38 protein-coding genes, 1 other RNA gene and 1 pseudogene (1 of these 40 cut by a window edge) are annotated in these 46,721 nt (G+C 61.2%); 16 read left to right on the top strand and 24 right to left on the bottom strand.

Annotated elements, in window-relative coordinates; all coding sequences use genetic code 11:
• Positions 1-257 precede the first annotated feature (257 nt).
• Complete coding sequence (locus EDC35_RS18615) at positions 258-425, top strand: hypothetical protein (protein ID WP_165903465.1); 168 nt, start codon at positions 258-260, stop codon at positions 423-425.
• Here the strand turns inward: EDC35_RS18615 and EDC35_RS17235 are convergent.
• The 3 genes from EDC35_RS17235 to EDC35_RS17225 form a co-directional block, all read right to left on the bottom strand.
• On the bottom strand, positions 422-670 hold the full coding sequence (locus EDC35_RS17235) for a DUF2442 domain-containing protein (RefSeq protein ID WP_132978502.1): 249 nt from the start codon (positions 668-670) through the stop codon (positions 422-424). The two genes, EDC35_RS18615 and EDC35_RS17235, sit on opposite strands and share 4 nt — an antisense overlap.
• 2 nt (positions 671-672) lie before the next feature.
• Positions 673-921, bottom strand: coding sequence for a DUF4160 domain-containing protein (locus tag EDC35_RS17230; RefSeq protein WP_132978501.1), 249 nt, complete (start codon positions 919-921; stop codon positions 673-675).
• Between the two features lie 496 nt (positions 922-1,417).
• Positions 1,418-2,431 (bottom strand): PIN domain-containing protein, encoded by a 1,014-nt coding sequence (locus EDC35_RS17225; protein WP_132978500.1) that lies wholly within the window; start codon positions 2,429-2,431, stop codon positions 1,418-1,420.
• A gap of 449 nt (positions 2,432-2,880) precedes the next feature.
• Between EDC35_RS17225 and EDC35_RS17220 the strand changes: the two genes are divergently transcribed.
• Positions 2,881-3,219, top strand: coding sequence for a phage integrase N-terminal SAM-like domain-containing protein (locus EDC35_RS17220; RefSeq protein ID WP_207896296.1), 339 nt, complete (start codon positions 2,881-2,883; stop codon positions 3,217-3,219).
• Between the two features lie 92 nt (positions 3,220-3,311).
• On the opposite strand, the gene EDC35_RS17215 is transcribed toward EDC35_RS17220, so the two are convergent.
• The 13 genes from EDC35_RS17215 to dsrA all read right to left on the bottom strand — a co-directional run bounded on the left by EDC35_RS17215 (position 3,312) and on the right by dsrA (position 15,969).
• Complete coding sequence (locus tag EDC35_RS17215) at positions 3,312-4,691, bottom strand: cobyrinic acid a,c-diamide synthase CobB (RefSeq protein WP_132978499.1); 1,380 nt, start codon at positions 4,689-4,691, stop codon at positions 3,312-3,314.
• Positions 4,692-4,701: 10 nt separating this feature from the next.
• Positions 4,702-5,949, bottom strand: a complete 1,248-nt coding sequence (gene nrfD / locus EDC35_RS17210; protein ID WP_132978498.1) for an NrfD/PsrC family molybdoenzyme membrane anchor subunit — start codon at positions 5,947-5,949, stop codon at positions 4,702-4,704.
• A gap of 100 nt (positions 5,950-6,049) precedes the next feature.
• Positions 6,050-6,823, bottom strand: a complete 774-nt coding sequence (gene dsrO, locus EDC35_RS17205; protein WP_132978497.1) for a sulfate reduction electron transfer complex DsrMKJOP subunit DsrO — start codon at positions 6,821-6,823, stop codon at positions 6,050-6,052.
• Positions 6,820-7,254, bottom strand: a complete 435-nt coding sequence (locus EDC35_RS17200; protein WP_132978496.1) for a sulfur reduction protein DsrJ — start codon at positions 7,252-7,254, stop codon at positions 6,820-6,822. Before EDC35_RS17200 ends, dsrO begins: the two co-directional genes overlap by 4 nt.
• Positions 7,255-7,358: 104 nt before the next feature.
• Positions 7,359-9,317 (bottom strand): NAD(P)-binding protein, encoded by a 1,959-nt coding sequence (locus tag EDC35_RS17195; protein WP_132978495.1) that lies wholly within the window; start codon positions 9,315-9,317, stop codon positions 7,359-7,361.
• Positions 9,318-9,405: 88 nt separating this feature from the next.
• Complete coding sequence (dsrK, locus tag EDC35_RS17190; protein ID WP_132978494.1) at positions 9,406-10,962, bottom strand: sulfate reduction electron transfer complex DsrMKJOP subunit DsrK; 1,557 nt, start codon at positions 10,960-10,962, stop codon at positions 9,406-9,408.
• Between the two features lie 3 nt (positions 10,963-10,965).
• A complete protein-coding gene (locus EDC35_RS17185) occupies positions 10,966-11,703 on the bottom strand; it encodes a respiratory nitrate reductase subunit gamma (RefSeq protein ID WP_132978493.1) in 738 nt (245 codons plus the stop codon).
• 196 nt (positions 11,704-11,899) lie between these two features.
• Positions 11,900-12,238, bottom strand: a complete 339-nt coding sequence (locus tag EDC35_RS17180) for a TusE/DsrC/DsvC family sulfur relay protein (protein WP_132978492.1) — start codon at positions 12,236-12,238, stop codon at positions 11,900-11,902.
• A 39-nt stretch (positions 12,239-12,277) separates the two neighbouring features.
• Positions 12,278-12,586 carry a sulfurtransferase complex subunit TusB gene (tusB, locus tag EDC35_RS17175; protein ID WP_132978491.1) on the bottom strand — a complete coding sequence of 103 codons (309 nt, stop codon included), beginning with the start codon at positions 12,584-12,586 and terminating at the stop codon, positions 12,278-12,280.
• Between the two features lie 204 nt (positions 12,587-12,790).
• Positions 12,791-13,201 (bottom strand): sulfurtransferase complex subunit TusC, encoded by a 411-nt coding sequence (gene tusC, locus EDC35_RS17170; RefSeq protein ID WP_132978490.1) that lies wholly within the window; start codon positions 13,199-13,201, stop codon positions 12,791-12,793.
• A gap of 11 nt (positions 13,202-13,212) precedes the next feature.
• A complete protein-coding gene (gene tusD / locus EDC35_RS17165; protein WP_132978489.1) occupies positions 13,213-13,605 on the bottom strand; it encodes a sulfurtransferase complex subunit TusD in 393 nt (130 codons plus the stop codon).
• A 7-nt stretch (positions 13,606-13,612) separates the two neighbouring features.
• Entirely contained in the window at positions 13,613-14,683 is a 1,071-nt protein-coding gene (dsrB, locus tag EDC35_RS17160; RefSeq protein WP_132978488.1) for a dissimilatory-type sulfite reductase subunit beta, read from the bottom strand.
• Positions 14,684-14,715: 32 nt separating this feature from the next.
• On the bottom strand, positions 14,716-15,969 hold the full coding sequence (gene dsrA / locus EDC35_RS17155; RefSeq protein ID WP_132978487.1) for a dissimilatory-type sulfite reductase subunit alpha: 1,254 nt from the start codon (positions 15,967-15,969) through the stop codon (positions 14,716-14,718).
• Between the two features lie 409 nt (positions 15,970-16,378).
• Here dsrA and EDC35_RS17150 point away from each other — a divergent pair, with 409 nt between their 5' ends.
• From EDC35_RS17150 to EDC35_RS17135, 4 genes are all read left to right on the top strand, one after another.
• On the top strand, positions 16,379-16,570 hold the full coding sequence (locus EDC35_RS17150; protein ID WP_132978486.1) for a sulfur relay protein DsrC: 192 nt from the start codon (positions 16,379-16,381) through the stop codon (positions 16,568-16,570).
• Between the two features lie 21 nt (positions 16,571-16,591).
• Positions 16,592-17,311: a hypothetical protein gene (locus EDC35_RS17145; protein ID WP_132978485.1), complete on the top strand. Its 720-nt coding sequence runs from the start codon at positions 16,592-16,594 to the stop codon at positions 17,309-17,311.
• 21 nt (positions 17,312-17,332) lie between these two features.
• Positions 17,333-18,037 (top strand): type I-MYXAN CRISPR-associated protein Cas6/Cmx6, encoded by a 705-nt coding sequence (cas6, locus tag EDC35_RS17140; protein ID WP_243651764.1) that lies wholly within the window; start codon positions 17,333-17,335, stop codon positions 18,035-18,037.
• Positions 18,038-18,190: 153 nt separating this feature from the next.
• The gene (locus tag EDC35_RS17135; RefSeq protein ID WP_132978484.1) at positions 18,191-18,529 is read left to right on the top strand and encodes a TusE/DsrC/DsvC family sulfur relay protein; all 339 of its coding nucleotides are present in this window, start codon (positions 18,191-18,193) and stop codon (positions 18,527-18,529) included.
• A gap of 65 nt (positions 18,530-18,594) precedes the next feature.
• Here the strand turns inward: EDC35_RS17135 and EDC35_RS17130 are convergent, their stop codons facing one another.
• Positions 18,595-20,340, bottom strand: a complete 1,746-nt coding sequence (locus EDC35_RS17130) for a SufS family cysteine desulfurase (RefSeq protein ID WP_132978483.1) — start codon at positions 20,338-20,340, stop codon at positions 18,595-18,597.
• Positions 20,341-20,507: 167 nt separating this feature from the next.
• Between EDC35_RS17130 and EDC35_RS18920 the strand changes: the two genes are divergently transcribed.
• The gene (locus tag EDC35_RS18920) at positions 20,508-20,816 is read left to right on the top strand and encodes a hypothetical protein (protein ID WP_243651763.1); all 309 of its coding nucleotides are present in this window, start codon (positions 20,508-20,510) and stop codon (positions 20,814-20,816) included.
• Positions 20,817-20,881: 65 nt separating this feature from the next.
• Here the strand turns inward: EDC35_RS18920 and EDC35_RS17120 are convergent, their stop codons facing one another.
• A complete protein-coding gene (locus tag EDC35_RS17120) occupies positions 20,882-29,245 on the bottom strand; it encodes a choice-of-anchor U domain-containing protein (protein WP_243651762.1) in 8,364 nt (2,787 codons plus the stop codon).
• Between the two features lie 90 nt (positions 29,246-29,335).
• Positions 29,336-30,478 (bottom strand): annotated as a pseudogene (locus tag EDC35_RS19160) (WD40 repeat domain-containing protein); the annotation flags it as partial.
• A gap of 332 nt (positions 30,479-30,810) precedes the next feature.
• Here EDC35_RS19160 and EDC35_RS17115 point away from each other — a divergent pair.
• Positions 30,811-31,860 (top strand): helix-turn-helix domain-containing protein, encoded by a 1,050-nt coding sequence (locus EDC35_RS17115; RefSeq protein ID WP_132978481.1) that lies wholly within the window; start codon positions 30,811-30,813, stop codon positions 31,858-31,860.
• A gap of 220 nt (positions 31,861-32,080) precedes the next feature.
• Here the strand turns inward: EDC35_RS17115 and EDC35_RS19020 are convergent, their stop codons facing one another.
• The gene (locus EDC35_RS19020) at positions 32,081-32,215 is read right to left on the bottom strand and encodes a hypothetical protein (RefSeq protein ID WP_279388008.1); all 135 of its coding nucleotides are present in this window, start codon (positions 32,213-32,215) and stop codon (positions 32,081-32,083) included.
• A gap of 123 nt (positions 32,216-32,338) precedes the next feature.
• On the bottom strand, positions 32,339-32,647 hold the full coding sequence (locus EDC35_RS18700) for a hypothetical protein (RefSeq protein ID WP_207896295.1): 309 nt from the start codon (positions 32,645-32,647) through the stop codon (positions 32,339-32,341).
• A 206-nt stretch (positions 32,648-32,853) separates the two neighbouring features.
• Between EDC35_RS18700 and EDC35_RS17100 the strand changes: the two genes are divergently transcribed.
• Both EDC35_RS17100 and rnpB read left to right on the top strand, forming a co-directional pair.
• Positions 32,854-34,830 (top strand): LOG family protein, encoded by a 1,977-nt coding sequence (locus EDC35_RS17100; RefSeq protein ID WP_132978479.1) that lies wholly within the window; start codon positions 32,854-32,856, stop codon positions 34,828-34,830.
• A gap of 52 nt (positions 34,831-34,882) precedes the next feature.
• An RNA gene (rnpB, locus tag EDC35_RS17095) (RNase P RNA component class A) lies at positions 34,883-35,251 on the top strand.
• Positions 35,252-35,527: 276 nt separating this feature from the next.
• Here rnpB and galU read toward each other — a convergent pair.
• The 3 genes from galU to lapB all read right to left on the bottom strand — a co-directional run bounded on the left by galU (position 35,528) and on the right by lapB (position 38,427).
• Entirely contained in the window at positions 35,528-36,400 is an 873-nt protein-coding gene (galU, locus tag EDC35_RS17090) for a UTP--glucose-1-phosphate uridylyltransferase GalU (RefSeq protein WP_132978478.1), read from the bottom strand.
• 65 nt (positions 36,401-36,465) lie between these two features.
• On the bottom strand, positions 36,466-37,179 hold the full coding sequence (pyrF, locus tag EDC35_RS17085; protein ID WP_132978477.1) for an orotidine-5'-phosphate decarboxylase: 714 nt from the start codon (positions 37,177-37,179) through the stop codon (positions 36,466-36,468).
• Positions 37,180-37,248: 69 nt separating this feature from the next.
• Positions 37,249-38,427, bottom strand: a complete 1,179-nt coding sequence (gene lapB, locus EDC35_RS17080) for a lipopolysaccharide assembly protein LapB (RefSeq protein WP_132978476.1) — start codon at positions 38,425-38,427, stop codon at positions 37,249-37,251.
• Between the two features lie 241 nt (positions 38,428-38,668).
• Between lapB and EDC35_RS17075 the strand changes: the two genes are divergently transcribed.
• From EDC35_RS17075 to EDC35_RS17050, 6 genes are all read left to right on the top strand, one after another.
• Positions 38,669-39,382, top strand: coding sequence for an SDR family oxidoreductase (locus EDC35_RS17075; RefSeq protein ID WP_132978475.1), 714 nt, complete (start codon positions 38,669-38,671; stop codon positions 39,380-39,382).
• Between the two features lie 8 nt (positions 39,383-39,390).
• Positions 39,391-39,888 carry a hypothetical protein gene (locus EDC35_RS17070; protein ID WP_243651761.1) on the top strand — a complete coding sequence of 166 codons (498 nt, stop codon included), beginning with the start codon at positions 39,391-39,393 and terminating at the stop codon, positions 39,886-39,888.
• A gap of 123 nt (positions 39,889-40,011) precedes the next feature.
• Positions 40,012-41,553, top strand: a complete 1,542-nt coding sequence (locus EDC35_RS17065; RefSeq protein ID WP_207896294.1) for an alkaline phosphatase — start codon at positions 40,012-40,014, stop codon at positions 41,551-41,553.
• A gap of 97 nt (positions 41,554-41,650) precedes the next feature.
• Complete coding sequence (locus EDC35_RS17060) at positions 41,651-42,784, top strand: YibE/F family protein (RefSeq protein WP_132978473.1); 1,134 nt, start codon at positions 41,651-41,653, stop codon at positions 42,782-42,784.
• A gap of 115 nt (positions 42,785-42,899) precedes the next feature.
• On the top strand, positions 42,900-44,768 hold the full coding sequence (locus EDC35_RS17055; RefSeq protein ID WP_132978472.1) for a methyl-accepting chemotaxis protein: 1,869 nt from the start codon (positions 42,900-42,902) through the stop codon (positions 44,766-44,768).
• A gap of 8 nt (positions 44,769-44,776) precedes the next feature.
• On the top strand, positions 44,777-46,721 hold the 5' portion of the coding sequence (locus EDC35_RS17050; RefSeq protein ID WP_243651760.1) for a bifunctional diguanylate cyclase/phosphodiesterase. 2 nt of this gene lie beyond the right edge of the window; 1,945 of the gene's 1,947 nt are visible here — the first part of the coding sequence; the start codon lies at positions 44,777-44,779; the stop codon is cut by the window's right edge — 1 of its three bases falls inside, at position 46,721.

The following is a 46,721-nucleotide window of genomic DNA, read 5'->3' as shown; positions in this document are numbered from 1 at the left end:
GAACCAATATCGTGGTGATCTACGATCGTTGCTGACGGAAAACTTCGCCATTGTCGGTGAGTGAGTCAACGAAAAATTGGTATTAGCTCGGTATAATTTAAACGCGTTGACTATCCCGTCGCGGTCAGCTTGTAATAACGTTCGATATCCTTGCGCCTTTGCTCATGCCTGACCCGCATCGTCTCGTTCCCACGCTGGAGAGATTGGGCAAGTATTCCCTGAATGGCAGATGCGAATATTTGCACAGTCTCTGGAGCGTGGGAGCTAGAGCATGGTGCACCCCGCTCTCGAATGTCGGACTCAAAGTCATCAAGCAACCGCTCGAAGGTCGTGAAGACGTAGGCCAGATCGCTGCCATTGACGTGCCGGTGATCGCCTTTTCCTCACTCGTTGTCGTAGCGAACGACCTCGCGGGCGGGAGCTAGGGTATGTTCTCTCCGTGCTCCCAAAGCTCATATTCGCTAATATCGATTTCTGAGTTCCATGAAACAGCATAGCCGCCTGATTCAACGGATACGTTCTTGAAGAATGCTGGATTTTTTAAAGGAAAAAACATCTCGCTATTTGTGAGGCGATTGATGTCGTATCGCTTTCTTTCTCCATTTGAGAACAGAACAACAAGGAAATGCTCTTCTTCCGCTATGGCGCTTTGAATTCTTGGAATATTCATGGTTACTGAAGTGGCGGCAATTTCTTAAACTCTTGCGTCTTCCACATTTGGTCGAGATCGAATTGGTAGAAGGCCGCCCACTCTACGACGAGTTTTCTTGCTCTTTCGGGCAAATCACCCTCAATCATGTCGAGCGTTTCGATGTTGAAGATCGCATTGTGTTCCCCATAGACCGCATGGAAGTGCGGCGGCGGATGATCGCCAAAGAAGAGCTTGATGATTATTCCGTAGAAACGTGCGATTTCTGGCATGTGCTTCTGCTCTTAATGTACACCTAATCGAGTGAGGCAAGCCGACCAGCGCACGGCACCACGCTTGAGATCAACTACGACGCCGGCCACGCCGGGTCGGCTTGAGCGATTTATTAGATGTTCTATCATGAATATTGAGGTTCACTCTCGTTCACCCCAATCTACGGCCCTTGTACACGGAAACACCGTCGTACCGCCGCTCTAGCGGCGCGTACAGTGACACGACGCCAGAGCGTCGCAACGTGCTCCCACGCTGGAGCGTAATGGGAGCCAGAGGATGATTTCCTCAAGCAGCTAACGAATCGGTTAAGTGGCCCCGCCGACATAGCATGGCAGAATAAGCCCTGCCGTGTCTGCGGGGTCCGCTCTTGAACCGCTTTTTAGGCGATGATTAACATTCGGCGCAATACGCTTCGCTATTGCGCCCTACGGCCCTCCAACATTAACGTCGCCGACTACCAACCAACGTATGCTTTACTAGTTGTCCCTTACCCGATTAGCTTTCACTTATCTCAATCCGAGTGGTGTACGGAACATCAGGACCTCGGCCTAAATAAACCGTACCCGCATGCAGGTATACGCCTTTGGCAGACTTTTCTGTGCCATCAGTGCTAATCCATTGCGCGCTCACCGAGTTAAACTGATTATGCTCTACAATCTGGTTCTCAATATTGTATGTACAACTACCTTCGACGGTTACGGATGCAGACGTACCCGCGTTGATCTGATTTATATCAGCATTAACAGCTTCGACAACGATGACATACTCCACCGCCAACCGGTCATGATTCTCAGTGATAAAGGCGTTAATATTTTGCGAAGAAAGCTCAGTTAGTCTTAAATTATTTTTAGATACCGTACGAGAGATTTCCTCTTGCGTCGCTTCAAAAATACGCATGGCAAGTTGCTTTGCATCAACGGTAGGCCGATTTCCCTCAAGGCATTCTAAGCACCCTTCTATACTCGTAAAAACGGCTAGAGAGACCCCGGATTCTTTGGCTTCTTCTTCAAGAATTTGATTGAGCTCTTTCCTCTTACTGTCTTTATAAAAATCGCCATCATTACTTACGAGGAAAATATCGTATTCCCGCCCTAAATCCAAAGCCGCTTCCCAGATCGCGCAGTCTTTAAATTGTTGGCGCTTTGTTGAAGAAGGTGGTCGGTTTTGATTTACTCTATGTAACGCCGATTTTGCATGCTCAAGTGTGAAGGGAATTCGTATTAGTAATTTTTCGAGTTCTTGAAAACGGGCAGTTATAGATTCCCTTATTTTATCTTCATTCGGTAATTCATAGGGGCTATGAAACCCTGCGATAGCTTGGATATCTCTAAAATAACGGTCGATTTTTTCTTTTGCTTCGGATGCGGCGATTTCAGTATGCTTGTAAATCTCTTCTTCTATAACTTCGGGAAGACCCAGTTTGTGTTGCGCGGAATTCAGTGTATACAGGAAAGCAGAGCCCATCGCAGTTCTAAGCAACAGGTTTGCCCTCCAGGTGTTGGTGTCCAACAAAACGCAAACTGGTTTCATCGCCAATGATTTATCTAGTAAAGCTAACGACCAAAGCTAAGCGGCGTGCGGCTTCTAAGCTCAATCAAGACGCCAAACTTCGACGCACGTCCGCTTAAGCGACGTGTTGTACGACAGCGCCACGGACAGAAGGTGAGGGAAAAGACGAGGGGAAATGCGCAGGAAATCAAGGAGTGCTAAATCCATCAAGAAGCGATGGATCAACAAGAGTTATCCATCGCTTCTTGATGGATTTAGTAGCATATTTTCCCTGTCATTTCAACCGTCTGCTCCCACACGTTGCTCATCTGATGGCGATGTTCGGACAACTACAATTCGACCTCAAAAATGACGCCGAATCCTGCTTGATTACACATCAAATGTGAGGTATAAAATTTTTATCACTCTGAGCGAACACTGTCAATTTTTATTTCAGCTTTACTTTATCAATGACCTACGCCCAACCCTCTGGCTTGACTCCCGTTTTAGATGGCGTTTCAGTTACCGAGCAAAAACCTCGTTTACTCGATCAGGTGCGTGACCGGCTGCGGGTGAAGCAATATGCCTTGCGGACTGAACAGGCGTATATCGATTGGATCAAACGTTTCATTCTGTTTCACGGCAAGCGGCATCCGAAGACAATGGGCGCGCCTGAGGTCGAAGCCTTTCTGACGCATCTGGCGGTTGATCGCAAGGTGTCTGCTGCGACGCAAAATCAGGATCTCGCGGCACTGTTGTTCTCTATAAAGAGGTCTTGGGAATCGAATTGCCGTGGCTTGGCGAGGTGACTCGGGCCAAATCGTCGCGGCTTTTGCCGATGGTGCTGATCCGACGGGAGGTCGATCAGCTACTGACGCGATGCCTCAATCGATTTCCAGACTCAGGCACCAAAACAGCGCCTGACATGCGCCAGAAAACGATCCGTCCAGGGATTGCCGCCGACCGCGCGCAGATGGCTGTAACAGGCCAGCAGGTTGCCCTGCACGATGCCATCGTGTGCGCCGTCGATCCCCATGCCACGCAACACCTGATAACCATAGGTCCAGGATGGGTCAGGCTGGACGACCGCCGAGTGATGGAATTCATGGGCTGAAATCTCAGGTCCGGCGTGCGGCGCGCGCGGCCAGGGGAAGGCGTCCGTTTCGCGCAGCCTGACATAGCCCCGCCACTGCGGCTGCGGACGCATCTCGACCTCGGCCCTGAGCGCGCCGACCATGGCGCGACGCTCGCCCTTCCAGCGGATGCCGGTACAGAGATACATGAGCCCGCCGCACTCGGCATAAACGGGACCGCCCTCGGCGATGAAGGCCGCGATCCCCTGTCGCATCGAGCGATTGGACTCCAGTGCGCGCATGTGGGATTCGGGAAAGCCGCCGCCGAGAAAGAGCGCATCCACGGGCGGCGGTTCGGCATCCGCGAGCGGACTGAAAGGCACCAGCTCGGCCCCACCGGCGGCAAGCGCACGCAGATCGTCGGGATAATAGAAACCGAAGGCCGCATCGCGGGCGATGCCGATGCGCAGCGGCGTGCCTGTCGTCAGAGCTGACGGCGAAGGCGCGACGGGCGCGTCAGGTCGCGGTGCCGTCCCGGCGATGGCGATCAATCGCTCCAGATCGATCTGCTCGACGACGCGGCGTCGAATCGCCTCGATCCAGTCCTCCGCACCCTCGGCCTCATTGCTCGGCACCAGCCCCAGATGACGCTCGACGATGCCGATGCCCTCATCGCGATGCAGCACGCCCAGCACCGGCAGGTCGGTATAGTGTTCGACGACCGCGATCAGATTGGCGGCATGGCGCGCGCCGCCGACCTTGTTGAGGATGACTCCGGCGAGGTTCAGCGTCGGGTCGAAGGCGCGATAACCCAGCAGCAGCGGCGCGATCCCGCGCGCCATGCCCTGACAGTTGACGACCAGGACGACCGGCGCGTGCAGCAGTCTGGCCAGCTCGGCGTTGCTGTTGGCGCCAGCCAGATCGGTGCTGTCGAAGAGTCCGACATTGCCCTCGATCAGCCCCAGATCCGCCGCGCCCAGTTCGCGCGCGAAGGCGGCGGTGATCGCGGCGCGGTCCATGGTGTGAAAATCCAGGTTGTAGCAGGCGCGTCCCGCCGCCTGACTCAGCCACAGCGGGTCGATATAGTCAGGCCCCTTCTTGAAGGGCTGGACGCTCAGACCACGGTCGCGCAGCGCCCGGCAGATCCCGATCGACAGGGTCGTCTTGCCGGACGATTTCTGCGGGGCGGCGAGATAGAGATGGGCCATCGACCAGGGCTCAGACGGACTTGAGCGCCGTCTGGTCCATGTCTTCTCCGTCCAGCGCAATGGCCTCGTCGGCCAGCGATTCGGGCAGGAATTGCAGGACGCGCACCCCCACGACCGTGACGATGAGGGCCACCGCAACGCCGCCCAGTCCGAGCAGAATCTCGGGAATGGTGGGCAGGTAGGACGCGGCCTGTCCATTGACGCCATCGAAGAAGCCCGACTCCAGAATGGTCTGGCCGGGGAACATCTGGAGCGGATAGACCTGACTGCCGATGATGACGACGTAGAGTGTCGCCAGCCCGCCGAGGATCACCAGGGCACAGGCGGCGGCGATCCAGTTGCGGTCCCGGCCCAGGTCCGGGTGATGGATGATGCCAAGCGGCACCAGACCGCCGACCAGCACCCAGCCGACCCAGAAAAGAAAGGTCTGGAGACCGCCATTGAACAGGAGCCAGTTTTCGAGGCCGTCGTGCTTGGCGCCATAGAGTTTGGTGAGGTGATAGATCAGGGTGAAATAAAGCACGCCGGCGACGAAGAGCCCGAGCAGATTGCTCAGACGCCGCAGGATCCGGGGGCCAAGCGGGCGTCCCTCGTCATGGAAGGCGAACAGCAGTGCCAGCATGAAGACGGCCAGACCGTAGGCAAAGGACATGACCACGAACATGGGCGCCAGAATCGCCGCGTCATACGCCTGACGGGCGACCAGAAAACCGAAGATGGCGCCGGTGGCGCTCGTCAGCGCCAGCCGCCACACCAGCGCCAGGATACCGATGGGCTGGATAAAGGGTGCGCCCTGACGATCCGCCATACTCCAGAGGTAGGCGATGACGATGACGATAAAGCCCGTATAGAGCAGGATATTCCAGGCGAAGATGGAACTGAAATTGTGGTGCGTGATGGCGACGATGAGCCGCTCGGGTCGGCCCAGATCCATGACCAGCACCAGCAGACCGCCCACCAGCAGCGCGACCGCCAGCAGACCGGAGAGCCGGCCAAGCGGCTTGTAAACGGACTTGTGAAACACGGTGCCGATGGAGGCGAGGTTGAGCGCGCCGGACGCGGCGAGGATGAGAAACACGGCGAAGACATGCGGGACGCCCCAGACCACCGAGTTGGTCATGCCGGTGATCCAGTGGCCATGATGCTCCATGTAGCCGAAGGCGAGCACGCCCAGACCGGCGACAGCGGCCAGTATCCCGAGGATGCCCCAATAGCGCGTCGATGGGATGCGCCACTCACGATAGACGATGCGTTTCATACCTTGAGTACCTTTGCCCGCCCCCGAAAATCCTGTTCATCCTGTGAAATCCTGTTAATCCTGTCTATCTTCCGACCGATACCGAACCCGTACATGCGCGTCAGACACCGGCATAGCGCACCCCCGTGTTCAGCGCCAGATCCTCGCGGATCTGACGGTTCGGCAGTTCTTTGAGCATCTGGCGAATGGGGCTGGCCGGATCCTGGAGATCGCCGAAGACGATCGCCTCATGACCGGCGGTGACACAGGCATCGACACAGGCGGTTGAATCCTCGCCCTGATCACGACGCTGGACACAGAGGTCGCAGCTCTCGACACACCCCTTGCCGCGCGGCGCGCGGGTGAGCTGGCCGGACTGCTCGCCGTGGATGAAACTCCGCGCCTTGTAGGGACAGGCCATCATGCAATAGCGGCAGCCGATGCAGAGATGACGATCCACCATGACGATGCCGTCGGCGCGCTTGAAGGAAGCGCCGGTGGGGCAGACATCGACGCAGGGCGGATGCTCGCAGTGCTGGCACATCATGGGCAGATTGACGATGCGTCCGGTCTGGTTGTCCTGGAGCTTGACCTTGCGGACCCAGGCGGCTTTCTGTCGTTCCCATTTGTCAGACGAACCGGTTTCCCCCCGACCCTGGAGATCGAGCCCGTTTTCCCGCCCGCACGCCTCGACGCAGGCCGAACAGCCATCGACGCATTTGGTCGTATCGATCAGCAGACCCCAGCGGACAGCGCCCGAGACCGGCTCGGCGCGCGGCGCGGCGGCGACCTGATGCAGGATGACACCGGGAGCAACCAGCGCCGCTCCAATACCGACGGCGAGGCCGACGAAGGCCCGGCGCTCCGGGTCGATGACTGGATTCTCGTCCTTCATGGATGCGCTTCCCCCTCGCGGCGAGACGGGCTGACGGATTCCTGTCCGCCATTGGGCACGGCCGCGTGACAGTCGAAGCAGTTCAGATCGACGGCAGCAAAGGCATGACAGGCTCCGCAGAATTGATCCGGATGATTGATCGGCGTGGGAATCTGCCGTTCATCGTAACGAACATGACACTCGACACAGCCGGCGAGGCTGTAAGGGGTGTCCCGGACACCCTCATGCACCGTCACGATGCGCTGATGCTTGATGAATTCCATGTGCTGGCGGCGCATCTGTGCGGCGGGTTTCACGCACTCCGCAAGACCGGCGGCACGCGAGCCCTCGACCACATGGCCTTTCGTCTCAGCCGCCTGGAGGCCCGGAACGGCGAGCATCCAGAGCAGCGCCAGCGCAACCGGGCGGGCTCTGCGCAGGGCTTCAGCCATCAATGCCTCCATGTGGATCAGGTGATGTGCTGGCTGCCGGATGTCGGCAGCGAATCGTTGTGACAGGATGAACAGGATTCACGGCATATTCCCCGGAAAGTACCTTATTCGCCCAAACCCATTTTGATGTATCCGGTCGGACAGACATCCGCACAGATGTGACAGCCGATGCAGCGGGCATAGTCGGTTTCGACATAACGGCCAGTGGTGTAGGTCTTTTTATCGACCCGGAAAACGGCGTCCTGCGGACAATAGATGACACAGTTGTCGCACTCGAAGCAGATGCCGCAGCTCATGCAGCGTTTGGCTTCGCTGATCGCCTCCTCTTCGGTCAGACCGATCACCCGCTCCTGAAAATGGCCCAGGACATCGTCAGCGGAGGGTGTCTCTTCGCGGCGGAGATGACGCGGCACAAAGTTGAAGTGACCGAGAAAGAGCTCGTCGTGCGGGATGATTTCGGCGCCGGAGCGATCCTCGTAGTTATGGACGGCATAGCTGGCTGACGCCGTCCCGCGCAGGTCGCCGCTGGCACTGAAGGTCACGGGCGCCAGACCGGACTCGTTCAGCTTCGTCAGCAGGTTGAAATGATGCACATCGATCCGGGGGCGACGCGGCTCTCCGGCCTGCATCACATAGGCGTCGATGGACTCGGCGGCGATCCAGGACTGACCGATGGCGGTGGTGAGCAGATGCGGACGCACGATGTCGCCAGCGACGAAATGGCCGGGCCTGCCGGGCATCTGCTGGAAGGGATCCGCGCTCATCAGGCCGCGTCCATTGTCGAAGGACTCCAGACCCGAGAGATCGCCGCCCTGACCGATGGCGGAGACGATGAGATCGGCGGGAAGCACCCGCTCGGTGCCCTCCACCGGGGTTGGGCGACCATCCGTCAGGGTGCAGTCGGCCACCTTCAGTCCGGTCGCGCGGCCCGTGTCGTCCTTGATGACTTCGAGCGGCATGACGCCATCCAGAATGGTGACGCCCTCGCGGGTCGCATCATGGACCTCGTGTTCGGAGGCCGTCATCCGGTCGCGGGTGAAGAGCGAGGTCAGCGTGACCTGAGCGCCCTTGGCGACGGCTGCCGTGACGGCGTCATGGGCGACGTAGCCGTCATGGATCACGGTCTCGGGCAGATCGCGTTTACCCGGTTTGGTGATATGACCGAGCCGGCGTGCGACCGAGACCACGTCGATGGAGGTATCGCCGCCGCCGACGCAGACGACCTTGCTGGCCGTGACCTTCATCCGCCCCTCGTTATACGCCTTGAGGAAGGCGACGCCGGAGACGCAGTTGGGGGTGTCGTTCCAGCCCGGCACCGGCAGACCGCGTCCGCTCTGACAGCCAATGGACCAGAGGATGGCGTCATAGTCCGCTTCGAGCTGCTCGACCGTCACATCCCGACCGACGCGGGTCTTGAGCCGGACCTCGATCTGGCCCAGATCCAGGATGCGCTGGATCTCGGCGTCCAGTTTGTCGCGCGGGACGCGATAGCCGGGGATGCCGAAACGGAACATGCCGCCCAGACCTTCGTTGGACTCGAAGATGGTGCAGGCATGACCCCTGCGACGCAGATGATAGGCGGCGGACAGCCCGGCCGGGCCGCCGCCGACGATGGCGATCCGTTTGCCGGTATCCGCCGGGGCCGGGTCGAAACCATAGCCCTTGGCGATGGCGTGATCCCCGATGAACTGCTCGACGGCATTGATGCCGACGAAGTCTTCCAGTTGATTGCGGTTGCAGCCGTCCTGACAGGGCGCAGGACAGACCCGGCCCATCATGGATGGAAAGGGGTTGGCGTCGGTCGCGCGGCGAAAGGCGTATTCGTGCCAGTCCATCCCGGCTGGCGGCTGTTCCATGCCGCGCACGATCTGCAACCAGCCGCGAATATCCTCGCCCGAGGGACAACTGCCCTGACAGGGCGGCGTCTTGTGGACATAGGTCGGGCATTTGTGCGAGCGATCCTGATTGAAGATCTGGTCAGTCAGCTTCTCCCACACCTGGTTGCCGTCCTCGAAACGGCGCCAGGATGGCCGGGTTTTCATCTCGTCGCTGGAAGTCGCCATCTTGATCGCTCTCCTCTACCCATTGAACGCTGATCCGGAAACCGGCGCTGCCCGCCGGCCCCGGTCAGGCCGCCTCGTCTGTTTATCGTTATTCCTGATCCGGATCGTCGTCCGGTTGGTCGTCATCGTCGTCTTCGTCCGCCTCATCGTCCGGCCCCGGGGTCAGCACGATGGCGTTGGAGACCAGTTGATGCAGGCTGAGAATCTGCTCCATCTCCATGCCGTAATACGGCAGCACTTTGGTGAACTGGCTCTTGCAGATGGCGCAGATGGCGACCATGTGGGTCACGCCTTTTTCCTGCATCACGTTGTTCAGCGCATCCATCCGGGGCTTGGCGCCCTTGACCCGCAGCTCGATCAGATCGTCAGTCAGCAGACCGCCGCCGCCGCCGCAACAGAAGGTGCGGTCGCGTATGGTGTCCTCGTCCATCTCGTGGAAGTGGTTGCAGGTGGCGCGGATGATGGCGCGCGGGATCTCGAACTGGCCGCCCGGCATGTCGCCCATGCGCGAGGCGCGGGCGACGTTGCAGGAATCGTGATAGGTAAGCACCTTGTCGTCGTTCAGGCTCTTGTCGAAGGTGAGCCTGCCCTGCTGGATCAGATCGTAGGTGAACTCGCAGATATGCTGCGGCACCGGATAGCGCGGATCGAGAAAATCCCAGGGTCCGGCCAGGGTGTTCAGAAAACTGTAGGCGACGCGCCAGGCATGACCGCACTCGCCGAAAACGATGCGCTTGACCTTGAGCTGGATCGCCGCCTCGCGGATGCGCAGGGCGATCTGGCGCATGTTGTCGTAGGAGCCGATGAACATGCCAAAGTTGGCGGCCTCCGAGGCGTGCGAACTGAGCGTCCAGGAGATGCCGGATTCGTGCAGAACCTTGCCGTAACCGATGAGCCCATCGACATGGGGCTCGGCGAAGAAGTCCGCCGAGGGCGTCACCAGCAGGATCTCGGCGCCCTCCTGGTCGATGGGATAGCGCACCCGCACGCCGGTATCGTCGTAGACATCCTCTTCCAGACCTTCCAGGGTATGCCGCAGGGCCGGGCCGGGCAGACCCAGATTGTTGCCGACCTTGTAGACCTTGCCGATGATCTCGTTGCAGTACTTCTGACCGAGCCCGATGCTGTCCAGGATCTCGCGCGCGGCCATGGAGATTTCGGCGGTATCGATGCCCAGGGGACAGAAGACCGAGCAGCGTCGGCACTGCGAGCACTGATGGAAATAGCTGTACCAGTCGTCCAGCATTTCCCTGGTCAGATCCTCGGCCCCGACCAGTCGGGGAAAGAGCCTGCCTGACCAGGTGAAATAGCGCCGATAGACCTTGCGCAGCAGATCCTGACGCCCGACCGGCATGTTCCGGGGGTCGCTGGTGCCGAGGAAATAGTGACACTTGTCGGTACAGGCGCCGCACTTGACGCAGGCATCCAGATAAACCCGCAGTGAACGGTATTTGCCCAGCAGCTCGCCCATTTTCGCAATGGCCCGGGCCTGCCAGTCATCGACCAGTTCGCCCGGAAAACCGAGCGGCTCCTGGAATTCGGCCTTGGACACGAAGGGCGCGCTCTGCGCCATGGCGCCGGGCATGATCGCCGGCACCTCGGTGTACTGGCTCAATGGAGGGACTCTGAATGCGGACTTGGCCATGATTCAGCCCCGCCCCTGTTCGAGCCGCTTCGCCCAGGGCGCGAGATGACGCTGTTCGCGCGGGTTATCGGCCTGATTGCGGCTCGGACTGAAAAAGAGTCCGGGGGCGTGCAGGAGCTTGCTGTAGGGAAAAAGGATCATCAGCATGGCGACCAGGAGCAGATGCAACAGAAGCAGCGGATCCGCTGGCAGCGGCCTGATCTCAAAGGCATAGAGCCCGAGAAAGAAGGTCTTGATCGCCACCACGTCGGTATGGAAGACGAACTTGACCAAGAGACCGCTGACGCCGATCAGGATCAGGAGGGCCAGGATCAGATGATCGGAGGGCGCGGAAATATAGCGGACCCGATCCACCAGAAAGCGCCGCGCCCAGAGTCCGGCCAGACCGATGATCATCGCCAGACCGCCATAAATGCCAAAGGGCTGGACGAGCTGGATGGGAAACCAGACCGGCTCGATGAAATAGCGCAGATGCCGCAGGGTGACGATAAAAAGACCGAAATGAAAGATCCAGCCGAAGATCCAGGTCCATTTGTTACCGCGAAAAAGACTCTCAAAGAGCACCACCTCGCGCGTCATCCGCAGGACGACGCCACCGCGCGTGGTCGGGGCGGGCGTGGTCGGAATCTTCAAAGGGGCCGGAGTAAGGGCGTATCGAGCGATCCTGAACACCAGACCGGCGACGAGCACGAAGGCGGCAAAATAGAACAGGAAGGCATAGACCGTCGTCAGAAAAGCCATGTCTCCGCTACCTCGGCAGATCGATCATCGAGTCGTAGGATTAAATAGACAGGATTAACAGGATTTTCCAGGATCGACAGGACTCTCAAGCTACTGTTTTAAATCCTGTTAATCCTGTCCATTGACGGCATTTCAGGCGGGCAGAGACCTGCCCGGAAAACACCTGAAAATCCTGTCTGATTATCCTTGTTGGCGTTCAGACGCAGCCGGTGGGCTTGGGCAGGCCGGCGAAGCGGCACGCCTGCTTGGCGGGGCCGTAAGGAAAGAGGCTATAGAGATATTTGCTGTTGCCCTTGTCCTTGCCGAGCTGCTTGCCGACCGCTTTGGTCAGGACCCGCACGGCGGGAGCGATCTGATATTCCGCGTAATATTCGCGCAGGAAATTGATGATGTCCCAGTGCTCACTGGTGAGTTCCAGATTGTCCTGGCCGGCCATGACGGTGGCGACGCCCGGCACCCAATCGTTGAGGTCGGCCAGATAGCCTTCTTCATCCACAGTGAATTGCTTGCCGTCAACCTCAATCGTGTTTGCCATCTCGATGCTCCTCTTGATTCAGTTTCTGTCGAACGAACATTACAACCAGGACTGGACGGCTTGATGCTCCACAGCCAGATCCACGAAATCCGCATAATCCACCACGCTGATGCCAGGAATCACGCGCCCCTCGGTCAATCCCCGCGCCCGCAGGTCGGGGCCGAGCACATAGATCCTGAGCCTGCCGAGCGCCTGCATCATCTGGTTCTCGACGCCGGTTCCCGACAGGGCCGCATAGACGCCATTCTCGAACAGCATGACAGCGGCGCCATCCGTGGCGAAGGTCAGGCAGGATTCTAACGAATTCCGCTCGAAGGGCGATTGATTGACCGTATGCAGAATGGCCATGCGCAGCATCCTCTTAAACCGCTAAATCGCGCCCCAGTGCGGCAGGCGATATTTTTGAATTGAACCACTTCGGCTGCATCGACGACGACTGGAGTTGGCGCGATTTATATAAAACTCAAAATATTAAACCGCGCCCCACTTGGTTCCGTGAATGCGCCGAAGATCGAATTTAACCCGAACTCAGCCGCCCGCTCTGAACGCGGATTAAAAGCTGAAGATCGCGTCAGATTCGTTCATCAGCGCGCTGACGCGCGCCCTGTCGATGACCTCAACGAGATTCTCGATTTCTTCTTCGGTCTCCGGGTCTTCGCCAGCGATCTCGATCAGATCGTCCGGGGTCAGCCCGCGCCTTTCCAGCGACACGCGATCCACATAGATCTTCCGGATGTCGTAGTCGCCCAGGGTGCGATAAGTGGGCGAGAAGTTTTTCATCCCGATCCCCTTAGTGTCCTGGCCTTTGATGAGCTGACAGACCCCGTCGTCCAGAAAGAGCACGCTCACGTCCTGATCGAAGGCCGCGCCGATCAGCACCACTTCCAGCGCCTCCCAGGCATGGATGCTGCCGTAGGGCGCCCGGCGATTGAGGTAGAGAAACTTCTTCACGATTTCAGACATGACCGGCTCCCTCAATCCCCGAAAACCACAAGACGGTCGGCCTGGATCGCCGCCTCGACCAGTTGCCCGAGTCCCGAGATACGGAACCGGGGATGGATGTTGGTCGCATCCTTGCCGTTGCGGGTCATCTCACCCCCATCGACGATGCCGCGACGCTGGGCGGCGGCGACGCAGACGACCAGATCCAGATCATATTGCCCGGCCAGCTCGGCCCAGCGGTTGACGATGTGCCGGTCATCCTGGGGGGGAGTGGTCAGACGGGTCGCGTTGTTGACCCCGTCGTGATAGAAAAAAACCCGAAAGATCTCGTGTCCCTTCTCCAGCAGCGCCTTCGCAAAAAAATAGGCCGAGTCGGACGCCTGATGCTGATAGGGGCCTTCGTTGATCTGAAGCGCGAACTTCATGGCAACCTCAAAACCGGATATAGGATGAACTGTTGAGACTTGCCCGCGCGCCGCGCCAGGTATCGATGTGATACTTGGTGAACGGCAGTTCGACCTCCTCGAAGAAGCGCGGCCAGCCGATGCGCTCGATCCACTCGTTGATCCGCTCCCAGTCTCTGGCGCCTTCCTTGTAAGCCTTGAGGATGCGCTTGACGATGGCGGTCGCCTCCGGCCAGCGTGGCGGATTGTTGGGGATGCCAGCGGCGACCAGTTTCTGGAACGTGGGCTTGCCGCGCGCGTTGGAATGATTGCCGCCCACCCAGATCGCCAGCTTGGAGTGCTCGGGATCGTTGATCTGCATCGGCGGACAGGGCGGATAGCAGGCGCCGCAGCAGATGCACTTGCGCTCATCGACCTCCAGCGAGGGCTTGCCGTTGACCATTGCCGGACGGATGGCCGCCACCGGGCAGCGCGCCACGACCGATGGCCGTTCGCAGACATTGGCGACCAGATCATGGTTGATCTTCGGCGGCTTGGTGTGCTGCACATTGATGGCGATATCGCCCTGACCGCCGCAGTTGATCTGGCAGCAGGAGGTGGTGATATGCACCCGGTTGGGCATGTTGGTGTTGCGGAACTCATCGACGAGTTCATCCATCATCGACTTCACCACACCAGAAGCGTCGGTGCCGGGGATGTCACAGTGCAGCCAGCCTTGGGTGTGCGAAATCATGGCGACCGAATTCTGGGTGCCGCCGACCACGAAACCGGCCCCTTCCAGCGCCTCGATCAGCGGCGCGACCCTGGACTCGTCGCTGACCAGATACTCGATGTTGGAGCGGATGGTGAAGTGGACGTAGCCCTCGGCATACTCATCGCCGATGTCGCACAGCTTGCGCAGGGTGAAGACATCAAGGATGCGCTGGGTGCCGGCCTTGACCGTCCAGAGTTTGTCGCCGCTGTAGGCGACATGCAGCAGCACACCCGGACGGGGATGTTCGTGATATTTCCACTGCCCGAAATTCCTGCGCATCACGGGATGCATGTATTGCCAGGGATCGGGGCACCCGGATTCGATCGGCTCGCGTCTCTCGGCCATCGCCTGTTCTCCAGTGATTCTTGGAAACCGTGTTATCTGGCCGTCTCGGCCTGACGCGCGAACCACTCTGCCGCCGCCTCGTCCCAGCCATCGGTGCGGACATAGGAGCTCTGACGCGGGTGATTCAGCATGTTCGGATCCGGCTCGATACCGATACCTTCCAGGAAGGTCGCCAGCCCGATCCGCTCGATCATCTCGCCGCAGCGTTCGTGCTCCAGGCCGTTCTCGGCCCAGAAATCGATGATGGTCGTCGCCAGCTCGACCAGCGACTCATAGTCCTCCTCGGTTTCGAGCTTTTTGAAGGGCACGACGACGGTGCCCATCAGATCGCCGATCTTGAGCGTGCGCTTGCCGCCGATGAGGATGGTGACACCCTTGTCATCGCCGGGATGCAGCGCCTTGGGCATGACGTTCAGACAGTGCATGCAGCGCACGCAGTCGCGGTTGTTGATGTCGAGCGTATCGTCGTCGTTGAGCGCCAGCGCCTGGGTCGGGCAGCGGGTGATGACGTTGTCGATGTAATACTGACGACCCTGCTCGGCGACGTAACGCTGCACCTCGGCCTGATCCACCTTCATGTCGTCACGCCAGGTGCCGAGGATGGCGAAGTCGGAGCGTTCGATGGCGTTCTGACAGTCGTTGGGACAGCCGGACACCTTGAACTTGAATTTGTAGGGCAGCGCCGGACGATGCACGTCATCGACGAAATTGTTGACCAGCAGTCGATGCGCTTTCAGTTCATTGGTGCAGGACATCTCGCAGCGCGCCGAGCCGATACAGGACATGGCGGTGCGCACGCAGGGACCGGCACCGCCGAGATCCCAGCCGTATTCGTTGATCTCGTCGAAAAAGGGCTGAGTGTTCTCAGTACTGGCGCCGATGAACATGATATTGCCGGTCTGGCCGTGGAAGGTGACGAGCCCTGACCCGTACTTCTCCCAGCTATCGGCCAACTGGCGCAGCATGGCCGTGGTGTAATGATTGCCCGCTGGCGGCTGGACGCGCAGGGTGTGAAATTCCTTCGAATGCGGAAAGGACTGAGCGGCTTCGGAAAAGCGCGGAATGATGCCGCCGCCATAGCGGTAAACCGACACCGTGCCACCCTTCCAGTAACCCTTGCGGGTTTCATAGGAATGTTCGAGCTGACCGAGCAGGTCGTTGGTCATCTCATTGATGCGCGGATCGGGATGCTGATCGCGCAGACGCTTGATGCCGGAGACAAAGCTCGGCCAGGGGCCGGTCTCAAGCTGATCGAGCATCGGAGTGATGTGCTTATCGATGGCCATGCGTGGTCGCTCCTCATCGATTGACCCGAGTGGGATCCTTCACGCGCACCTGTCCCATTGAGAGGCAGGTCTTTGAATTCGGGATCTCGCCATTCGGCTTATTATGGTTCCGGCGTTGCTGCGGGTGTCCTCCCATCGAATCGCAACGCCGACACTGACTGGCTCAGGATGCTACAGGGGCAAGAGAAGTAAGTCAACGATCTCTAATATAATTGTTTTCTTATACTTTAAACCGCGCCCGATCACGCAGTCATTAGATAATGCCAAGATCGATCCAAACCAAAAACATCGCCTGCCACACTGGGCGCGGTTTTAGGTCTGGAACGGCGCCGCGCGCAATCCTCGGATTCGGTTGTTTTCGGATCGGGCTGTCTTCACATTGACCGACAGACTGCCATCCGGAGAAACCATGCTCAAGCTCAGCGAAATCCTGGTCGCCAATCAAGACATCGAATCCTTCGATGCGCTCATCCCGTTGATTCAGTCCATCGCCCGCTCGGGCGAGCGTTTTTTCCGCATGGATGTCAAGCCTCCCTATCCGGATACGCCCGAGAACTGGGAAGACCGTCTCGAAGCCGCCTTCAGCGGACTTCTCCGTTAAAGCCAGCCCTGGGTAGCCGTCATGATGCAATTCGACCTGCTCGCCGCCCGCCTCGCCGAAACGGCGCACGATTCCATCCCCAGCCCGGTCATCGAATCGGCGGCCCTGGAATCCCACCTTGAGGTGCTGATCGAACATCTGCAACGCCTGGAACGAACCGCCGCCTCGCCGCACTGTCTCGCCGATCTGCGCCTGCAGGTGGCGCGCACGCTGGTTGGCCTGGAACGGTGCGAGGATGCCTGGCCGCTGGGTCGCGCCGCCTTCGATTATTTCATCGCCGCCGATGAATTCGAGCTGGCGGCGGATGCCTGCGACATACTGTTTCAGGCGAATCTTCCAGACTCCATCGCCGCCCTCGGGCAGGGTATCTGGCTGGCCGTGACCTGCCCCATCGATCCCGAGCTGACCGTCGAACTCCTCAGTCATGTCATCGACGAGACCCCCGACAATGCCGATGGCGCCGCTGTCGCCGCAACCACGGCGCTCTTTCTGGCTGATGTCCGCTCACAGGGCCAGCAGCGCGAGGATCTGATGTTCTTCGCGACCCAGTTGCTGGGGAGCGTCGCCCGGCGCCATAGCGGCATCGACTCGCCCGAGCAGCTCGATCACTGGATGGAGCGGCTGGAACTCAAGGAGCCGGAAAAGTTTCTGGTGCGCCTGCGCAATGTGGTCGATGTCCTGGTCCAGGATAACTGGTGGTTCGACCGTGAGGCATTGCAGGATCGTCTGCCCTTTGCCTGATCGCCATAAAGTGAGCGCCCGATGAGCCCGACCCTGTTCTGGAGTGAGGACGAACGACCGGATCTGATCCAGGTTCCCGAGGATGTCGTCGATCTGATCTTTGCCCTCGACTGTCAGTCGATCCCCGTCGATCACGCACATCTCCTGGCGCGCGCACTGCAAGCCGCGCTGCCCTGGCTCACCGAGGAATCGGGCGTGACGCCGCACAGCATCCATGTCGCCGGTTCCCAGAACGGCTGGGAACGGCCTGCGCACGGCACGGATTCCATCCTCATGGTCTCGCGCCGTACCCGGCTGACCATCCGCGCGCACCAGACGCAGGTTGCGGATCTTCTGACCCAACTGCCCGGCGCCCGACTCGATCTCGCCGGTCATGTCCTGACCCTGGGCGCAGGCCGGATCAGGCCATTGAGTCGCGAAACCACCCTCTTTGCCCGTTATGTCGCGCTGGACACGGCGTCCGTCGCTCCAGACGAACAGGGCTTTCTCGACACCGCCGCGCGCCTGCTGGCAAAAATGGACATCCGCGTGCGCAAGGCACTGTGCGGAAAATCAACCCCGCTCGCGACCCCCGGCGGCGCTGTCCAAACCCGCAGCCTGATGCTGGCCAGTCTCACCGTCGAGGAATCGATCCGGCTCCAGCAGCACGGGCTCGGCGTCCATCGGCTGATGGGATGTGGTCTCTTCATCCCGCACAAGGGAATCGAAGCCGTCAGGACGGACTGACTCCCTGGTCTGTTCTGATCCAGTCGCACGCGCTTACTGATGACGCGTGAATTAGAAAATTATAACATTCGATAACCATGATGAAGTGGGGCATGATCGTGCCGGTACCGCCGCGCCGACACCAAATGATCAAAAACTGAGGAGCACAAACACATGACGATCGATGTGAATGGCAAAAGCATCGCCACGACTGACAGCGGGTATCTTGAGAACCACGCCGACTGGGATGAGGATGTCGCGCGCAAGCTGGCTGAAATCGAAGGGATCGAACTGACCGACAAACACTGGGACGTGATCCGTTATCTGCGGGACGAATACCTCAACAATGCCCAGAACCAGCCAATGGAGCGGGTTCTGCTCAAAGACATGGGGAAACTCTGGGGCACCAGGCCAAGCAGCAAGGATCTCTACACCCTCTTCCCGCTGGCGCCCACCAAGCAGGGCACCAAGATCGCCGGTCTGCCGGCGGTGAAGCGCAAGGGCGGTTATTGACGCATGACAGTCATCAACAAGGCCGGCGATTTGCCGGCCTTGTTTCGTCAAGGGCACAGCGTCGTTCAGCCGCTGTGCCGACTGGCCAACTGGCGCAAACGCTGCACCATGGACGCCAGACCATTGCGGCGCGTCAGGCTCAGATGCTGATCGAGCCCGATACGGGCGAAGAAGGCCTCGGCATCGAAGGCGAGGATCGCGCGCGCAGGCTGTCCCGAATACAACTGCTGTAGAAGCGCGATCAGACCGCGCACGATATTGGCGTCGCTGTCGGCCAGAAACTCGATGATGTCCGCCGTCCCCGGTCGCACCCGCGCGGCGATATGCACCACGCTTTGGCAGCCCGGAACGAAATTAGCCTCGGTCTTGAGCGCAGCGGGCATGGGCGGCAGTTTGTCGCCCAGATCAATGATGTGCTGATGGCGCATCGGCCAGTCGGGCAGGAACTCGAAGACCTCGGCGATCTCGTCGGCCGCCGCCAGGGGCGACTCGGCAGCGGCGGCTGGATAGGCGGCAACCGCGCCAGCGCCCGGCAGAACCGCAGATGAACGCCGGGCATCCGCCACGCACTCGGCCAGCGCCTCGGCCAGCCGGTCGATATCGTCGCGATTGTTATAGACGCCCATTGAGGCGCGCGCGGTCGATGTCACCCCGAAGCGATCCATGAGCGGCTGACAGCAATGATGCCCGGTGCGGATACAGATACCGCGCAGATCCAGTTGCGTGCCGAGATCAAGCGTGGCGATGGGCGGATCCACCATGACCCAGGACAGCACACCGCTTTTACGCTGCGCGGTGCCCTTGATCGTCAGACCGGGAATGGCCGACATACGCTCGGTGGCGTAGCGCAGCAGATCCTGTTCGTGCGCGCCGATCCGCTCCAGCCCGATTGATTCGACCCAGTCGATCGCCGCCGCCAGACCCACCGCGCCCGAAATATTCGGCGTGCCCGCCTCGAATTTGCCGGGGAGCGGGGCATAAGTGGTCAGCTCGAAAGTCACCTGCTCGATCATGTCGCCGCCGCCCTGATACGGCGGCATGGCATCGAGCAGCGGGCGCTTGCCATAGAGCACGCCGATGCCGGTCGGACCATAGAGCTTGTGCCCCGAGAAGGCATAGAAATCGGCGTCGAGCGCCTGGACATCGGTTCGACCGTGCGCGACCCACTGCGCCCCATCGATCAGAACCAGCGCACCGACCGCATGGGCATCAATGATGATCTCGCGCACCGGATTGATGGTTCCCAGCGCGTTGGAGACCTGGTTGACTGCAACCAGTCGGGTCCGTGGCGAGAGCAGGCGCCGATACTCATCCATCAGGATCTCGCCGGCATCGTTGATCGGCATGACACGGATCCGCGCGCCAGTGGCCTGCGCCACCATCTGCCAGGGCACGATGTTGGAGTGATGCTCCAGGGTCGAGAGCAGGATCTCGTCGCCGGGCTTGAGATTGGCCCGTCCCCAGGTGGAGGCCACCAGATTGATCGACTCGGTTGCACCACGGGTAAAGAGACACTCAGCCGGCTCGGCGGCATTGAGAAAACGCGCCACCGTCGCGCGGGCCTCTTCATAGAGACGGGTCGCGGTCTGCGACAGTTCATAGACCCCGCGATGGATATTGGCGTGCTGCGCGCGATGATAGGTGCTGACCGCCTCGATCACCGTCAGCGGCTGCTGAGTGCTGGCGGCGCTGTCCAGATAGACCAGCGGACGTCCGTGGACCTGGGTGTGCAGGATGGGAAACTGGGCGCGGACTGCCGCGACATCCAGTGAGGTGCGGGGCGTTTCGACAGAGCTGGGCAAGGGTTTCATCAGACAGATTCCGTGAGCCGGTGAGCGGACATTCAACACATACCGTACCGAAGGCAGGTTAGCAACGGCATGGCTGTAGCGTGGAACCCAGTATGACACTTGGTTATCGCCGGCAAAAGATGCCGCACGACCGCTGACCGACATCACATCCGCCTGCCCGCCTCAGCATGACTGGCGACGGCTATTTGTGCGGGATGCGCGATCTGAGCGACTACCGCATCCATGCGTCGTCCGAATCAGCACCCATCACCGGCGGCAGCGCCTTCAACATCAAGGCCATCTGGCGCGACGGCGCGTCGGATCCACTGACCGAAGGTCTGACCCAGCTCGACGCCTATCTGGCGGGATTGGGGCTGGACAGCGGCTGGCTGGTGATCTTCGACCGGCGTTCAAACCAGCCGCCCAGCGCCGAGCGCACGACAAGCAGCGAGCAGATCAGCCCGCAGGGCCGGCTGATCCAGGTCATTCGCGCCTAAGCGAAAGCGCCCGCTTAGGCGGGCGACGAAGGGCGAAGGTAGGCGGGTCGCCCGCCAGGAGAGGCCTACGGTACAGTGATCCTGAACCCGTTTTCATCCGGATATTCGGCCATTCCGGCGGTATTGCTATCGCGCAGATAGAAGCTTTCTGTCGCCGGTTTGAACAAGCCGATAGAGTCGGCGCCATCGCCGTTCCAGCCGCCGGCCAGCGGCCACCAGTCGTTATCAACCGGTCCATAGCGGAAGATCACATTGGCGACACCCGGGGTATTGGTCTGGCGCAGATAAACCAGCCCGGCCAACCCGTCGTAGAGACCGATGGTGGTGGTGCCGTCGCCATTCCAGTCACCGACCAGCGGGATCCAGCCAGGATCCAGCGGGCCGTACCGGAAGTGCTGATCGGCGACGCCGGGGGTGTGGGTGTTGCGCAGGAAGAAGACACCGGTGTGGGGGTCATAGAGCCCGACGGTATCGATCCCGTCATGGTTCCAGTCGCCGGCCAGCGGGTACCAGCCGGCATTCCGCGGGCCATAACGGAAGGCGACATCGGCGACGCCGGGGGTATGGGCGTTGCGCAGATAGAAGGTGCCGGACAGCGGGTCGTACAAGCCGACCGTGGTGACGCCGTCGCCGTTCCAGTCGCCGGCCAGCGGCCACCAGCCGGCATTCATCGGGCCATAGCGGAAGACGCTGTCCGCCGCCCCGGTGCGGTTGGCGTTGCGCAGGGCGAAGCGTCCGCTGACGGGGTCATAAAGCCCGGCGGTGACGGTCCCGTCGCCGTCCCAGTCGCCGACCAGTCCCAGCCAGGTGGAGGTCACGGCAAAGCGGGCCGTGACCGTGCAGGCGGCGGTGACGGGGGCCGTGGTGTAGGTCGTCCCGCTGAGGCGACCGCCGCAGCCGCTGACCTGGTCGATGGCGTAACCGTCCGCCGGGGTCAGGGTGAAGCTGGCGGTGAGACCGTGGCTGACGCGGCGACTGGCAGGGGCGATGGTGCCGCCGGGACCGGCGCTGGCGGTGACGGTGTATTGGCGGGGGCTGAAGGTGGCAGTGACGATGCAGGCGCCGGTGATGACGCCGGTGGTGTAGGTGGTGCCATTCAGGGTGCCGCCGCAGCCGCTGACGCTGCTGAGGGCATAACCGGTCGCCGGGGTCAGGGTGAAGGTGGTGGTGGCCCCCGCCTTCACGACGCGCGCAGCGGGGCTGATGGTGCCGCCGACACTGGCGCTGGTTGTCACGGTATAGGTGGCGGCGGTGGCGAGGTTGGCACGGCAACTGGCCGCGCTGCCGCCGTTGCTGCCGAGACAGCTCCAGGTCCAGGGGCCGCTGCCGCTGACGGCGCTGGGGGTGCCGCTGGCGCAGAGGGCGCTGGCGCTGGTCGGCAGGTCATAGAAGAGACCGTTGTGGGCGCTGCCGCAGGCGCCGTTGACCGGGCTGGGGCCGCCGCCGCCCGCGGCGGCGATGGTCACGCTGTAGGCATTGGTGACGGTGGTATTGCCGTTGCCGGTATCGACCAGTTGTACGCTGAAGGTGAAGGTGCCGGCCAGGGTCGGGGTGCCGCTCAGGGCGCCGCTGGTGGCGTTGAGCGCGATGCCGGGCGGCAGGCCGCCGGCGGCGAGGCTCCAGTTATAGGGACCGGTGCCGCTGGTGGCGCTCAACGCGGCACTGTAGGCGCTGCCGACCTGGCCATTGCCCGGCGCGCCGCCGATGCCGAGCACCGGGCCGCCGGGGCCGCCCGGATCGGTGATGCTGCCGTTGGCGCTGAGGTCGTCGTCACCCAGCCCACCGTCGGTGAGGGTGAAGCTGATGGTGTTGCCTTCGATGACGGCGGTGGGCAGGACGTACCAATGATCAGCCAGATTGTCGGCGGTCTTGCCGTATTTCCAGTAACGGGTGCCTTCGGACAGTGCCGCCGGGTAGACCAGACGCACGGTCAGTCTGGTCTGGCCGGGGGTGCAGCCCTGCACGGTCAGTTTGAACAGGCCGTAGGGCAGGATGGTGGAAGGGGGAGCCGTCCCCGGCGCGCCAGCATCGCCCACATTGAGCACGAGAGTCTGCTCGTCGTCCAGGGCGCAGGTCGCCCCGCCGCCCTCGGGCGTCAGGTTGCCCGAGACCGTCACCTGTGTGGTGCCGACCGTGCCGGTCTCCACCGTCGTCGGTGCCACTGTGGTCAGAGTCAGCGCCTGATCGGCGGTGCGATTGGCGGCATCCGTGACCCGGATCGTGAAGGGGGCGCTGGCGCCCAGATCAGTCGGGGTGCCGCTGAGTTTGCCGGTCGCGGCATCCAGGCTCAGGCCCGCCGGCAGGCTGCCGCTGGCGAGGCTCCAGGCGTAGGGCGTCTGGCCGCCGACGGCTTCCAGGGTCTGCTCGTAGTGGGCGTTGACCAGTCCGTCGGGCAGGCTGGTGGTGGCGACCGTGAGCTGATTGACCAGAGACAGCGGCAGCGTTTGCGGCGGGCTGGTCTGGTTGAGGGCGTCGGTCACGGTGATGACGACGCTGGATGTCCCTGGCGCGCTCCCGGTGCCGGACAGCAGGCCGCTGGTGCTGAGGCTGAATCCCGCCAGCAGGCCGGTGGCGTTGAAGCGGTAGGGTGTCGCCGTGGTGACATGACCGCCGCTGGCGACCAGTTGCATCGCATAGGGCACCCCGACCACGCCGCTGTTCAGGCTGGGCGTCGCCAGACTCGGGGCGTCGGCCACCAGGTGGTTGGTACCGGACGAGGCGCTGGCGTTCACCGTGCCGCTGTAGGTGGCGATTAGGGTCTTGGCCCCGGCGGTGGCGAAGGTCAGTTGGCAACTGCCGGTGGCGCTGGTCCCGGCGGTCGTGACTGCGTCGGAACAGGTTGTTCCATCCTGATCGCTGACGGTGACGGTGCCGTTGAAGCCGGCAGGCCCGGTCACGCTGTAGGTCACTGTTACCGCCTCGCCGATCACCGACGGCGAGGACGCCACCCGTCCGGTTGGTGTCACGGTATCGATGGTCGTGGTGGTGTTGGTCGCGGTGAAGTTGGCCGTGACCGTGCAGTCGGCGTTGACCGCGTTGGTGGTGAACAGATTGCCGCTCAGGGTGCCGCCGCAGGTGCCGCCGACCGCAAGATTGATGGCATAACCGGCGTTTGGCGTCAGGGTGAAGCTGGTCACGCCGCCGTGGTTGACGGTGCGGCCGACCGGGCTGATGCCGCCGCCGGTTCCCGCGCTGGCGTTGACGTTATGCGAGGTGGTGGCCGCGCAACTGGCGGTCACGCCGCCGCCGGTCCCGGTGCAGCTCCAGGTCCAGGGGCCGGTGCCATTGAAACCGGACACGGCGCCCGTGGTGCATAGCGTGGGCGACGTGCTGTTCAGGCTCGCCAGCGCCTTGCCGTGGTCGCTGCCGCACACCCCCGCCACCGCGTTCTGGCTGAAGCTCGCGCTGACCGTGCAGGTATTGTCGGTGATCGGGCCGGTGGTGTAGAGACTCCCCGACAGACTGCCGCCACAGCCGCTGACGCTGGCGATCCCGTAGCCGGTGGCCGGCGTGACCGCAAAGCTCGCCCGCGCGTTGTGATTGACGCTCTGGCTGGCCGGGCTGATTGAGCCCCCGGTGCCCGCGCTGCCGGTCACGCTCCAGGTTTTCAGGCTGGCCGAACAACTGGCCGTGATACCGCCGCCCGAACCGGCGCAGCTCCAGGACCAGGGGCCGCTACCGCTCACCGTCGTGGCATTGCCGCTAGAGCACAGGGCCGCGCCCGAAGGGGCGCTGGTCAGGGGCTGACCATTCGCGCTGCCGCAGACGCCGTTGACCGGCCCCGCCGCAGTATTGGTCAGACTGAAACTGGCGTCCGTCGCCACGCCGCGCGCGCCGGCGGTCACGCTGTAGGCGCCCGCCGTGGCATTGGCGGTGACGTTCACGCTGGCCGCGCCGCTCGCGATCGTCGCCGGGCTGGTCGCCAGCGTGGCGCTGGCGCCCGTGCCGGGGGCGGTGAAGGTCACCCGTCCGCCGTTCACCGGTTCCGGGGGCGTGGTCGCGACACTGGCGACCGTGACGCCCAGGGTGTTGGTAAAGGCCGTGCTGACCGTAGCGCTCTGCGGGGTGCTGCCAGTCACCGGGGTCAGGGTGAAACCCTTGGACTCGAAGGCGCCAATGTCGCAACTCGTGCCGATAATACGATCGGTCCCGCGTTGATCTTTGGGAATCGTGCCACAGGTCGTCGCATCCCCCGCGTCCAGCGCGACGCTGCCCGGCAATAACGGGACGGTTTGGGTGGGTCCGCCATAGTAGTCCAAGGTGCCCAGAAGCACGCTGGTCGCGTCGATATTGTTCAACGAGCCGGTCGCGGCGAAGCCGCAACTGGTGCCGGTGTCCAGGTTATGACCGTCATCGCTCAAGGTGCCGGCGCAGTTATGGGCAAGGCTGCTGGCGGTATTGCCGGCCAGCAGGGTATTGATCAGGGTAAAGGTTTGCTCGCTCTCATTGGCAATGCCGCCTCCCGCTGCACTGTTCGCCGTTTGATTCTCGACCAGGGTCGAGTTGATCAGGGTGACCGAACCGCTCTGGTTCCAGATCGCGCCGCCCTTGCCCGATCCGGGGCTCGTGCTGGTGGCACGATTTCCGCTGAAGGTGGAGTTGATGATTGCCAAGGTTCCGTTGGCCAGATTCGCGATGGCGCCACCGCTGAGCGCCTCATTATTTTTGAAAGTGCAGCCGATGATTTGGACGGTACCTCCCAGATTGAGCAATCCGGCTCCCGAGGAAGAAAAGGGGACCAGATGGTTGGAAAAGGTCACGTTTTGCAAGAACAAGGTGCCTTGGTTCAGGATGCCGCCACCGTCAAATGCGGGCAAACTGCCGCTGTTGGCGAGGGTGAGGTTGTTGATCAAAAAGCTTTTTCCGCTACCGATGCTGAACAGACGTCCGGACACATTCGGCTGACCCGCAATCGTGATATTCGCGGCAAGACCGTAGATGCTCAGATTTTTGTCGATGGTCAGCGTGTTCAGGGTAGTCGCTGACGACGTCGTCAGCGTGATGGTCTGGCCACTCAGGCTGGGGGAAATGAGGATGGTGTCGCTCACCGTCGTGCTGGCGCTGACAATGGCATCGCGCAGCGAACAGGCGGTCGTTGGGGTGCTGATGCAGCCGCCGACCGTGCCCGGATCGGCGGCAGTGGTGACGATCCAAGTAACCTCGCTGTCGGCGATCTGCCTGCCCGCCGAGCAGACCTCCGTGCCCGGACTGGTGCCGCTGCTGGCCGCCGGGGTGATGCAGTAGAACAGATATTTAGCACGATCGGCGGGTGTGATGACGTAGGTTGTGCCGGTTGCCCCGCTGATGGCGGTGGCCCCGGTCGTGGTGTTGGTTGCGTTGCTCAACCAGCGGAAGGTGCTGCCTGACTGCGGATCGCTCTCCGTATCGCTGTAGGTGTAGCTGCCGGTCAGGATCTGGCCCGCCGTGGCGGTGCCAGCGATTTGCACGCTGGAGGCGACGGGCGCGGCGTTGCAGTCCGCCGTGGTGGTGAACGACAGCTCGGAGCCGTTATTGGTCCGGGTCGCGTCGATCGCCTTGATGCGGTAGTAATAAGTGGTGTTGCAAGTCAGACCGGTCAGCGCCTTGGTCGGATTGAGGGTCTGGGGCGTTCCGGGCGTCGCCGTGATGGCGGTGGCGGAGGCATCGACCGCTGTCCCGTAACTGCCGGTGGCAGCCCCGTATTCGAACTGGATACTGGTGACATTCAGGCCAACATCCGTGACCGCGCCGTTCAGCGTCGCTCCCGCTCCGGTTACTGAGGTGGCAGCGCTGGTGGTCACGCTGGGTCCGGTCGTGCAGGGCGAGGTGGTGAACGACTGTTCAGAACCGTTGTTGGTCTGGGTCGCATCAGTCGCTTTGATGCGGTAGTAATATTTGGTATTGCAGGTCAGTCCGGTCAGCGCCTTGGTCGGCGTGACCGTCTGGGGCGTTCCGGGCGTCGCCGTGATGGTGGTGGAGGCATTGACCGCTGTCCCGTAACTGCCGGCGGCCGTCCCGTATTCGAACTGGATGCTGGTGACATTCAGACCGACATCCGTGACCGAGCCGTTCAGCGTCGCTCCGGTTCCGGTCACCAAGCTTGCCGCGCTGGTGGTGACGCTGGGGCCGGTGGTACAGGCGCTGGTGGCGAAGGTCGCATCGCTGCCGCTGACGACGGTGCTGTTATCGTCGCGGGTGGCATTGAGCCGGGCGTGATAGCCGGTGTTGCAGACCCCGCTCAGGCCCGTAATCGTCGCGCTGACTGCGGTAGATGCGGCGCTGGCGGCCAGCGATGCTGGCGTAGCCGCTGCCGTCGTGCCATAACTGGTGGTCGAGCCATATTCGAACGCGATGCTGCTGACGGCAAACCCGCTGGGATTAACCGTGCCGTTGAGTGTCGCGCCGGTCAGGGTGGCGCCGGTCGCCGCACCGGTGGTCACGCGCGGGCCGGGCGGGATCGCCTGTAAGACCGTGGCCTTGCTCGAAGCCGAAGAGTCGGCGTGACCGAATAACGGTGTTCCCTGAGGATTCAGGGCAACGTAAAATTGTCGAAGGTTTCCTTGCGTGACGAAGGATGAGGTTACCGTAGCGCCAATGCCATTCCATGCCGATCCATTGTAGTGGTAGACCTTACCGTCTGTACCGCCGCTTGCAGAATCAATGAGACCCACGACTGGCCAACCGCTTGGTGCAATAACCAGTTTCATAAGGTCAGAGGGGGATCCTGTTTGCAGGCTGCCGATGGATTCCCATGTCGTTCCATCAAATTGATGGACGGCCATATTATTCGTGTCTTCATCATTGACCGCGATAAAAGGTATGCCTCCTTGATTGATTCCAAAGGCATCATTATCCAAGAGCTTTCTTCTTGAAATGTCCGACGTACCAACCCGGACCCAGCTCGTTGTGAATTTATAAACTCGGAAAGTAAACGACGAGCTAGCGTATTCAGATAACGCAATATACGGGGTGCCATCCGGAGCAAACGCCAGGGAAAGCGCGTTGTGCGCACTTGTGCTAGCCGATATGTCAGTTCCAACCGACGCCCAGTCACTGGCGCCACCGCTGATCTCTAACTGAATAACGTTTATCTTAATAGCGCCACTGACGGTTTTTTTGTAGGCAATATAGGGGCGACTATCCGGACCGAAGGCCAATATGGCGTTGTGTATTTGAGCGCCGGCCCCACACAATGGAGTCACCGCAGGCGTCAGATCGGTCCAGGCCGCGCCATCCCATTTTTTTACCAAGAGATAACTGCATGAGCTTGATTTTGCGAGCGCCAGGAGATACGGCGCACCATCTGGCGCAAACGCCAGATTGATGGCTTGCACGGTGAAGGTTGTACCGCTTGGCGGTGTCTGGCTCGTGCCGAGTGAGATCCAGCTCTGGGTGGTGTTATTCCACCGTTTGACGGTAAGACCGCCGTTTAAAACATACTGCCAATCGTTTGTATAACCGGCTGTCACGATATAGGGCGTCCCATCCGGGGCCATGGCCATTTTAATGATGGCGTTGGCACTGATTGGACTGAAACCTTGCGCACCCATGCGTTCCCAGACGATGCCGGCCGCACTCAAATCCATTGCGGTCTGGGTACTGAAGGTTCGCCCCTGTACGCTGCTGTAGGCGCTGCCGTCATAGACCGTTGCGCACAGCTTGTAGCTGGCGCTACCGGTCAGATTGCGCAAGGTATAGGTCGCTGGCGTATTCGCTGTCAGCGGCGCACTGCCCCAATACAGGCGATTCGCGTCCGTGTTGGCGTGGATAACGGCGGCGCTCGGACAGGTTCCGCTACTGGCGATCACGTTGAAGTAAAGCGTAGCGTCGGCATTGGCCTGGAATTCAAAGGTCGCCAAACTGGCACTCGTCGAGATCACCGTCGGCGTATTCAAGGTCAGGCCGCTGACGCAGCCGGAGGTAGTGAAGGTCTGATCACTACCGGTTTTCAATACCCCATCCGTCGCCTTGATCCGGTAGTGATAGGTAGTGTTGCAGGTCAGGCCGGTCAGGGTTTTGGCGGGTGACACTGTTTGCGGCGTCCCCTGCGTGGCGCTGATGCTGGCGTTGGTGTCGGGCGACACCGTGGTGCCGTAGCTTGTGTCGGCACCGTATTCAAAAGTGATGGTGACATTAGCGCCCACATCGGTCACCGAACCGTTCAGCGTGGCCCCATCGGCGCTCAGACCGGTGGCGGCGCTGGTGGTCACCGTCGGGCCGGTCGTGCAGGGGCCGCTGACGAAGTCGCTCCCGCTGTCACGGGTGCCGTCAGCGATCAGCCGAAAATAATAATGCGTGTTGCAGGTCAGGCCGGTCAAAGCCGCGCTGACTGCGGTGCTGCCTTGGGAACCGCTTATGGAGGACGGGGTCGTTGTTGCCGACGAACCATAGGCCGTGGTCGTGCCGTACTCGAAGCTGATGGCCGTCACCGCAGCCTCGTTGTCATCCACGGTCCCGCCAAGGGTTGCGGAGGTGGCATTGATGTTGGAGACGGAACCGGTGGTTACGATGGGAAGGGGTGCAAGTCCCCAAATCCGCGCGCTACTGTCCCGGGAGCCGCTCGCCAGGAATGTGCTGTTCGAGGCAAAGACGACCGACCGTACATTGCCAGTATGACCAGTCAGGGTATTTAAATTTGATCCATCGCTGACCTTCCAGATCTTGACAAGATTATCGGCTCCGACGCTCGCCAGCAATGAACCATCGTTGGAAAAACCAACGCCATACACGGCACTCCCGTGATTCATGGCCTGGCCTGATAATTCGGTTCCATCGCTTACTTGCCAAAGCCTGACGTAACCATCCGCCGAACCGCTTGCTACAGTCAGATTGTCCTGAGAAAAGACGACTCTGTTGATTGCACCGGTCGGGTAAGTAGATGCGTTAGATGCGTCAATTTCCAGGAGATCGGTTATATCGTTAATATCAGATAAATCCTTAAAAATTCTCACTTTTCCATCGGCTGACCCGCTGACCAACAGGGCGCCATTCGGCGAGAAGGAGACACTGGAAACGTAAATTCTATTGACGGAACCATCATCGGTGGAAAAGGTTTGTTCAGTAATATTTGTATCACTGATTGCACCAGTATCTTTATTAATTAGCAGCGTATAAAGATAAACTTTTTCATCATCTTGGGTGCCGACCGCAAACACCATAGAACCATTGCTGGTGCCGTTCACTCTCGAGGTATAGCGGGTGGGTGAAATGGCTACCGAATAAACATCACCACTGTAACCAAGACTTCCGAGCGGACTTCCAGTCGCAACATCCCAAAAGGCAACGGTGTTATCAAGGCTGCCACTCGCCAATATCCGGCCATCTGGCGAAAACGCGACGCTGCGCACTGTTTTTTCCGCACCTGAATGCGCATTGATCGTCCTAATTTCCGCTCCCGTTACCGGGTTCCATAATACGATGTTTCCAGCCGTATCACCTGCCGCAATGATCGTGTTGTCAGGAGAAATGGCTACGGAATAGACCTCCGCCCCGGAATGATTCAGCGTATTCTGAATCGCCACACTTGTTGCATTAGCTGTGGTAATCGGATCAGCAGCAAAGACAGCCGAAGTCGATAGGAACCCAGCTATAGCCAATAAAAACAGGATGAGAACACGCTCAACCAAATTGGCGGGAACCGAATCGGGACGCGGTTGACTGGATCGGCAACACGAATGCAGCATGGCGGCAACTCCGGAAGGTAGGCAAACCCGCCGAGCGATCCGCCATGGCCTCGACCACACCGGACAACGCTCGCCAGTACTGTCGATTCTCCCTGCCCGCTATGCCTGCTTCACCCGCTTCCTGATACGCTCAGGTGCCTGATTGATACGCGAAACGGAAGTCTTCGATTGATCAAGCGTTTTTCGATACGCATCCCGGTTTTTTTGATACGCGACCCGGAACGGCCATCGGCTAGCCGGACCCGCTTCCGGTAAGCTGGGCGGGTGACAAGGCACTCCCATGTCCCCATGCTCGGTTTCATCCGCCCGTCGAATTGCTGAAAACGCCAGAGATGCAACAGTCAACGAAAACCCTCCCCGATGTCGCCGTCCGCTGGCTGATCGAGTCAAACCCGGCTCTCGCCCCGGAGATCATCCCGAGTGTCCTGGAGCCACAGATCGTCGCGATGCCCATTCCGCCCGAGGTCGGTCATGGCTATCTGGAACGCCTGCCGCTGGCCGATGGCTTCTCGCTGTTTCGCGGCGTGCACCGCTTTCGCCCGCAGATGGATAGCCGGCTGATCGCGCTGGCCGAATTCGACTTCCAGTTCCCCGAAGTCATGCTGGCCATACAGACGGTCAAGGGAGGGATCCTGCGCCATCAGGAGCGCTATCCGCCGGCTGAGCTCATCTACCGGCCGGGCCATGATTTTTTCCGTCGCGCCGAACGCTTTCATGTCACACCCTGGATTGACACCGCGTCGAACAGCGACATGACGGCGCTGATCCTGACCGAAGATGTGTTGCGGGAACTGCTCGACCCGCCCCTGGCGGAACGTCTGATCCAGCGCCTGGGGCTCGACCCAGCACCAATGGTGCGGGTGCGGCCAATGCCGCTCGCGATTTCCGGATTGCTGCAAACGGCAATGTCCACCCAGGTGCGCGGACCGCTGCGGCGGTTGTTCGCTCAGGCTAAAGTGCTGGAATATCTGGGCGCACTCATGGCCCATGTCGAGCTTGCCGAACCCGAGACACGGCTTGGCGGCCTAAACCGGGATGCGATTCAGGCACTCCATCTCCATCTGATTCGCCTGGAAGGCAAACTGCCCTCGCTCGACGAACTCGCCACCCGTTTTGGCATCTCGGCGCGCTGGCTCAACGCCGCCTTCGCCAGCGAATATGGCCTGCCCATTCATCGCTTCATCGCCGAGCAGCGGCTGAGCGAGGCGCAGCGGGCGATTCTGGAGAGCGACATTCCGCTCAAACAGTTGGCGGCACGCCTGGGCTATACGCACACCAACCACTTCAACGCTGCCTTCAAGCGCAAGTTCGGGTATCCGCCGGGCAGTCTGCGGCGCAAGCGGCGAGGTTTGGATGATGAGACGGGATCGGACTGGGTGTGACGAGTGGACTATGCTGGCTACGATTCCTGACCCGGGAGGTGTGTCATGGCTTTTTCACCACCGAAAGCCCGGTTCGACCCGACGACCACCACTACAGCCTGCCGTCCCTGTAGCGCCGGGATCTCGATGACATTCTCAGCCTGATTGATCAGAAGAAATACTTTCTGCTCCACGCCCCGCGCCAGACCGGCAAGACGGCCTGTCTGCTGGAGCTGATCGCTCAGGGCAAGGAGCAGATGATATCGAGCCGATGCTGGCCGGTACGCTGCCGGGCGAAGCCTCCGAGGATGACCGCCAGTATCTGGTCGATCTTGGCCTGCTGTGCCGCGACGGCGCGGGTGGCAGCCAATCCCATCTACTGCGAGGTGCTGACCAGCGGCCATCAACCTCAATTCATTGGCAAAGACCCGCCGACGCTGCTCAGAATACGGATGGTCCGGGATTGCACGCCCCCAGCATGACGAGTGGAGAACAACCGTTACCGGCGCCCGGCCCGATTAACCGGGCCGCCGCGATTCATCGGCCCGCCAACGCCCGGTGCGCCAACACCCACTCCCGGCGTCACCCCAACGCCAGGCGCGCCTACACCGACACCCGGTGTCACCCCAACGCCCCGCGCGCCCACACCCACTCCCGGCGCGACCCCAACGCCCGGCGCACCCACACCGACACCACGGGTCACGCCAGGGCCGGGGGCGCCCACCCCGACACCGGGATCGACGGCGAGGGCCGTCAGCGGAAGCAGCAATGAACCGAGAAACAGCGAACCGACAATGGATTTTTTCATGGGATTTGGCTCTCAACGCGGTTTAAGGACACTCAAACATCACGGCCAGACTCACTCATTCCACGCTGGTCGGTGGCAATCTATTTTGCGGCGTCGCGAGCCGGCTTCAAGCGAGACATCGGGTTGACGGAAAGAAAAGCACCCGACATCAGGTACAGCGGGCCTTGTGATAGGCTCGACAGCCTGCCCCTCACGAGAGACTGATCATGTACGCGACCCCCGAAACCGGCGACGGCTGGATCACCGCGCTCATCGCCACCGACGACGAGGGCTTTCTCGTCACCGCGCGTTTTGCCATCTCGCCGGATTTCCGCGAACGCACGCACAACCGCGAGGCGGATCTGGTGTTTGCGGCGCGCAGCCGGCTGGCGCGCATGGGGATCAACATTCTTCCGCTCGGGATGCCCGACTTCAACGGCCAGCACTGCGACCTCCAGTTGCGCATCGTCGCCGCCATTGCCTCTTATGGAATCGCCGACCATCTGGAGCGCATCGTGGTGCCCGGACTGCGGGTCGGGCGGCTGGTCTTCTGTCCTGCCGACAACCAGCTCGATTCGGCGAGCATTCACCGCCTCATTCGCGAGAATGCGCTGCAAGTCCCGTCGGGGTTTTCGCTCGACGGTCACGGCTATCTGATCATCCGTCCGCAACGCCAGATCTTCCGCTTTCAGAAGCCGTTGACGCCTGAGGAAGTCACCGCCATCGCGACCCACGCCGACGGCAAGGATCTGCTCAACCGACTCCAGATCCGCGAGTCGGTCGATCATATCGAGCTGCCACCCAATGACGGCCTGGTGACGGCCTGTTCCATGTTTCTGCATCGTCATTATGTGGTGCTGCGCAATCTCGACGAGGCGCTGGGCGTCCATCTTCAGGCCACGGTGCTGGATCCGGTCTCCACGCGCGGCACCAATGTCTACCTGGAATTCATCAATCGCTCCGAACAGCTCATCATCAATCCGAGCATTGCCGCCTCGGTGCATGAGGCGATCCGGATCGAGCCCCGTCCCCGTTACTGGCATGGCCGCACCATCGCCGAGCCTGAACCGCGCGAAACCAGCGGCACCGATGCCTGCCAGGCGCTGCTCGCGGTCTTTGACCGGCTGGAGGTCGAACCGGTCCGCGAGCGTTATTCGCACCGGATGATGGCCGTGACCGGCGACCCTTATCTGCTGCTGGACGGAAGGATGCCGGATCGGGTCTGGAACCAGCCGAACCTGCCACGCGATCCGCGTGACGGCACCGATCTGTCGGCGGGCCTGACCGCCGAAGGACTGGATCTGACCCTGCGCGCCGAAAGCGGCACCCGGATCCTGGCCGACCTGCCGGATGACGCCTGCGCGACGCTCCTGCTCGGCTATTTCCCCAATCTGATCGAACACACCGAGATCTGTGCCGCCGCACTGCATCGACGCATCGCCCGGATCGTTTTCCGCCGGGCCTCTTTTGAGCACGGCCCTTTCCTGTCCTCGCGCGATCATGGCCGGCTCGCCGATTACGAGGGTCTGGGACTTCAGGTCTTCTGGTGCAACAAGTCGCGCGGTCATGTGGTGCGGCATGTCTTCCGGGGGCTGCGCGGCTATTTCACCCTGCCGGACAAGGTGGACCGCTTCCGTTCATCGCTGATCTTCGCCATCTATGGCTCGACCAAGCCCATGACCGAGCAGGGCGCGCGCCAGACCGAACGTCTGCTGGAACATCTGCGCGGGCTCTTCGGTGGCGACATCGGCGTCCTCACCGGCGGCGGACCGGGCGCCATGCAGCAGGTCACGGACGCCGCCCACCGGCTCGGGCTGATGGTCGGATCGAGCTTCATCGAAACCATCGATCAGGAGCCGAACCAGAGCGCCGAGTTCTATCAGACCTTTCAGGCGCGCAGCCGTCAGGCCCGGCAACGCTGGTTCGAGATCGCCAGCTTTCACATCTTTCTCGTCGGCGGCGTCGGCACCCTGGAAGAGATCGGTCTGACGCTGACCGACATGAAGCTCGGCGTGATCGAAGCCAGTCCGGTGGTCTTTTTCGACGGCTCCGGCGGTGATTTCTATTGGGAAGGACTACGCACCCAGCTCACCGAAATGACCCGCCAGGGCCGCGTGCCCGGCTGGCTGCTCGATCAGATCCTCATGACCTCGGATCCGGATGCGGTGCCACGCTTCTACAAGCAGACGCTGCGGTTGGGGTAATGGCCGAACGACGCTGACGGGCGTTTCAGGCTTCGCGTATACTCCGCCGCTGGGAGTTGGCCAGACAGTCGCTCTTTCCATGCGGGAAGGGAGGAAAGTCCGGGCTCCATCGGGCGAGGTGCCAGGTAACGCCTGGGGGGCGTGAGTCCACGGAAAGTGCCACAGAAAACAAACCGCCGATCCCGCGCCCGTCGTGGGAGGTAAGGGTGAAATGGTGCGGTAAGAGCGCACCGCGCCGGTGGCAACATCGGTGGCAGGGTAAACCCCACCTGGAGCAAGACCAAATAGGGGAACCGGCAGTTTCGGCTGCGCCGCGCGGCCCGCGCGTGTTCCCGGGTAGGTCGCTTGAGGCGCGCGGCGACGCGCGTCCCAGATGAATGACTGTCCACGACAGAACCCGGCTTATCGGCTAACTCCCTTCCCCTTTTAAATCGCGTCCAGCGCTACATGCATTATTTTCAGTTTGTGTTTAGCTCTGGACGTGTCACCGAACTCAGTGGGACGCGATTTAAAATTTCATATTATTGAATAGTTTAACCGCGACAGATCCAGTCATCGTCGATTCTGCCAAGACCGACCCGATCCCCAGAAATCGCATACCGCACCGAGCACGGTTTCGATGTGGCAATCCGCTTGCCGGCAACATGGCTCGCCTTCTGCCAGTCGCCCGCAAGCGGGATCCTGGGATGATCCGGCTCTACTGCCCGAACGCCCGCAGATAGGCCGAGAAGCGCTCGCCCAGCTCGGGATGCGCGAGACCGAATTCGACGGTCGCCTCCAGATAACCGAGCTTGCTGCCGCAGTCGTAACGCTTGCCCTCGAAGGGATAGGCGATGACATGCTCATCCTGGAGCAGATCGGAGATGCCGTCGGTCAACTGGATCTCGCCGCCAGCGCCTTCGCGGGTGTTTTCGAGTTTCTCGAAGATCCGGGGGGTGAGCAGATAGCGACCGACCACCGCCAGATTGGAGGGCGCGTCAGCCGGTGCGGGTTTTTCGACGATGGAGACCACGCGCAACTCGCCGTTACGGCCTTTTTCGACCTCCACGATGCCGTATTTGTGCGTTTCCTCGCGCGGCACTTCCTGCACACTGAGCACGCTACAGCCATAACGGGCATGGACTTCGTTCATCTGCGCGACCACGCCCTTGCCATTGCCGCGAATGAGGTCGTCGGCAAGCAGTACAGCGAAGGGCTCGTTGCCGATGACGGGCTTGGCGCAGAGCACCGCGTGTCCCAGGCCCAGTGCCTCGGCCTGGCGGACATAGATGCAGGAGGCCGACGCCGGCAGGACATTGCGCACGATTTCGAGCAGTTTATCCTTGCCAGCGTGCTCCAGCTCGGCTTCCAGTTCGTAGGCCTTGTCGAAATGATCCTCAATGGAACGCTTGCTGCGCCCGGTGATGAAGACCAGTTGATCCACGCCGGCTTCGACCGCTTCGTCGGCGGCATACTGGATCAGGGGTTTATCGACGATCGGCAGCATTTCCTTGGGGCTGGCCTTGGTGGCCGGCAAAAAGCGCGTGCCCAGTCCGGCCACGGGAAAAACGGCCTTACGAATCTTCGCCATTGATTGGTTCTCCTTGTGAGTCAGTGATGGATGAAATGGCCCAGGCGGATGAATGCGGATTCGCCTCAAGCTCGGGTCAATGATCGCTCGATTTCGGCAATCGCGGCCAGGGGATCTACCGCCTGGGTGATGGGGCGGCCAATCACCAGATGATCGGCCCCGGCGGCGACCGCTTCCGGCGGGGTCATCACGCGCTTCTGATCGCCTGCCGCTGCGCCCGCCGGTCTGACCCCTGGGGTCACCAGCAGAAAATCGCGTCCCAGCGCCTCACGCACCGGGGCGGCTTCCAGCGGCGAACAGACGATGCCGTCCAGACCGGATGCCTGTCCAAGCCGCGCCAGGGCCAGCACGCGCTCGCGGGGCGAGCCGGGACAGCCGATGGCTGCCAGATCGGACTCGTCCAGACTGGTCAGCACGGTGACACCGATCAGCAGGGGCGGCTGTGGCATCCGGCTCAGACGCTCGCGCGCGGCCTCGATCATGCGCGCACCGCCGGTGACATGGACATTGACCATCCAGACCCCGAGATCCGCCGCCGCCGCACAGGCGGCGGCGACCGTGTTGGGGATGTCGTGGAATTTGAGATCCAGAAAGACCTCGAAGCCGCGTCGCTGAAGCGTCTCGACGAAGGCCGGCCCCAGGCGGGTGAAAAGCTCTTTACCGACCTTGAGCCGGCAGCGGGCGGGGTCGAGCCGCTCGACCAGGGCCAGGGCCTCAGCCTCGGCGGCAAAATCGAGTGCGACAATGATGCGGGTTAGCGGATGCGTCGATTGGGTCACGATGTTCTCGATGGGTTTTGGGTTCTGGCTTCAAATAGACAGGGTTAACAGTGATCCTGTTTCGCCAGATCAGGTCTCGGCGCCAGCAATGGGTTCGGGCTGTACCGGCACCACGGTTCCCCAACTCTTGCAACTGGGGCACTGCCAGTGCAGCAGACGCGCCTGGAAGCCGCATTGTTCGCATTGATAGACGGGCTGGCGCGCGAGCAGATGGTGCGCGACGCCCAGCGCCACCTGCGCCCGGTGCCGCCCTTTCGCATCCGTTTCCGCGTCCTGGATCCGCAGATCGAGCACCCGTTCGAGCACCGACAGATCGGCGTAACGGGCCAGATAATCGATCAGCAGATCGATCGCCGCATCCGTCCCCCGCTCGCGCGCCACCACCTCGCTGAGACTCAGCATCAGGGATGGACTGGCATGACGCCGGGCAAGATCTTCGAGCAGGTCGAGCAGGTCGTTGCGCCCCAGTCGATTCAGGGCCGTGATCAGCGCGGGCAGGATCTCCGGCACATAGGCGGTGTTGCGCTCGGCCAGACGCAGGAAGAGTTCAACCGCGCGCGCCGGGTCGTCGTCGTCCAGGGCCGCCCGCCCCTCCAGCATGGCCGCGCGCGCGCAATGCGGATCGACCTTCAGTGCCTGGGTCAACTGCTGTCGGGCCGTCGCGGCATCGCCTTTGCGCTGTGCGTCCTCCGCCAGTTCGCAATGATAATGGGCGATCTCGACGGTCATCGGCTGACCGGTCAGCACCTTGATCTGTGCCACCACGTCCAGGCAACGGTTCCAGTCGCGCTCCTGCTGATAGATGTCGCGCAAGGCATGGAGCGCACGCTGACAGTGCAGATCGAGTTCGACCAGTTCCTGAAACAACCCCTCGGCCCGATCCAGCAGCCCGGCGCGCATATAATCCTGACCCAGTTCGAACAGGGCATAACTGCGCCGTTCAGTGGTCAGATTCTTGCGCGCCACCAGATTCTGATGAATGCGGATGGCTCGATCCACCTCGCCGCGACGCCGGAACAGACTGCCGAGCGCCAGATGCGTCTCGACCGTCTCGCCATCCACTTCGGCGAGTTTCAGGAACATGTCGATCGCCTTGTCAGGCTGTTCTTCCAGCAGATAATTGAGGCCGCGCAGAAAATCCGGATGGGTCGGACCAAGTCCGTCGCGTCTGGTCCGGCTGCTGCGCCGCGCCGCCCACCAGCCGGAGGCGGCGGCGACTGGCAGAAGCAGAAACAGGAGTTCGATCATGCGCGCATCCTCTGAATCAGACGCACGCAGTCGCGTCCGGGCCGGGCGCGGCCGGTCAGGGATGGCAGAGAGTCTTGAGGTTTGAATCCGTTGCTCACGGCACGAATCATACAGGCAAGCACCCTGTCATGCGTGACGTCCTTTGTTTTCTGTCGTGGCTTAACATGCCGGATTCAGGTTTATTCACAGGATCGCCGACCCAATTCCGGTTACAGCGATCATCAGACAAGGAAGCGGAATCATGCAGGATTTCAAAGGCAGGACCGTCATCGTCACCGGCGCGACGGGCCATCTCGGACAGGCGACCGCACGCGCCTTTGCGGCACGGGGCGCCAGCCTGGCGCTGGTCGCTCGCGATCCGGCAGGGCTGGCTGAGGCGCGGCAGAGACTCGGAGTCGAGACCGATGTCGCCACCTTCGCTGTGGATCTGTTGCAACCACCCGCCGTTTCGGCCATGGTTGACCAGGTTATCGCCCGCTTCGGTGGTCTCCATGCGCTTGTCAATCTCGCTGGCGGTTTTGCCATGGGGCCGGCGGTCCATGACACTACGGATCAGGATTGGGAACTCATGATGGATCTGAACATGCACACGCCGCTCAATTGCGTCCGGGCCGCGATCCCCAGATTTCTGGAGGCCGGGGCTGGTCGCATCGTCAATGTCTCAGCACGGGCGGCCATCCAGGGCAGCGGCCACATGGCGCCTTACTGTGTTGCGAAGGCGGCGGTCATCACCCTGACCGAAAGCCTGGCCGACGAACTCAGACACACTGGGATCACTGTGAACTGCGTCCTGCCCGGCACACTCGACACACCGCCAAACCGCGCGGCCATGCCTGATGCGAACCACGACACCTGGGTTTCGCTCGACGCACTGGCCGATGTCATCCTCTTTCTGGCGTCGGACGCCGCCCGTGCCATCACGGGCGCGTCCATCCCGGTTTACGGACGGAGTTGACCCATCCCGTGCGACATCCAGCAGACCTGCACCATAACGACCGACCCGCCGCCCGGCGAAACCTCCACTCCCGGCGCACTCCAGCATCATTCGTCCCCTTGCGACCGCTGCGGATGGCGCTGCCACTGCTTGCAGTCTTCGCCGCCGGTTCCGCGCCAGCCACGCCGCCCCTCGATGAAACGACCCGGCAACTCCTGGTCGAGGCGGTGGAGGCGGCGGCAGCGGTGGATTTCTACCACGCCCGCTGTCGCGGCGACCAGTCTGGACGCCGCATGGAAAATCTGAACAAGCTGCTGGTCAGCAAACTGCGCATCACCGTGCTCTCGGTGCAGGACGATCTGTTCCCTGAGCGGAGCTACCGCCGCACCCAGCAGCGTCTTGAAGACGACTTCGTCGCACTCCTGCTCAATGCCGGGGGCTGTGCCAGCGCCAAGGATTCAGATCTGCCTGACAGTCTGCGCGACCGTTACGATGCCAGGATCGAGGCTATTCACGCACTGCCATAAGGGATGTCATCAGGATGCAATAGTTGATCGTTAGAGTGCCCGCGCCACGGGATGGGGGCCAGCATGGCTGCCTTCCCTGCAATCACGGCCTTGACACATGACGAGCATCAGGAGCATCACAACGTGAACCCAAAGCATGCGGCACCCAAGTTTTTGATCGTCGCAACCCTGTGCGCCGCGAGCCTGGCACAGGCCGCGACGCCGGCCAAATATGTCTTTTTCTTCCTTGGCGACGGCATGGCCAACCCGCAGGTCCAGAGCACCGAGGCCTATCTCACGACCATCAACGGCGGTTCGGCCACGCTGGCCAAGGATCTGCGCAAGCCGGAAAACCGTCTGAACATGTCCAAAATGAAAGTCCAGGGCATGCAGACGACCTACGACGCGGGCGCGCTCATGACCGATTCGGCATCCTCGGCCACCGCCTTTGCCAGCGGTCTCAAGACCAAGAGCGGCGTCATCGGCATGAACGAGACCATGACGAAAAGCTATAAAAGCGTGGCTGAACTCGCCCATCAGAAGGGCCGCAAGGTCGGCGTCCTGACCAGCGTTTCGCTCGATCACGCCACCCCGGCGGCCTACTATGCCAGCGTCGAAAGCCGTGGCTACATGAACAACATCGCCACCCAACTGACCCAAAGCGGCTACGAATTCTTCGGTGGCGGTGGCTTCGCCTCGCCCGAAGGACCGGCGCGGGCTGGCGACACGAGCAACAACATCTGGGATTTGCTCGACAAACAGGGCTACAAGATCCTCAACACCCGCCAGTCGATCCTGGCACTCAAGAAGAATCCGCCCAAAGGCAAGATCGTCGCCATCAATCCGACGCTCGACGATTCGGCGGCAATGCCTTACGCAATCGACCGCCCCGCGACCAATGTCTCATTGACGGAGATGACCGAGGTCGCGATCTCCAGCCTCTTCGCGCAGGGAAAGCAATCGGGCTTTTTCCTCATGGTCGAAGGCGGCAAGATCGACTGGGCCTGTCACGCCAACGATGCGGTCGCCGCGATCGGCGACATGCTCGACTTCGATAGCGCGATCGGCAAGGCGCTCGATTTCTACAAACAGCACCCGGATGAAACCCTGATCATTGTCACCGGCGACCACGAAACCGGCGGCATGACGGTCGGCCATGCCACGACCGGCTACACCGCGTATTACGACAAGCTGCTCGACCAGACCAACAGCTACGAACATTTCGCCGCGAACCAGTGGGAAGATCACAAAGCCACCTATGCCAAAGGCTACCAATGGAAGAATCCCAAAAATCTGGCAAACAATGCAGCGATGGTCGCCCTGCTGAATGACACCTTCGGTCTCGAATGGGCGTCGCTGAACGACTACCAGAAGGAAAAACTGGAGGACGCCTACGACAAGTCCATGACCAAGACCGACACCGCTCCCGGCCAAAACAACAACAGCGATGCGGAGAACACGCTGCTCTATGGCAGCTACGAGCCCATCGTCGTCACCATCACCCATATCCTCAACGAGATCGCCAGTATCGGCTGGACCTCCTATTCGCATACCGGCGTGCCGACTCCGGTCTATGCCCAGGGCCCTCAGGCCCCTCGCTTCCAGGGCTTCTACGACAACACCGATATCGCCAAAAGACTCGCGAAAGCCATGGATCTCGGCGTGAATCTGCCAAGCCCCAAATAATCCGGCTCTCGCCGCCTGCTCCTGTCATCTGCTGCACGGCGCCGTCGCACCGACGGCGCCGTGCGTCTTTTGCATACTGCCCGCAAGCGATCTTTCGATGAAAATCCCAAGGCTGACCTGGAACCGCGACTGGCTGTTCGCGACGATCATCGCGCTACTCTGCATGGTGCTCGTCTTGCTCGATCTCTCGCCCGCACCGCGCGGAGAACATGGGCTGCATGCGCGCGGTCTCATCACGGACGTCGATAACAGTCAGGTTCGCGTCAATCTGATCATCAAGACCGAGGATCAGGTTCTGACGGTGCGGCTGCTGAACGGCCCACATAAAGATCAAGAGCTTACAGTAACCAACATGCTGACCGGCAAGCTGGAGCTCGATGAGTTCTATGAAGCCGGGCAAGTCATTCTGGTGGAATACGACCTCCGGGACGGCAAACCCGCACATGGCATGGCGCGCGGCGTCTATCGCCTGGGGCTGCAACTGCTTCTGATCGGGATCTTCACCGCGCTCCTGGTCGCCGTTGCCGGGGTGACCGGGCTCAAGGCGGCGCTCTCCTTCGTCTTCGCCGCGCTCCTGCTCTGGAAGCTGTTTTTTCCGCTGCTGCTGCTCGGTTATCCGCCCGTGCCGACCGGGCTGGCCCTGGTCGCACTGCTCACGGCCGTCATCACCTTCTCGGTCGGGGGGCTCAATCGTCGGGGTTTCGCCACCTTTACCGGATCCATGCTCGGCGTGCTGCTCACCTGCGCGCTGGCCGTCTGGTTCGCGCACGCCTTCCAATTGCATGGCGCGGTGCGGCCTTTCGCCGAAACACTGCTCTATTCGGGCTATTACGAGCTGCGACTGACCGACATCTTCATTGCCAGCATCTTCATCGCCTCATCCGGCGCCATCATGGATCTGGCGATGGACATCGCCGCGAGCATGGACGAGATCAAGCAGCAGCACCCCGACATCGGTCTGATCGAACACCTGACATCCGGCCTGCGGATCGGACGCGCCGTGGTCGGAACCATGACCACGACCCTGCTGCTCGCCTACTCCAGCAGCCACATCACCATGTTCCTGCTTTTCATGGCCAAAGGGCTCCCCGCCGCCAATATTCTGAACGCCCCTTTCGTCGCCGCCGAGGTGCTGAATATCCTGGTCGGCAGTTTCGGGCTGATCACGGTCGCGCCCTTCACGGCCCTGGTCGCCGCCCTGCTTTATCGCGATCTTCATCACAAAAGCTGACACGGTCATCAAACCGTCAAGCTCCTTTGTTCTACTGCCGCCGGTCTCGTCATCCTATTTGACCGGTTCGACAGCCCTCCTTTCCGGGCAGCCACGGCTTGCAGAGCAGTTCCACATGAGTATCCGCAAAAGCGTCACCCTGGTTGCGATCACCGTCACACTGATGGTCGCCGCCGCCCTGATCCTGGTCGCCCGCGTCAGCAACGCGCGCATCGAAACCCGTGTCGCACAGGAGGTGACAGCCGGCAGGAATCTGGTCTGGACCCAGGTAACCGAAGATCTGTTCGCGCAGATGCAGGGCGGCATCGCCGATTTCGAACGTGACTTTGCCCTGCGTCAGGCACTGAAGCAGAACAACGTCGATGCCTTGCGTCAGGCGACCGATTCGCTCATCAACCTGATCGGTGAACAGGGCTATTTCGATCAACTCCATCTGTTCAATGCCGCGCATGAACGGCTGTGCTGCGGCGATGAAACGACGACGCCACCGGATGTGGCGGCGCTCGTCGCCGCCAGCGCCGCCAATGGCAAACCTCAGCGCAGCATCGGCCGCAACGCACAGGGCGAACCCGTGGCGCTGCTGGCCTTCATCCTGTCGGTGCGCCGCGAACCCATCGGGGCGGTCGTCTTTCAGAAGCCATTGATTCCAGCCCTGGAACAGTTCAAGACAATCCAGGGTTCCGAGGTCTATCTGGTCGGCGCCGAGGGCCAGTTGTTCGCGAGTACCCGCCCCGATCTGTTCGCGTCGTTCGGTTTCGCCCTGCCGCCCCTGGGCGGGGTCGCTCATGAGATCTTCAGTGCCGATGAGACCCTGTATCGCGCGACGATCCTGCCCATCATGGGTGTCGATGGGCAACCGGTCGCGCATCTGGTCAGCGTGATGGATGACAGCGCCGCCCTGGTCGCCCAGCGCCAGTTCGAACTGATCGCCTATTCCGGCGTGGCCCTGCTCCTGATCCTGGCCGCCAGCGGGCTCTACTGGTATATGCGCCGCGCCCTGCGCCCATTGGACGAGGCGGTGAAAACCGTGGCTACGCTGGCCGATGGCGACCTGAATGTCTCGTTCGCAACCAGCCGTCAGGACGAGGTCGGTCAGTTGATGAGGGCGTTGCAGACCATGGTCGAGCGGATTCGGGACATCGTCGGCCATTTGCACACGGCCAGCGGCGATCTGCATCACTCGGCAGGCGACATGGCGCGTCTGGCGCAGACCAGCAAGATCCAGTTCGACCGCCAGAAGACCGAGACCGGTCATGTGGATCTCGCCGTCAACCAGTTGGCCTGTTCCGCCCAGGAAGTCGCCAGCCATACCAGCCGCGCGGTGGGGGCGACGTGCGACGCGCGCCAGCGGATCGAACAGAGCCGTCAGATCCTGGCGCAGACCACCGAGATCATCGAGGCGCTGGCGACCGAGATCGATCAGGCCGCCGATGTGGTGCTCGGTCTGGCGGATCACAGCCATGCCGTCGGCAACGTCCTGGTCGTCATCCGCCAGATCGCCAGCCAGACCAATCTGCTGGCGCTGAACGCCTCCATTGAGGCCGCGCGTGCCGGTGAACATGGCCGGGGGTTTGCCGTGGTAGCCGATGAAGTCCGCCAGTTGGCACTGCGGACCCAGGATTCGATTCAGGAAATCGAGACGCTCATTGCCACACTGCGCAGCAGCTCCAGGAATGCCGTCGGCGTCATCCATGCCAATCGCGACCGCGCCAGACAGAGCGTCGATCATTATGGTCAGGCGGTGCAGAACCTTGACGCCTTTTCCGCATCGGTCAATCTTCTGACCGACATGACCCACCAGATCGCCAGCGCCGCCGAGGAACAGAGCCGGATGGCCGAGGAGATCGCGGTCGCCATCAATCAGATCAGCCAGTTGGCACAGGAGCATGCACAGGCCGCCGATTCCGGGTTTGGCCAGAGTGCACGACTGAGCGCCATCTCCAGTGCCCTGCAGGAACGGGTGGGCTATTTTCGCATTCACTGAGGTTGATCATGCCCGAACAGATGGGACAGGAGATGAAAGCGGAGGGCCGCCAGCGCGCCACACCCTGGAAATCGCTGATGGACTGGCGGGCGATGATGTCGAACAGAAAAGGCGATTCGCCCGACAGCTCAGGATCCGGACAGATCTGGGAATGCGCATCGCCCGTTGCGCCCAAAACCTTGGTCGATCGTGCCCGGGGATCGCTGGCCTACGCCCTGCAACCCATCGTCAACATCCATACCGGCAGCGTCTATGGCTATGAGGCGCTGTTGCGGGGCGTGAGCGATTTGGGTTTCGACGATGTCTACAGTCTGCTGGAGCATGCCTGGCATGAGGGTTCGGCCTGCGCCCTGGACCGGTTGCTGCGCGATCTGGCCATCAGCCACTTCGCCCAACTGCCGAACGCCGCGCGCTACCGGCTTTTCTTCAATCTCGATCCGCGACTCATTGAACTGGAACGCCCGGAGCAGACGCTTGAGCTGCTGCGACGGCACGACCTGCCAGCGGAAACCATCTGCCTGGAACTCTCCGAACGCGCTGACCTGACGGCCACGCCGGGTGTCGCCAAAGTAATCGCGGCCTATCGTCGTCACCGTTTCCAACTCGCCATCGACGACTTCGGGGCCGGCTATTCGGGATTGCGTCTGCTCTATGAGCATCCGCCTGACCACCTCAAGATCGATCGCTTTTTCATCAGCGGCATCGCCGATGACCACAAAAAGCGACTCTTCGTCGCCAGCACGGTTCAGCTTGCACACGCGATGGGAATCGGCGTCATTGCCGAGGGGGTCGAGACCGAGCGCGAATTGCTCGCCTGTAAGGAAGTGGGTTGCGATCTGGTCCAGGGCTATCTGATCGCCCGTCCACAGCTTGATGTGTGGGCGCTGCGCTCCAGCTATGATCACATCCAGATCATCCATCAGGATAACCGCCGTGATCTGCCAGGGGACCGGGCGCTGATCGAGAGATCAATGGAGCACATCCCGCCGCTCCAGGTGACGGCAAACGCCAAGGCCATGTTCGATGCCTTCCGTCTCGCCAAGGCGCATCAGGTCATTCCCGTGCTGGATGCCGCCGAACGCCCGCTGGGGTTGATCCATGAGGTCGATATCAAGGAATTCATCTATTCCATTTACGGTCGGGATCTGATCGTCAACCCCGCCTTTGCCCGGCCGCTGTCCGATTTCACCCGTCCCTGCCCGGTGGTCGATATCCACGATTCCGCAGCGCGCCTGCTTGAGTCCTTTTCCGCCAGCACTGATCCGGTCGGCTTGATCGTCACCCAGGATGCGCGCTATCTCGGGTTCATCTCGGCCACCGCGCTGCTGCGGCTCATCGACCAGAAGAATCTTGCGGTGGCGCGTGATCAGAACCCGCTGACCAAGCTCCCCGGCAATATCCCCATTCATGAATATGTATCGCGCGCACTCGTCGAGCGGGGGCACACCTGGTATCTGGCCTATCTGGATTTCGACCACTTCAAGGCCTTCAACGACAACTATGGCTTCCGGTTGGGCGATCGCGCCATTCTCATGTTCGCCGAACTGCTCCAGAAACAGCTTGGCGCCGGTTCCTGGTTCATCGGTCACATCGGCGGGGACGATTTTTTCGCCGGGATCAGAGATGCCCCGGCGGAGGATGTCATTGATCAGCTTCGGCGTATGCTCGCAACCTTCCGTACAGATGTGCAAAGCCTCTACGATCCGGAAGACCGGCAGCGCGGACATGTCCGCGCGCATGACCGTTTCGGCCAGGAGCGCGACATACCGCTGATGCGGTGCAGCGCCGCCCTGGTCGTCATTCACCCTGGTGACGACTACGGCTGCATCGAGGCTCTCAGCCGCACCATTGCTGAGATGAAGCATCAGGCCAAAGCCAGCGAATCCGGTCTCGTTTTCCGTCAGGATTCCGACCCGCGCGGGTCGGCCCAAACCGTCCCCGACGCCGCGCCTT

This window comes from Thiobaca trueperi (assembly GCF_004342175.1).
Lineage (GTDB): Bacteria > Pseudomonadota > Gammaproteobacteria > Chromatiales > Chromatiaceae > Thiobaca > Thiobaca trueperi.
The sequence above is the reverse complement of the archived record's forward strand: the minus strand, read 5'-3'. Positions and strand labels throughout refer to the sequence as shown.

What these genes read in the sequence shown, in the direction of transcription:
- EDC35_RS17230 (WP_132978501.1), bottom strand. Translation starts at nt 921, where the DNA reads ATGCCAGAAATCGCACGTTTCTACGGAATAATCATCAAGCTCTTCTTT.
- EDC35_RS17075 (WP_132978475.1), top strand. Translation starts at nt 38,669, where the DNA reads ATGCAGGATTTCAAAGGCAGGACCGTCATCGTCACCGGCGCGACGGGC.
- EDC35_RS17195 (WP_132978495.1), bottom strand. Translation starts at nt 9,317, where the DNA reads ATGGCGACTTCCAGCGACGAGATGAAAACCCGGCCATCCTGGCGCCGT.
- EDC35_RS19020 (WP_279388008.1), bottom strand. Translation starts at nt 32,215, where the DNA reads ATGGGATTGGCTGCCACCCGCGCCGTCGCGGCACAGCAGGCCAAGATC.
- tusC (WP_132978490.1), bottom strand. Translation starts at nt 13,201, where the DNA reads ATGTCTGAAATCGTGAAGAAGTTTCTCTACCTCAATCGCCGGGCGCCC.
- EDC35_RS18920 (WP_243651763.1), top strand. Translation starts at nt 20,508, where the DNA reads ATGACTGGCGACGGCTATTTGTGCGGGATGCGCGATCTGAGCGACTAC.
- lapB (WP_132978476.1), bottom strand. Translation starts at nt 38,427, where the DNA reads ATGATCGAACTCCTGTTTCTGCTTCTGCCAGTCGCCGCCGCCTCCGGC.
- dsrK (WP_132978494.1), bottom strand. Translation starts at nt 10,962, where the DNA reads ATGGCCAAGTCCGCATTCAGAGTCCCTCCATTGAGCCAGTACACCGAG.
- dsrB (WP_132978488.1), bottom strand. Translation starts at nt 14,683, where the DNA reads ATGGCCGAGAGACGCGAGCCGATCGAATCCGGGTGCCCCGATCCCTGG.
- EDC35_RS17235 (WP_132978502.1), bottom strand. Translation starts at nt 670, where the DNA reads ATGAATATTCCAAGAATTCAAAGCGCCATAGCGGAAGAAGAGCATTTC.
- EDC35_RS17200 (WP_132978496.1), bottom strand. Translation starts at nt 7,254, where the DNA reads ATGGCTGAAGCCCTGCGCAGAGCCCGCCCGGTTGCGCTGGCGCTGCTC.
- EDC35_RS17130 (WP_132978483.1), bottom strand. Translation starts at nt 20,340, where the DNA reads ATGAAACCCTTGCCCAGCTCTGTCGAAACGCCCCGCACCTCACTGGAT.
- EDC35_RS17055 (WP_132978472.1), top strand. Translation starts at nt 42,900, where the DNA reads ATGAGTATCCGCAAAAGCGTCACCCTGGTTGCGATCACCGTCACACTG.
- cas6 (WP_243651764.1), top strand. Translation starts at nt 17,333, where the DNA reads ATGAGCCCGACCCTGTTCTGGAGTGAGGACGAACGACCGGATCTGATC.
- EDC35_RS17060 (WP_132978473.1), top strand. Translation starts at nt 41,651, where the DNA reads ATGAAAATCCCAAGGCTGACCTGGAACCGCGACTGGCTGTTCGCGACG.
- dsrO (WP_132978497.1), bottom strand. Translation starts at nt 6,823, where the DNA reads ATGAAGGACGAGAATCCAGTCATCGACCCGGAGCGCCGGGCCTTCGTC.
- nrfD (WP_132978498.1), bottom strand. Translation starts at nt 5,949, where the DNA reads ATGAAACGCATCGTCTATCGTGAGTGGCGCATCCCATCGACGCGCTAT.
- tusD (WP_132978489.1), bottom strand. Translation starts at nt 13,605, where the DNA reads ATGAAGTTCGCGCTTCAGATCAACGAAGGCCCCTATCAGCATCAGGCG.
- EDC35_RS17185 (WP_132978493.1), bottom strand. Translation starts at nt 11,703, where the DNA reads ATGGCTTTTCTGACGACGGTCTATGCCTTCCTGTTCTATTTTGCCGCC.
- EDC35_RS17215 (WP_132978499.1), bottom strand. Translation starts at nt 4,691, where the DNA reads ATGGCCCATCTCTATCTCGCCGCCCCGCAGAAATCGTCCGGCAAGACG.
- EDC35_RS17100 (WP_132978479.1), top strand. Translation starts at nt 32,854, where the DNA reads ATGTACGCGACCCCCGAAACCGGCGACGGCTGGATCACCGCGCTCATC.
- EDC35_RS17145 (WP_132978485.1), top strand. Translation starts at nt 16,592, where the DNA reads ATGATGCAATTCGACCTGCTCGCCGCCCGCCTCGCCGAAACGGCGCAC.
- EDC35_RS17150 (WP_132978486.1), top strand. Translation starts at nt 16,379, where the DNA reads ATGCTCAAGCTCAGCGAAATCCTGGTCGCCAATCAAGACATCGAATCC.
- EDC35_RS17115 (WP_132978481.1), top strand. Translation starts at nt 30,811, where the DNA reads ATGCAACAGTCAACGAAAACCCTCCCCGATGTCGCCGTCCGCTGGCTG.
- EDC35_RS18700 (WP_207896295.1), bottom strand. Translation starts at nt 32,647, where the DNA reads ATGAAAAAATCCATTGTCGGTTCGCTGTTTCTCGGTTCATTGCTGCTT.
- EDC35_RS17180 (WP_132978492.1), bottom strand. Translation starts at nt 12,238, where the DNA reads ATGGCAAACACGATTGAGGTTGACGGCAAGCAATTCACTGTGGATGAA.
- tusB (WP_132978491.1), bottom strand. Translation starts at nt 12,586, where the DNA reads ATGGCCATTCTGCATACGGTCAATCAATCGCCCTTCGAGCGGAATTCG.
- EDC35_RS17220 (WP_207896296.1), top strand. Translation starts at nt 2,881, where the DNA reads ATGACCTACGCCCAACCCTCTGGCTTGACTCCCGTTTTAGATGGCGTT.
- galU (WP_132978478.1), bottom strand. Translation starts at nt 36,400, where the DNA reads ATGGCGAAGATTCGTAAGGCCGTTTTTCCCGTGGCCGGACTGGGCACG.
- EDC35_RS17135 (WP_132978484.1), top strand. Translation starts at nt 18,191, where the DNA reads ATGACGATCGATGTGAATGGCAAAAGCATCGCCACGACTGACAGCGGG.
- dsrA (WP_132978487.1), bottom strand. Translation starts at nt 15,969, where the DNA reads ATGGCCATCGATAAGCACATCACTCCGATGCTCGATCAGCTTGAGACC.